This is a genomic window from Acidovorax delafieldii (genome assembly GCF_007993815.1).
Lineage (GTDB): Bacteria > Pseudomonadota > Gammaproteobacteria > Burkholderiales > Burkholderiaceae_C > Acidovorax > Acidovorax delafieldii.
On the sequence record NZ_VJWE01000001.1, the window covers coordinates 113,179 to 168,207 of the forward strand.

General features: G+C 66.6%; 54 protein-coding genes, 1 tRNA gene and 1 riboswitch (2 of these 56 cut by a window edge). Of the genes, 34 read left to right on the top strand and 21 right to left on the bottom strand.

Annotation, left to right across the window (positions count from 1 at the left end; all coding sequences use genetic code 11):
* Together ATF69_RS00515 and cysM are read right to left on the bottom strand one after the other, a co-directional pair.
* Positions 1-257, bottom strand: partial view of an NUDIX domain-containing protein gene (locus ATF69_RS00515; RefSeq protein WP_056748250.1) — the beginning only. Its footprint begins 328 nt before the window's first position; the window shows 257 of its 585 coding nt (coding positions 1-257); it begins with the start codon at positions 255-257; its stop codon lies off the left edge, out of view.
* A gap of 124 nt (positions 258-381) precedes the next feature.
* Positions 382-1,284, bottom strand: a complete 903-nt coding sequence (gene cysM / locus ATF69_RS00520) for a cysteine synthase CysM (protein ID WP_015015341.1) — start codon at positions 1,282-1,284, stop codon at positions 382-384.
* A gap of 39 nt (positions 1,285-1,323) precedes the next feature.
* Between cysM and ATF69_RS00525 the strand changes: the two genes are divergently transcribed.
* Positions 1,324-1,408 (top strand) — tRNA-Leu (locus ATF69_RS00525).
* A gap of 273 nt (positions 1,409-1,681) precedes the next feature.
* Here ATF69_RS00525 and ATF69_RS00530 read toward each other — a convergent pair.
* From ATF69_RS00530 to ATF69_RS00540, 3 genes are all read right to left on the bottom strand, one after another.
* On the bottom strand, positions 1,682-2,560 hold the full coding sequence (locus tag ATF69_RS00530; protein WP_146869555.1) for a DUF6279 family lipoprotein: 879 nt from the start codon (positions 2,558-2,560) through the stop codon (positions 1,682-1,684).
* Between the two features lie 175 nt (positions 2,561-2,735).
* On the bottom strand, positions 2,736-2,951 hold the full coding sequence (locus ATF69_RS00535; RefSeq protein ID WP_015015343.1) for a hypothetical protein: 216 nt from the start codon (positions 2,949-2,951) through the stop codon (positions 2,736-2,738).
* Between the two features lie 87 nt (positions 2,952-3,038).
* Complete coding sequence (locus ATF69_RS00540; RefSeq protein WP_146869556.1) at positions 3,039-3,983, bottom strand: LysR family transcriptional regulator; 945 nt, start codon at positions 3,981-3,983, stop codon at positions 3,039-3,041.
* Positions 3,984-4,163: 180 nt separating this feature from the next.
* On the opposite strand from ATF69_RS00540, the gene ATF69_RS00545 reads away from it, so the two are divergent.
* The 3 genes from ATF69_RS00545 to ATF69_RS00555 all read left to right on the top strand — a co-directional run bounded on the left by ATF69_RS00545 (position 4,164) and on the right by ATF69_RS00555 (position 8,734).
* A complete protein-coding gene (locus ATF69_RS00545) occupies positions 4,164-5,360 on the top strand; it encodes an acyl-CoA dehydrogenase (RefSeq protein ID WP_015015345.1) in 1,197 nt (398 codons plus the stop codon).
* Positions 5,361-5,469: 109 nt separating this feature from the next.
* Positions 5,470-6,744: a CaiB/BaiF CoA transferase family protein gene (locus tag ATF69_RS00550; protein ID WP_056748254.1), complete on the top strand. Its 1,275-nt coding sequence runs from the start codon at positions 5,470-5,472 to the stop codon at positions 6,742-6,744.
* 388 nt (positions 6,745-7,132) lie between these two features.
* Entirely contained in the window at positions 7,133-8,734 is a 1,602-nt protein-coding gene (locus ATF69_RS00555) for a methyl-accepting chemotaxis protein (protein WP_244303616.1), read from the top strand.
* A gap of 89 nt (positions 8,735-8,823) precedes the next feature.
* On the opposite strand, the gene ATF69_RS00560 is transcribed toward ATF69_RS00555, so the two are convergent.
* From ATF69_RS00560 to ATF69_RS00570, 3 genes are all read right to left on the bottom strand, one after another.
* On the bottom strand, positions 8,824-9,372 hold the full coding sequence (locus ATF69_RS00560) for a 6,7-dimethyl-8-ribityllumazine synthase (protein ID WP_146869557.1): 549 nt from the start codon (positions 9,370-9,372) through the stop codon (positions 8,824-8,826).
* A gap of 150 nt (positions 9,373-9,522) precedes the next feature.
* Positions 9,523-9,692: riboswitch (FMN riboswitch) on the bottom strand.
* Positions 9,693-9,829: 137 nt separating this feature from the next.
* Positions 9,830-10,315 carry a hypothetical protein gene (locus tag ATF69_RS00565; protein ID WP_146869558.1) on the bottom strand — a complete coding sequence of 162 codons (486 nt, stop codon included), beginning with the start codon at positions 10,313-10,315 and terminating at the stop codon, positions 9,830-9,832.
* 115 nt (positions 10,316-10,430) lie between these two features.
* On the bottom strand, positions 10,431-11,405 hold the full coding sequence (locus ATF69_RS00570; protein WP_146869559.1) for a LysR family transcriptional regulator: 975 nt from the start codon (positions 11,403-11,405) through the stop codon (positions 10,431-10,433).
* A 156-nt stretch (positions 11,406-11,561) separates the two neighbouring features.
* Here ATF69_RS00570 and ATF69_RS00575 point away from each other — a divergent pair, with 156 nt between their 5' ends.
* The 5 genes from ATF69_RS00575 (at position 11,562) to ATF69_RS00595 (ending at position 17,626) form a co-directional block, all read left to right on the top strand.
* A complete protein-coding gene (locus ATF69_RS00575; protein WP_146869560.1) occupies positions 11,562-12,581 on the top strand; it encodes a TRAP transporter substrate-binding protein in 1,020 nt (339 codons plus the stop codon).
* Between the two features lie 70 nt (positions 12,582-12,651).
* Complete coding sequence (locus ATF69_RS00580) at positions 12,652-14,433, top strand: IlvD/Edd family dehydratase (protein WP_146869561.1); 1,782 nt, start codon at positions 12,652-12,654, stop codon at positions 14,431-14,433.
* 53 nt (positions 14,434-14,486) lie between these two features.
* A complete protein-coding gene (locus tag ATF69_RS00585; protein WP_208758674.1) occupies positions 14,487-15,716 on the top strand; it encodes a fumarylacetoacetate hydrolase family protein in 1,230 nt (409 codons plus the stop codon).
* Between the two features lie 26 nt (positions 15,717-15,742).
* Positions 15,743-16,312: a TRAP transporter small permease gene (locus tag ATF69_RS00590; RefSeq protein WP_146869562.1), complete on the top strand. Its 570-nt coding sequence runs from the start codon at positions 15,743-15,745 to the stop codon at positions 16,310-16,312.
* A gap of 33 nt (positions 16,313-16,345) precedes the next feature.
* The gene (locus ATF69_RS00595) at positions 16,346-17,626 is read left to right on the top strand and encodes a TRAP transporter large permease subunit (protein WP_146869563.1); all 1,281 of its coding nucleotides are present in this window, start codon (positions 16,346-16,348) and stop codon (positions 17,624-17,626) included.
* Between the two features lie 92 nt (positions 17,627-17,718).
* Here ATF69_RS00595 and ATF69_RS00600 read toward each other — a convergent pair whose 3' ends face one another.
* Complete coding sequence (locus ATF69_RS00600; RefSeq protein ID WP_146869564.1) at positions 17,719-18,360, bottom strand: NAD(P)-dependent oxidoreductase; 642 nt, start codon at positions 18,358-18,360, stop codon at positions 17,719-17,721.
* Positions 18,361-18,473: 113 nt separating this feature from the next.
* Between ATF69_RS00600 and ATF69_RS00605 the strand changes: the two genes are divergently transcribed.
* The 7 genes from ATF69_RS00605 to ATF69_RS00635 all read left to right on the top strand — a co-directional run bounded on the left by ATF69_RS00605 (position 18,474) and on the right by ATF69_RS00635 (position 23,981).
* On the top strand, positions 18,474-19,376 hold the full coding sequence (locus tag ATF69_RS00605) for a LysR family transcriptional regulator (RefSeq protein WP_146869565.1): 903 nt from the start codon (positions 18,474-18,476) through the stop codon (positions 19,374-19,376).
* Between the two features lie 261 nt (positions 19,377-19,637).
* The gene (locus tag ATF69_RS00610) at positions 19,638-20,042 is read left to right on the top strand and encodes a hypothetical protein (RefSeq protein WP_146869566.1); all 405 of its coding nucleotides are present in this window, start codon (positions 19,638-19,640) and stop codon (positions 20,040-20,042) included.
* A gap of 29 nt (positions 20,043-20,071) precedes the next feature.
* Positions 20,072-20,950 carry a LysR family transcriptional regulator gene (locus tag ATF69_RS00615; RefSeq protein ID WP_146869567.1) on the top strand — a complete coding sequence of 293 codons (879 nt, stop codon included), beginning with the start codon at positions 20,072-20,074 and terminating at the stop codon, positions 20,948-20,950.
* Between the two features lie 33 nt (positions 20,951-20,983).
* A complete protein-coding gene (locus ATF69_RS00620) occupies positions 20,984-21,286 on the top strand; it encodes an antibiotic biosynthesis monooxygenase family protein (protein WP_116747734.1) in 303 nt (100 codons plus the stop codon).
* A 139-nt stretch (positions 21,287-21,425) separates the two neighbouring features.
* Positions 21,426-22,385, top strand: coding sequence for a chemotaxis protein (locus ATF69_RS00625; RefSeq protein WP_015015359.1), 960 nt, complete (start codon positions 21,426-21,428; stop codon positions 22,383-22,385).
* 339 nt (positions 22,386-22,724) lie between these two features.
* Positions 22,725-23,276: a hypothetical protein gene (locus tag ATF69_RS00630; protein WP_056066726.1), complete on the top strand. Its 552-nt coding sequence runs from the start codon at positions 22,725-22,727 to the stop codon at positions 23,274-23,276.
* A gap of 45 nt (positions 23,277-23,321) precedes the next feature.
* A complete protein-coding gene (locus ATF69_RS00635) occupies positions 23,322-23,981 on the top strand; it encodes a DUF4124 domain-containing protein (RefSeq protein WP_056066723.1) in 660 nt (219 codons plus the stop codon).
* Between the two features lie 50 nt (positions 23,982-24,031).
* Here ATF69_RS00635 and ATF69_RS00640 read toward each other — a convergent pair whose 3' ends face one another.
* Positions 24,032-24,976: an NAD-dependent epimerase/dehydratase family protein gene (locus ATF69_RS00640; RefSeq protein ID WP_146869568.1), complete on the bottom strand. Its 945-nt coding sequence runs from the start codon at positions 24,974-24,976 to the stop codon at positions 24,032-24,034.
* Between the two features lie 48 nt (positions 24,977-25,024).
* Here ATF69_RS00640 and ATF69_RS00645 point away from each other — a divergent pair, with 48 nt between their 5' ends.
* The 4 genes from ATF69_RS00645 to ATF69_RS00660 all read left to right on the top strand — a co-directional run bounded on the left by ATF69_RS00645 (position 25,025) and on the right by ATF69_RS00660 (position 30,075).
* Entirely contained in the window at positions 25,025-26,089 is a 1,065-nt protein-coding gene (locus ATF69_RS00645) for a CDP-6-deoxy-delta-3,4-glucoseen reductase (protein WP_146869569.1), read from the top strand.
* A gap of 42 nt (positions 26,090-26,131) precedes the next feature.
* Entirely contained in the window at positions 26,132-28,336 is a 2,205-nt protein-coding gene (locus tag ATF69_RS00650; RefSeq protein WP_244303618.1) for an ATP-binding protein, read from the top strand.
* Entirely contained in the window at positions 28,333-29,019 is a 687-nt protein-coding gene (locus ATF69_RS00655) for a response regulator transcription factor (protein WP_121942238.1), read from the top strand. Before ATF69_RS00650 ends, ATF69_RS00655 begins: the two co-directional genes overlap by 4 nt.
* A 72-nt stretch (positions 29,020-29,091) precedes the next feature.
* A complete protein-coding gene (locus ATF69_RS00660) occupies positions 29,092-30,075 on the top strand; it encodes a Bug family tripartite tricarboxylate transporter substrate binding protein (protein ID WP_056748292.1) in 984 nt (327 codons plus the stop codon).
* A 277-nt stretch (positions 30,076-30,352) separates the two neighbouring features.
* On the opposite strand, the gene folK is transcribed toward ATF69_RS00660, so the two are convergent.
* The 4 genes from folK to hda all read right to left on the bottom strand — a co-directional run bounded on the left by folK (position 30,353) and on the right by hda (position 34,086).
* Positions 30,353-30,880 carry a 2-amino-4-hydroxy-6-hydroxymethyldihydropteridine diphosphokinase gene (gene folK / locus ATF69_RS00665; RefSeq protein ID WP_244303619.1) on the bottom strand — a complete coding sequence of 176 codons (528 nt, stop codon included), beginning with the start codon at positions 30,878-30,880 and terminating at the stop codon, positions 30,353-30,355.
* A complete protein-coding gene (gene pcnB, locus ATF69_RS00670; protein WP_146869571.1) occupies positions 30,877-32,466 on the bottom strand; it encodes a polynucleotide adenylyltransferase PcnB in 1,590 nt (529 codons plus the stop codon). The genes folK and pcnB overlap by 4 nt, the downstream gene beginning before the upstream one ends.
* Positions 32,467-32,503: 37 nt before the next feature.
* Entirely contained in the window at positions 32,504-33,208 is a 705-nt protein-coding gene (locus ATF69_RS00675) for a histidinol-phosphatase (protein WP_225581034.1), read from the bottom strand.
* Between the two features lie 179 nt (positions 33,209-33,387).
* Positions 33,388-34,086, bottom strand: coding sequence for a DnaA regulatory inactivator Hda (hda, locus tag ATF69_RS00680; protein ID WP_056748298.1), 699 nt, complete (start codon positions 34,084-34,086; stop codon positions 33,388-33,390).
* Between the two features lie 268 nt (positions 34,087-34,354).
* Here hda and ATF69_RS00685 point away from each other — a divergent pair, with 268 nt between their 5' ends.
* The 3 genes from ATF69_RS00685 (at position 34,355) to ATF69_RS00700 (ending at position 38,105) form a co-directional block, all read left to right on the top strand.
* Complete coding sequence (locus ATF69_RS00685) at positions 34,355-35,572, top strand: MFS transporter (RefSeq protein WP_146869572.1); 1,218 nt, start codon at positions 34,355-34,357, stop codon at positions 35,570-35,572.
* A 349-nt stretch (positions 35,573-35,921) separates the two neighbouring features.
* Positions 35,922-36,971 (top strand): phosphoribosylformylglycinamidine cyclo-ligase, encoded by a 1,050-nt coding sequence (purM, locus tag ATF69_RS00695; protein ID WP_056066695.1) that lies wholly within the window; start codon positions 35,922-35,924, stop codon positions 36,969-36,971.
* Positions 36,972-37,004: 33 nt separating this feature from the next.
* Positions 37,005-38,105 (top strand): AI-2E family transporter, encoded by a 1,101-nt coding sequence (locus ATF69_RS00700; protein ID WP_208758675.1) that lies wholly within the window; start codon positions 37,005-37,007, stop codon positions 38,103-38,105.
* A 105-nt stretch (positions 38,106-38,210) separates the two neighbouring features.
* On the opposite strand, the gene ATF69_RS00705 is transcribed toward ATF69_RS00700, so the two are convergent.
* Positions 38,211-39,332 carry an extracellular catalytic domain type 1 short-chain-length polyhydroxyalkanoate depolymerase gene (locus ATF69_RS00705; RefSeq protein ID WP_146869573.1) on the bottom strand — a complete coding sequence of 374 codons (1,122 nt, stop codon included), beginning with the start codon at positions 39,330-39,332 and terminating at the stop codon, positions 38,211-38,213.
* A 324-nt stretch (positions 39,333-39,656) separates the two neighbouring features.
* Between ATF69_RS00705 and ATF69_RS00710 the strand changes: the two genes are divergently transcribed.
* From ATF69_RS00710 to ATF69_RS00730, 5 genes are all read left to right on the top strand, one after another.
* Positions 39,657-40,217 carry a cysteine hydrolase family protein gene (locus ATF69_RS00710; RefSeq protein ID WP_146869574.1) on the top strand — a complete coding sequence of 187 codons (561 nt, stop codon included), beginning with the start codon at positions 39,657-39,659 and terminating at the stop codon, positions 40,215-40,217.
* A 59-nt stretch (positions 40,218-40,276) separates the two neighbouring features.
* Positions 40,277-40,891 (top strand): DJ-1/PfpI family protein, encoded by a 615-nt coding sequence (locus tag ATF69_RS00715; protein WP_146869611.1) that lies wholly within the window; start codon positions 40,277-40,279, stop codon positions 40,889-40,891.
* A 29-nt stretch (positions 40,892-40,920) separates the two neighbouring features.
* Positions 40,921-41,916, top strand: coding sequence for a GlxA family transcriptional regulator (locus tag ATF69_RS00720; RefSeq protein WP_056748306.1), 996 nt, complete (start codon positions 40,921-40,923; stop codon positions 41,914-41,916).
* A gap of 93 nt (positions 41,917-42,009) precedes the next feature.
* Complete coding sequence (locus tag ATF69_RS00725; protein ID WP_056748308.1) at positions 42,010-42,516, top strand: GAF domain-containing protein; 507 nt, start codon at positions 42,010-42,012, stop codon at positions 42,514-42,516.
* Positions 42,513-42,902: a DNA-binding transcriptional response regulator gene (locus tag ATF69_RS00730; RefSeq protein WP_056066676.1), complete on the top strand. Its 390-nt coding sequence runs from the start codon at positions 42,513-42,515 to the stop codon at positions 42,900-42,902. The genes ATF69_RS00725 and ATF69_RS00730 overlap by 4 nt, the downstream gene beginning before the upstream one ends.
* Positions 42,903-42,937: 35 nt before the next feature.
* Here the strand turns inward: ATF69_RS00730 and ppk2 are convergent, their stop codons facing one another.
* Complete coding sequence (ppk2, locus tag ATF69_RS00735) at positions 42,938-43,852, bottom strand: polyphosphate kinase 2 (RefSeq protein WP_146869575.1); 915 nt, start codon at positions 43,850-43,852, stop codon at positions 42,938-42,940.
* Between the two features lie 149 nt (positions 43,853-44,001).
* Here ppk2 and ATF69_RS00740 point away from each other — a divergent pair, with 149 nt between their 5' ends.
* Positions 44,002-45,042 (top strand): transporter, encoded by a 1,041-nt coding sequence (locus ATF69_RS00740; RefSeq protein ID WP_108499127.1) that lies wholly within the window; start codon positions 44,002-44,004, stop codon positions 45,040-45,042.
* A gap of 96 nt (positions 45,043-45,138) precedes the next feature.
* Positions 45,139-45,984, top strand: a complete 846-nt coding sequence (locus ATF69_RS00745) for a ParB N-terminal domain-containing protein (protein WP_146869576.1) — start codon at positions 45,139-45,141, stop codon at positions 45,982-45,984.
* Between the two features lie 27 nt (positions 45,985-46,011).
* On the opposite strand, the gene ATF69_RS00750 is transcribed toward ATF69_RS00745, so the two are convergent.
* Both ATF69_RS00750 and murJ read right to left on the bottom strand, forming a co-directional pair.
* Positions 46,012-46,863: a SirB1 family protein gene (locus tag ATF69_RS00750; protein ID WP_056066673.1), complete on the bottom strand. Its 852-nt coding sequence runs from the start codon at positions 46,861-46,863 to the stop codon at positions 46,012-46,014.
* Between the two features lie 91 nt (positions 46,864-46,954).
* Positions 46,955-48,514 (bottom strand): murein biosynthesis integral membrane protein MurJ, encoded by a 1,560-nt coding sequence (gene murJ / locus ATF69_RS00755; protein WP_146869577.1) that lies wholly within the window; start codon positions 48,512-48,514, stop codon positions 46,955-46,957.
* A gap of 275 nt (positions 48,515-48,789) precedes the next feature.
* On the opposite strand from murJ, the gene rpsT reads away from it, so the two are divergent.
* Entirely contained in the window at positions 48,790-49,089 is a 300-nt protein-coding gene (rpsT, locus tag ATF69_RS00760) for a 30S ribosomal protein S20 (RefSeq protein ID WP_056066666.1), read from the top strand.
* A gap of 253 nt (positions 49,090-49,342) precedes the next feature.
* Here rpsT and ATF69_RS00765 read toward each other — a convergent pair whose 3' ends face one another.
* The gene (locus ATF69_RS00765; RefSeq protein ID WP_056066664.1) at positions 49,343-49,669 is read right to left on the bottom strand and encodes a DUF3579 domain-containing protein; all 327 of its coding nucleotides are present in this window, start codon (positions 49,667-49,669) and stop codon (positions 49,343-49,345) included.
* A 242-nt stretch (positions 49,670-49,911) separates the two neighbouring features.
* Between ATF69_RS00765 and ATF69_RS00770 the strand changes: the two genes are divergently transcribed.
* From ATF69_RS00770 to ATF69_RS00780, 3 genes are read left to right on the top strand one after another with little or no spacing between them, the layout of a single operon-like run.
* Entirely contained in the window at positions 49,912-51,108 is a 1,197-nt protein-coding gene (locus ATF69_RS00770) for an aspartate aminotransferase family protein (protein WP_056748311.1), read from the top strand.
* A gap of 17 nt (positions 51,109-51,125) precedes the next feature.
* Positions 51,126-52,055 carry an ornithine carbamoyltransferase gene (gene argF / locus ATF69_RS00775; RefSeq protein ID WP_146869578.1) on the top strand — a complete coding sequence of 310 codons (930 nt, stop codon included), beginning with the start codon at positions 51,126-51,128 and terminating at the stop codon, positions 52,053-52,055.
* An 8-nt stretch (positions 52,056-52,063) separates the two neighbouring features.
* A complete protein-coding gene (locus ATF69_RS00780; protein ID WP_146869579.1) occupies positions 52,064-52,744 on the top strand; it encodes an HD domain-containing protein in 681 nt (226 codons plus the stop codon).
* Positions 52,745-53,069: 325 nt separating this feature from the next.
* Here the strand turns inward: ATF69_RS00780 and feoB are convergent, their stop codons facing one another.
* Positions 53,070-54,995: a ferrous iron transport protein B gene (gene feoB / locus ATF69_RS00790; protein WP_146869581.1), complete on the bottom strand. Its 1,926-nt coding sequence runs from the start codon at positions 54,993-54,995 to the stop codon at positions 53,070-53,072.
* Positions 54,992-55,029: the 3' end of a FeoA family protein gene (locus ATF69_RS00795; protein ID WP_056067075.1), read on the bottom strand. It continues 292 nt past the right edge of the window; the window shows 38 of its 330 coding nt (coding positions 293-330); its start codon lies beyond the right edge, outside the window; its stop codon occupies positions 54,992-54,994. Before ATF69_RS00795 ends, feoB begins: the two co-directional genes overlap by 4 nt.

Below are 55,029 nucleotides of genomic sequence, written 5' to 3' on the forward strand. Positions count from 1 at the left end.
CCCTCCTGGGGCGACTCGCCCGCCTCCATGAAGCCGGTGATCAGCGCAAACATCTTGCCCGGCCATGCCGCATTGCGCGCCAGCAGCACCTTGCCGTCGATCTCCACAATGGCAGCCAGCACGGGCGTGGGGTTGTTCCAGTGCGTCCAGCCGCAGGCGGGGCAGCGCAGCCGCTCCTTGTCGCCGCCGTCTTCGGCCAGCGTGATGGGCTGCAACTCGGTGGCACAGTGGGGGCAAAAACGGACTTCGTAGGGCATATGCTATCTTTTATGTAGCTGCTGAGGCATGTTCAACTAGCACAAGCAGCCATTCTGATTCAAAAACCTGCGAAGAGGCACCCGGCAATGCCCCTGGAGCCCACTGCGCAGGCCGTTTCACAGGTCACGCAGGAAACACCCCGGTCGACAAATACCGGTCGCCCCGATCGCACACGATGAAGACGATGGTGGCATTGCTGTCGCGCGCAGCGATCTGCTGCGCCACCCAGCACGCGCCTGCAGCCGAGATGCCGGCAAAAATGCCCTCTTCGCGCGCGAGGCGGCGGCACATGTCTTCGGCGCTGTCCTGGCTCACATACACCAGCTCATCGACCGTGCTGGCGTCATAAATCTTGGGCAGGTACTCCTGCGGCCACTTGCGGATGCCCGGGATGCGCGAGCCTTCTTCGGGCTGTGCACCGATGATCTGGATGGCAGGGTTCTTCTCCTTGAGGAACCGCGACACGCCCGTGATGGTGCCCGTGGTGCCCATGGCGCTCACAAAGTGGGTGATGCGCCCGCCGGTCTGCTCCCAGATCTCGGGGCCTGTGGTTTCGTAGTGAATGCGGGGGTTGTCGGGGTTGCCAAACTGGTCCAGCACCTTGCCCTCACCACGCTTTTGCATGGCCTCGGCCAGGTCGCGGGCGTGCTCCATGCCGCCGCTCTTGGGCGTGAGCACCAGTTCTGCGCCAAAGGCCTTCATGGTCTGTGCACGCTCGATGGACAAATCCTCAGGCATCACCAGCACCATGCGGTAGCCCTTGATGGCCGCGGCCATCGCCAAAGCGATGCCGGTATTGCCCGACGTGGCCTCGATCAGCGTGTCGCCAGGGCGGATGTCGCCACGCTCTTCGGCGCGGCGGATCATCGACAGTGCAGGCCGGTCCTTGACGGACCCCGCCGGGTTGTTGCCTTCCAGCTTGCCGAGCACCACATTGCCCCGCGCGGCGTTATCCTGGGCCCCAATGCGCTGCAGCGCCACCAGCGGCGTGTTGCCTACCGCGTCTTCAATCGTCGGATATTTCATACGCCCTACTGTGCCATAATTCAGGGCTTCACATATTCCGCCCGGGTGGTGAAATTGGTAGACGCAGGGGACTCAAAATCCCCCGCCGCAAGGCGTGCCGGTTCGATTCCGGCCCCGGGCACCACAGTCAACAAGGCCGGTAGCTTCCACGAGCTATCGGCCTTTTTGCTGGGCCAGCCGCTGTGGCGGCGGCATGTGATTTCTGCACACCTCCACACCCAGCCACCGCCATGACCGCCCAGGATCTGATCGCGCACGCCACCGTGCTGGCCTACCGGCTGGCGGGTTACGCCCTGCAGAACATGGCCGAGGATGCGGCCCTGCTGGCGATGATGTTCTGCTGACCTTCGCGTCGCGGCAGCAGCCTCCGCGCTTCGCCCCACCCTCGCGCTGCACATCAGCGCGCAGCCAGCAACAGGAAGTCCTGCTCATAACCCTTGAGCGATTGCGCCGCACGCAGCCGGTGCGCAGGCGTCATGGCGTTGTGCAGGCGCGCAAACCCCTCGCAGCCCTCGGCCACCAGCGCTTGTGCGTAGCGCTGGTAGGCGACGTCCGGTGACGTCACCACGCGGTCCAGGAAGCCGAGCATCAGCGTGCGTGCCTGGGCGGTGTTGCCACGGTCGGCCTGGATGCTGCGCAGCACCTGCACCAAGTCTTTTTGCCGGCGCACACGCTCGGCATAGGTGCGCTGCGGGTCAAAAGCCGACTGGGCGATAAAGGCGCGCAGCACGGCCTTCTGGGGTTCGTCCAGCGCGCCATAAAAGGTTTCGAGCTGCGACGAGAGGTCCTTGAAGCGGCGCTCGCGCATCTTGTCGGGCGATGGGTCCAGCCATTCGGATTTCCAGTCAGCGTTGCTGTCGGCCTGCTTGCGCTCCAGATTGCGGATCTGCGCCTCGGACAGCTGCGAGGCCAGCCACACCACCTTGGGCTCGGCATGGGCCAGCACCTTGTCCAGCTGTGTACGAGCCTCGTCATAGATGCGGCAGGCCTGCTCGGGGGTGATGGTCGCGGGCAACTGCTGCTGCACCTTTTGCAACAGCTCGGCATGCTGGGGCAGCATGGTGTCGCGGTGCCAGCGGTGCAGGTCGCCCAGGTCGCCCCGCACACGCTCCGTCTGCGCGTCCGACAGGTCAAGGTAACGGTTCAGCTGCCAGTACGCCAGGTGGGGCACCTGGTTGTACGCCAGCCGCACTGTGCTGCAACCCGCCAGCAGCACACAGGCAACGGCCAGCGCGGCGATGCACAGGGTGGTGCGCAAACGGGACAAAGCGGGCACGGCGGCTCCAAACAAGGGGAATGGCACAGGATAGGCCCAAGGCTGCGCACGGCGGCCACAGGGCCCGGATACCCCAGCCCGCGCACCAGGATTTAGCCAAAGGCACCCACCCGCACGGAGGTCCCACGCCACACCCTGCGACGGATGCGCACAAGGGGCCGGCTGACGCGCGGGGTCAGTTGTCCTGTCGCCGGATCAACTGGCGGCCACTGGCAGTGATGGCCAGTTCACCCCCCGTCCCCTTGGTGATGAAGCCCCATTCGAGCAGTCGCCCCGACACATGGTCCTTGAGCGCATGGGGCAGCGTGATGACTTCGCCCATCTCCAGTTGCTTGAGGGTCTCGATCTCGTCCACAGTGGGGTCGAAATGCGGAGCGTGGTAAGTGGTCATGGTGGTCGCTCTCCAACAAGGTTGCTGAATGAAAGACAGACTTCCGCGCGGCCAGATTAGTTCACAGCCCCCGTGGGCGCAAGCGCGTCATCCCGCAACCGGCGGGCTACCCACCTCTGCCATGTTCTGGAGCCAGCGCGCAAACGTGGCCAGCACCGGGGGCTGGGCCTGTGCGGGGCTGATGAGGTAGTACGCCCGCTCGCCGCGCAGCGGGCGGTTGCAGGCCACCACCAGCTCGCCGCTGGCGATTTCGGCCTCGATGAGCAGCGGCGGGATCAGCGCCACGCCCATGCCATGCGTGGCGGCCACGGCCAGCATGGAGAACAGCTCGTACCGCGGGCCATCCAGCGCGTGCGGTGCCTCCACCCCCATCGCATCGAACCACTGGCGCCAGCCGTAGGGGCGTGTGCTTTGCTGCAGCAGCGGCAGCTCGGCCAGCGCCTCGGCGGCCACGGGCTGGTGGGCGCGGCCCCGGCCCCGGGGCGCGGCGGATTCGAGCAGGCGCGGGCTGCACACGGGCACCACGTCTTCGTGCATCAGCAGTTGCGCCTGTACGCCGGGCCAGTTGGCCACCTGCTCGGGCGTGCCGGCATACAAGGCGGCATCGAAGGTGGTGTCGGCAAACAAGAAGGGCCGCGTCTGTGTGTCGATGTGCACCACGATATCGGGATGCGCCTGCGCCAGGTGCGGCAGGCGGGGGATGAGCCAGCGCGTGGCAAAGGTGGGCACCGCCGCCAGCGTAAGGGTGCCGCCCTCGCCCTGGTGGGCCATCACGTCCAGCGTATCGCGCTCCAGCCCCTGCAGCCAGCGCGCCACCTGGCGGCCATAGTGCGCGCCAGCAGGCGTCAGCACCACGCCGTGGCGCGTGCGGCGAAACAGTGCCACGCCCAAAAATTCTTCCAGCGCCTGGATCTGGCGCGAGACGGCGCTTTGGGTGAGCGACAGCTCCTGCGCGGCGCGGGTGTAGCTCTCGTGGCGGGCGGCCACTTCAAAACAGGCCAGGGCCTGGGTCGATGGAATGTTGCGGCGCATGATGAAGAGGAATTTTTAAGTGACCAGCCACGCCTTGGCTTAGCTAGCCGCCAGTATTCCATACATTCCATAAACGCATGTCTGGATGAAAAGAACTCGCTTGCGGGCCACCACCCCAAGGCCTACGATGCGTTCCAGATTCGTTTTTTTCTTCCCCCCCTTTCCGACCTGGAGACACACATGGCCCACGCCGCTTTTCAATGGGATGACCCTTTCCTCCTGAGCCAGCAACTGACCGACGACGAGCGCGCCATCCGCGACGCCGCCGCAGCGTATTGCCAGGACAAGCTGGCACCCCGCGTGCTGGACGCCTTCCGCCACGAAAAGATGGACGTGAGCATCTTCCGCGAGATGGGCGAAGTGGGCCTCTTGGGCCCCACCATCCCCGAGCAATACGGTGGCCCCGGCCTAAGCTATGTGGCCTACGGCCTGATCGCCCGCGAAGTGGAGCGTGTGGACTCGGGCTACCGCTCGATGGCCAGCGTGCAGTCGTCGCTGGTGATGGTGCCCATTTATGAATTCGGCAGCGAAGCCCAGCGCCAGAAGTACCTGCCCAAGCTCGCCAGCGGCGAGTGGATCGGCTGCTTTGGCCTGACCGAGCCCGACCACGGCTCTGACCCTGGCAGCATGGCCACGCGCGCCTACAAGGTCGATGGCGGCTACAAGCTCAAGGGCAGCAAGATGTGGATCACCAACAGCCCCGTGGCCGACGTGTTCGTGGTCTGGGCCAAGGAAGTGTCCGAAGGCGGCGCCGTGGGCCCCATCCGCGGCTTTGTGCTGGAAAAGGGCATGAAGGGCCTGACAGCCCCCGCCATCCACGGCAAGGTGGGCCTGCGCGCCTCCATCACCGGCGAGATCGTGATGGACGATGTGTTCGTGCCCGAAGAAAACGCGTTCCCTGAAGTGCAGGGCCTCAAGGGCCCCTTCACCTGCCTGAACAGCGCGCGCTACGGCATTGCCTGGGGAGCCCTGGGCGCGGCCGAGTTCTGCTGGCACACTGCCCGCCAGTACACGCTGGACCGCAAGCAGTTTGGCCGCCCCCTGGCTGCCAACCAGCTCATCCAGAAGAAGCTGGCCGACATGCAGACCGAGATCGCCATCGGCCTGCAGGCCTGTCTGCAGTTCGGCCGCATGAAGGATGCGGGCACGGCCAGCGTGGAAGGCACCTCCATCATCAAGCGCAACAGCTGCGGCAAGGCGCTGGACATTGCCCGCCTGGCGCGCGACATGATGGGCGGCAACGGCATCAGCGACGAATTCGGCGTGGCCCGCCACCTGGTGAACCTGGAAGTGGTGAACACTTACGAAGGCACGCACGATGTGCATGCCCTCATCCTGGGCCGCGCCCAGACGGGCATCGCAGCGTTCGCCAACTGATCGGCCTGCGCCCCGAAAACCGGCAAAAACACCGCCTTTGCGGTGTTTTTGCCTTGTAGCGCCAGTCAATCATGCGCTGACAGCTATCAATTTCATAGTACACCACACCATGACCACCCCCTCTACCTCTCCCGGCGCCCTCGCAGGCATCAAGGTGCTCGACCTCTCCCGCGTGCTCGCGGGCCCCTGGTGCACCCAGGTGCTGGCTGATCTGGGGGCGGACGTTGTCAAGGTGGAGCGCCCCGGCGTGGGCGACGACACGCGCCAGTGGGGTCCGCCCTTTTTGAAAGACGCCGAGGGCAACGACACCAACCAGGCCAGCTACTACACCGCCTGCAACCGCAACAAGCGCTCGGTCACCATCGACATGGCCTCGCCCGAGGGCCAGGCGCTGATCCGGCAGATGGCGCAAGAGGCGGACATCGTGGTGGAGAACTTCAAGGTCGGTGGCCTCAAGCAATACGGCCTGGACCACGAGAGCCTGCGCGCGCTCAACCCGCGCCTCATCTACTGCTCCGTCACCGGCTTCGGGCAAGACGGGCCCTACGCCGAGCGCGCAGGCTACGACCTGATGGTGCAGGCCATGACGGGCCTGATGAGCATCACCGGCCAGGCCGACAGCCAGCCCGGCGGCGGCCCCATCCGCGTAGGCGTGGCCGTGATCGACCTGTTCACCGGCCTGTATGCCAGCAACGCCATCCTGGCCGCGCTGCACGTGCGCGACAACGCCACCAATGGCTCGGGCCAGGGCCAGCACATCGACATGGCGCTGCTCGACGTGGGCATGGCCGTGCTGGCCAACCAGGCCTCGGGCTTCCTCGCCACCGGCAAGGCGCCCGGCCGCATGGGCAACAGCCACCCCAGCCTCGCGCCCTACCAAGACTTCCCCACGCAGGACGGCAACATGCTGCTGGCCATTGGCAACGACGGGCAGTTCCAGCGCTTTTGCGCCGCCGCCGAGCAGCCCCAGTGGGCCAGCGACCCGCGCTATGCCACCAACACACTGCGCGTGCAAAACCGCACCGCGCTGATCCCCGCCATGGAGGCCGTGACCCGCACGCGCACCACAGCCGAATGGATCACGCTGCTGGAAGACAAGGCCGTGCCTTGCGGCCCCATCAACACCATTGCCCAGGCGTTTGACGACGCGCAGGTGCAGGCCCGTGGCCTGGCCGTGACGCTGCCGCGCTGGAAGGACGGCGAGGCAGCCACCGACAAGGTGCAGCAGATCACCGGCGTGGCCAGCCCGCTGCGCCTGTCGGCCACGCCACCGGTGCTGCGCAATGCGCCGCCGGCACTGGGGCAGCACACCGATGAAGTGCTGCGCGAAATGGGGCTGGACCCGGCGCGCATCGCTGCGCTGCGGGCCAGCGGGGTTTTGTAGCCAAACCCACGCGGCACCGAGCTGCGCAACGCCCCCGCCATTGAACGGCCTTGCCCTCACCGGCAAGGCGTTTTTATTGGCACTGCATGAATCCAATCAGGCCCTGGCGCTTGTCCAATAAGCACCCATCGCTATCAATTTCATAACAAGCTCAGCCACTCGCGGCGCCTGAGCGCGATTTAGTCTTGGCAAAAAGAGATGTACAAAAAATTACACATCTCTCCATAATGGCATCGGGAATCTCTCCGGCGCGGCGCACAGCACGCGCCGGTTGACCGAGACGAGAGGCGCAGTGGGACAACCGCCGCAACGTACGGGGAAGTCCAGCTGGGCCGCATGCACTTTGCCCCGCCCCAGCGGCGAATCGTGGACCCCACAGGAGTTCCCCATGAAGCTCAGCCTCAAGCTCCCCCTGGCCTTCACCGTGTCGCTGCTTTTGCTGTTTGCAGCGGCGCTGTTTGGCATCAGCCGCCTGAACCAGGCGCTCGACACCTACCAGACCACCGTGGCCCAGAGCTTCGAGCACGAGCGCATGGCGGCCGGCATGCTCAATAACTTCAAGGTACAGGTGCAGGAGTGGAAGAACGTGCTGTTGCGCGGCAAGGACCCAGCCCAGCTCACGCGCTACTGGGCCGCGTTTGAAAAGCAGGAAAAGGCCATTAAGGACGAGTCGCAAAAACTCATCGCCGCACTGCCCGCTGGCGAAGGCAGAGAGCGCGTGACCCAGTTTGCGCAAGCGCATGAGCGAATGGGCGCCGCCTACCGCCAAGGGTTTGAGGCCTTCAAGGCAGCCGACCACGACCCGCAAGCCGGCGACAAGGCCGTGGCGGGCATGGACCGCGAGCCCTCGCAGCTGCTGGACCAGGCCGGTGGCCTGATCGCCAAGGCCAGCAGCGAAGTGGCCGAGCGCGCCGCCAATGCAGCGCAGCGGGCCACCACCATCAGCCTGGTGGTGATGCTGGTGGTGTGCGCGCTGGGCATAGCAGGCGCCATTGCCTTCAGCCGCACCGTGGTGAACCCGCTGGACAACGCGGTGCGCGTGTCGCAGGCCGTGGCCAGCGGCGACCTGACGGTGGCACGGCACGTGCAGGGCAAGGACGAGATCGCACTGCTGCTCAATGCCTTGCACGACATGCAGATCAGCCTGTCGCAGGTGGTAAGCAATGTGCGCAACAACGCCGACAGCGTGGCCGCCGCCAGCACCGAGATCGCGCAGGGCAACAACGACCTGAGCGCCCGCACCGAACAGCAGGCCAGCGCGCTGGAGCAAACATCGGCATCGATGGAAGAACTCAGCTCCACCGCGCAGGCCAACGCCGAGAACGCGCGTACCGCCAACCAGTTGGCTGTGAGCGCCAGCACCGTGGCCGTGCAGGGCGGTGATGTGGTGGCCGAAGTGGTGACGACCATGAAGGGCATCAACGACAGCAGCCGCAAGATCGCCGACATCATCAGCGTGATCGATGGCATCGCCTTCCAGACCAACATCCTGGCGCTGAACGCGGCCGTGGAAGCCGCCCGCGCCGGCGAACAAGGCCGGGGCTTTGCCGTGGTGGCGGGCGAGGTGCGTAGCCTCGCGCAGCGCAGTGCCGAGGCCGCCAAGGAGATCAAGACCCTGATCCACGCCAGCGTGGAGCGCGTGGAACTGGGCACCACGCTGGTGGACAAGGCGGGAGCCACGATGAACCAGGTGGTGAGCGCCATCCGCCGCGTGACCGACATCGTGGGCGAGATCAGCGCCGCGAGCAGCGAGCAAAGCGCAGGTGTGGCCCAGGTAGGGGACGCCATCACCGAAATGGACCAGGCCACGCAGCAGAACGCCGCGCTGGTCGAACAGAGCGCCGCCGCCGCCGACAGCCTCAAGGTGCAGGCGCAGCAGCTGGTGCAGGCAGTGGCGGTGTTCCGGCTGGCAGACACCGACGCCCCCCCCCCCAGACAGGCCAGCATGCCCGCACCGGGCCACCACCAGCCCCGGTTGGCCGCAGGCTGAAGCGGAGCAGCCATTTCAAGCCTAATCGGCTTGAAGCGCTAGTGCATCAAATGCCAATAGCTACATAAATAGTAGCAAATGGCGCCTTCTCAGGCTTCAGCCAGCGCAGGGGTTGCCTGCTGCACGGTGGCCAGCGTGGGCGAGGCCAGCTTGCGCAGGTAGGCCATGGTCTGCAGGCAGGCCTGGGCCACCTCAGTGCCCTTCTTCACAAAATGCTCGCGGAAGAAGCGCACATGGTCCTCGTGGTCGTGGAAGTCGCGCGGCGTGAGCACGGCCGACATCACAGGCACCTCGGTGTCGAGCTGCACGCGCATCAGCCCGTCGATGACGGCGGTGGTGACGAACTCGTGGCGGTAGATGCCGCCGTTGACCACCAGCGCACAGGCCACGATGGCGTCGTAGCGCCCGCTGCGCGCGAGCTTGCGGGCCAAAAGCGGAATCTCGAACGCACCGGGCACATCGAACAGCGCCACCTGCGCGGGGGGCAGGCCGTGGCGGTCAAACTCGGCCAGGGCCGCGTCGCGGGCCTGGTGCACGATGTCCTGGTGCCAGCTGGCACTGATGATAGCCACGCGGGCGCCACGGTGGGCAGCGACGGGAGCCAGGGGGGAAATGGAAGGTGACGAAGACTGATTCATGGGTTCCTCAAAACAGGTCATACCAGAATCAGGGCGCGCGCGAACACGGCGCCTGCACAGGGCGGCGCAGGCCCTGCGCCATGCCAGCGCGCAACAAAGCACGCAGGCAAATGCCAAAGGCCCAGCCACCCATGGCGGGAGCTGTGGGTTTCGCGATCTCTTTCATCCGGACTGTGACCGTCGGCTCTGGTTTCGCACCAGATCTGCTGACCCTGCAGGCCGATCCGAAGAACGGAACCGCAGGCGCTCGCGGGCTGTTGCCGACTTTTCAGCCAACAAATACCGCCGGTGGGGAATTCCGCCCCGCCCTGAGAACGCTGTCGGCCCCGACGGTCATCCGGGGCCGACGGGTGGGATTTTAGGCGGCGGGCACGCAGTACGCCGTCGCGCAGGCGATTGCCTGCACTGGCAGTGCCGGTTTCTGCGGCTGTGGGCTGTATTGAATGCCGAAGTCTGCTCAGCGCACGCGCTGAAACCCGCCTTCGGCCCAGGCCGCTGCGCTGGCGGGCGTGAGCTTGAAGGTGGGCGGCGCGGACGCACGGGCAACCTCTTCACCCAGCTCGTCCTGCGCGCTCAGCGTGGCCGTGGCGCCTTCCTCATCGGGCACGATGGCCAGCGCCACGCGCAGGCGCTGGCCGTCTGCGGTGGTGATGTGCACGCTCTTGTTCAGCTGCGCGTGCAGTTGCTGCTCATGGCGGCGCACCACTTCGCTGGCGGTCTTGACCAGGGTGTGGAAGGCCGACACATCGAGGGGCTTGGGGTTCTTCTTGTCGCGGCCCATGGTCCAGGGGCCCACCAGCGCGGGTTCGGCCTCGCCCTTCAGCGTCATGGACACGGCCCAGCCATCGTCGTCTTCGTTCTTGATGACCTGCGCCGTCCAGAGCCCATCGCTCCAGCAGCGGGGTTCCTGGATGGTGTCGGGCGTGTCGGGTGCGTCGGTCATGGAGAAAAAGGTCTGGATGGCAGGAAAGGGCGCAGAGCATAACGGCAGGGCCTGGCCGCCCCAATTTCCAATAACCATTGGTTATCGAAAGGGGCCAGGCATAGCGCGGGCCTTGCTACTCCCCCAAAACGTCCGGCGCCACACCCGCCGTGTCGCGCAGCACGTCGATAAAGGCCTGTGCCGAGGGCGTGGGCGGCTCGCCCAGGCGGGTGATGAGGCCATAGCTGGGCATGCGGTCGGGCAGCTCGACGGGAATGCGCGAGAGCAGGCCCCGGTCCACGTATTTCTGGATCAGCGCAGCGGGCTGCAGAGACATCATGTGGGTGGTGTTCATCAGCTCCAGCGCGAACAGGAAGGATGGCGTCTCCACCACCCCCGCCGTGAGCGCCAGGCCCGCGCCACCAAACAGGTCGTCCGACACCTTGCGCACGGCCGTGGAGGCGGGGTACAGAATCCACGGCCAGTGGGCCAGCTCGGTGAGCGACAGGTCGGTGGCGCCGCGCAGCGGGTGGTGCTGCCCACCCACCACATGGAGCGGCTCGGCGGACAGGTGCTCGTAGTGGAACTGGCTGCGCTGGTCCTCGGTGGTGAAGCGGCCGATCATCAGGTCGATCTTGCGCTCGGCCAGCCAGGCAATGAGCTGGTCGCTGCTCTGCTCCAGGATCTTGATGACCAAGAGGGGCCGCAGGCGCTGGATCTCCACCACCGAGGCCACCAGCACATGCGCGGCCGAGCCGGTGATGGCGCCCACCGTCACATGGCCGTGGCCGCCCTGCTTGAGGGCGTTGAACTCGTCGACAAACTTGCGCTGCCCATCGAGCGCTGCGCTGGCGTAGCGCAGCGTAAAAAGCCCCAGCTCGTTGGGCCGCATGCCGCGCGAAAGGCGGTCGAACAGGCGCGCCTCCAGGATCTCCTCGATGTCCATCAGGATCTTGGTGGCAGCAGGCTGCGTAACGTGCATCTGCTCGGCCGTCAGCCGCAGGTTGCGCGTGCGGCCCAGGATGTCCAAAAACTGCAAATGCCGAAAGCGCAGCCGCGCGCAGGCCTGCGCCAAAGACAAGGGTTTACCCGGAAATTCGTCTGGACTCATAAGCGTTTGGAATGGATTGTCGCAAAACATTCAGTGGACCCGGCAGGGCGCGAAACCTAACCTTCGCCTTGCGTTCATGACGGCTTGCCCAAAAAAGCTGCATACGCCGACGGCCTCGCCAGCGGGGTCCCGCCATTCCAACGGAGACAAGACACCATGCAATTCCATTCCCTCGCCAAATCCTTGGCGCTTGCCGCCGCGCTGCTGGCCGCCCTCGCCGCCCCCGTCTCGGCCCAAGTCAAGGAACACACCTTCAAGGTCGGCATTGGCCTGAGCGACGACCACCCGCAGGCCCAGGCCGTGCGCCACTTTGCCGAGCGCCTGCAGGCCAAGAGCGGCGGCAAGATGAACGCCAAGCTGTTCGCCAGCGGCGCCCTGGGCAACGACGTGAGCATGACCTCGGCCCTGCGCGGCGGCACGCTGGAGATGACGATTCCCGATTCGTCCACGCTGATGTCGCTGATCAAGCCCTTTGGCGTGCTGAACCTGCCGCTCACCTTCAACACCGAGGCAGAAGCCGACGCCTTGCTCGACGGCCCCTTCGGCCAGAAACTGCTGGCCATGCTGCCGGACAAGGGCCTGATCGGCCTGGGCTTTTGGGAAAACGGCTTCCGCCATGTGACCAACTCGCGCCGCCCCATCAACACAGCCGACGATCTGGCGGGCCTGAAGCTGCGTGTGATACAGAGCCCCCTGTTCCTGGACACCTTCAACGCCCTGGGCACCAACGCCACGCCCATGCCGTTCACCGAGCTGTACACCGCCATGGAACAAAAGGCCGTGGACGGCCAGGAGAACCCGCCCGCCACCATCCTGGCCAGCAAGTTCTATGAGGTGCAAAAGCACCTGGTGCTGTCGCGCCACATGTACAGCGCCTGGGTGCTGCTCATCTCCAAGAAGACCTGGGACGGCCTCTCGGCCGACGAAAAGAAGATCGTGCAGGAGGCCGCGCGTGAGGCCACGCTGTTCGAGCGCAAGACCATCCGCGCCTTCAGCGAAACCGCCCTGGGCGAGCTGAAGAAGGCCGGCATGCAGATCACCGAGCTGCCCGCCGCCGAGCAGGCCAAGCTGCGCACCAAGCTGCAGCCCGTGCTGGCCAAGTACGGCAAGGAGTTTGGTGAAGAGACCACCAGCGAAATGATGGGCGAGCTGGCGAAGGCGCGGGGCAGCAAGTAAGCGCTTGGTTCGTTCCACAGGGCGCAGCTTCTGGCTACGCCCAGCCCCTCTTTTGCGACGCTTCGACCCCATGACAAAGACACCCCGCCGCCCCTTCCGCTCCCGCGAATGGTTTGCCGCGCCCGAGCGCTCGGACATGACCGCGCTGTACCTGGAGCGGTTCATGAACTATGGGCTCACGCCCGAAGAGCTGCGCTCGGGCCGACCCATCATCGGCATTGCGCAGACGGGCAGTGACCTGTCGCCCTGCAACCGCATCCACCTGGACCTGGCGCGCCGCGTGCGCGACGGCATCCGCGATGCGGGCGGCATACCGATGGAGTTCCCCGTCCATCCCATCTTTGAAAACTGCCGCCGGCCCACGGCCGCGCTGGACCGCAACCTGGCGTACCTGGGGCTGGTGGAGATCCTGTACGGCTACCCCATCGATGCCGTGGTGCTGACCACGGGCTGCGACAAGACCACACCGGCGGGCATCATGGCCGCGTCCACCGTGGACATCCCGGCCATCGTGCTCTCGGGCGGGCCGATGCTGGACGGCTGGCACGAAGGGCAGCTGGTGGGCTCGGGCACCGTCATCTGGCGCAGCCGCCGCCAGCTCGCGGCGGGCGAGATTGATGAGGAAGAATTCTTGCAGCGCGCCTGCAACAGCGCGCCCTCGGCCGGGCACTGCAACACCATGGGCACGGCATCGACCATGAACGCCGTGGCCGAGGCGCTGGGCCTGTCGCTGCCGGGCTGCGCGGCCATTCCAGCGCCCTACCGCGAGCGCGGCCAGATGGCCTACGAGACCGGGCGTCGCATCGTGGAAATGGCGTATGAAGACCTGCGCCCCTCGCGCATCCTGACGCGCGAGAGCTTTCTGAACGCGCTGTCAGTGGTGAGCGTGGCGGGCGGCAGCAGCAACGCCCAGGTGCACATCATGGCCATGGCGCGCCACGCGGGCGTGCAGCTGGAAGCGCAAGACTGGACCAACCACGCCTACGACCTGCCCCTGCTGCTGAACATGCAGCCTGCGGGGCAGTTTCTGGGTGAACGCTTCTTCCGCGCAGGCGGCGTGCCCGCGCTGATGTGGGAGCTGCAGCAGGCCGGCAAACTGCATGCCGACTGCGCCAGCGTGACCGGCAAGACGGTGGGCGAGAACCTGCAAGGCCGCGAGACCCACGACCGTGAGGTGATCCGCCCCTTCAGCAACCCGCTCATGCACAAGGCGGGGTTCATGGTGCTCAGCGGCAACCTGTTCGACTTCGGGATCATGAAGACCTCGGTGATCTCCGAAGCCTTTCGCCAGCGCTACCTCAGCCAGCCGGGCGCGGAAGGCATCTTTGAAGCCCGTGCTGTGGTGTTTGAGGGTGCGGGCGACTACCACGCCCGCATCAACGACCCGGCACTGAACATTGACGAAGGCTGCATCCTGGTGATGCGCGGCGCGGGCCCCATCGGCTGGCCGGGCTCGGCCGAAGTGGTGAACATGCAGCCGCCCGATGCGCTGATCCGGCGCGGCATCAACACATTGCCCACGCTGGGCGACGGACGCCAGTCGGGCACGGCAGACAGCCCGTCCATCCTGAACGCATCGCCCGAGAGCGCCGTGGGCGGGGGCCTGTCCTGGCTGCAAAGCGGCGACACCATCCGCATCGACCTGAACACCGGTCGCTGCGATGCGCTGGTCGCCCCCGAGGAAATCGCGCGCCGACAACGCGACCTGCCCGCCCCACCCGTGCCCGCGAGCCAGTCGCCCTGGGAGGCGCTGTACCGCGAGAAAACAGGGCAATTGGCCGATGGCGCCACGCTGGACTTTGCGCTGGAATTTCAGCGCATCTCCGAAAAGACGCCACGCCACAACCACTGACAACGAACGGGTAGGCCACTGGCGCCTTCCCGGACTTTTTCGAAGGACTCTCCATGAACAACATGACGGCAGCGGCAGTTGCCGAACGGGCCCGTGCGCCCCAGGCCGCATTGCAAGTGCTACCCGACGACGGCCTGCAAGGCACGCTGGTGGGCCGGGTGTGGGTGCCCAATGGTGCCGTGCCCGGCCCGGCCGTGGTAGCACTGCGGCCCGAAGGTGTGTTTGACCTCAGCGCGCACTACCCCACCATGAGCACGCTGCTCGACACCCTGGCACCGGCAGAGGCTGCGCGCTGCGCCCCCGGCCAGTACCTGTGCAGCGTGGAAGACCTGCTGGCCAACAGCCTGCCCGGCACGCGTGACGCCAGCCGCCCCTGGCTGCTGGCCCCGTGCGACCTGCAAGTGGTGAAGGCGGCGGGCGTGACGTTTGCCGCCAGCCTTATCGAGCGCGTGATCGAAGAGCAGGCACGCGGCGACGCCACCCGCGCGCAGGGCCTGCGCACCCAGGTCATCGGCCTGATCGGCCAGAACCTGGCGGACATCCGCCCGGGCTCGCCCGAGGCCATGCGCCTCAAGGCGCTCTTGCAAGACAAAGGCCTGTGGTCGCAGTACCTGGAGGTGGGCATTGGCCCCGATGCCGAGGTGTTCACCAAGGCGCCGGTGCTGGCGTCCGTCGGCTGCGGGGACGACATCGGCATCCGCTCCGATTCGGCCTGGAACAACCCCGAGCCCGAGGTGGTGCTGGCCGTGAACAGCCGGGGCCAGATCGTGGGCGCCACGCTGGGCAACGATGTGAACCTGCGCGACATCGAGGGCCGCAGCGCCCTGCTGCTGGGCAAGGCCAAGGACAACAACGCGTCGTGCGCCCTGGGCCCGTTCCTCCGCCTGTTTGACGGCAGCTTCGGGCTGGAGCAGGTGCGCAATGAAACCGTGCACCTGCGTGTGGTTGGCGCGGACGGCTTTGAGCTGCGCGGCATCAACACCATGGCCAGCATCAGCCGCGACCCCACCGACCTGGTGGCGCAGACCCTGGCTGCGCACCAGTATCCGGACGGGTTCATGCTGTTCCTGGGCACGCTGTTTGCCCCCATCGAAGACCGCGGCCAGCCGGGCGGCGGCTTCACCCACCACCTGGGCGATCTTGTGTCCATCCAGAGCGCCTGGCTGGGCGGACTGCACAACCGCGTGGCGCACAGCGAGGCCGCGCCGCCCTGGCGCTTTGGCCTGCGCGCCTTCATGACCAACCTGGCGCAGCGCGGGCTGCTGCAGGGCACAGCGCTTTGAGTCAAAAGAAAGCAGGAGACAACCCCATGCTCAATGCCTTCATCGACCGCTGCTGCCGCTGGATCAACCTGCTCATTGCCCTGGCGCTGGCCGTGATGGTGGTGATGGTGTTTGGCAACGTGGTGCTGCGCTACGCGTTCAACTCCGGCATCGCCATCAGCGAGGAGGTCTCGCGCTGGCTGTTTGTGTGGATCACCTTCCTGGGCGCCATCGTGGCGGTGCGCGAGCGGGGCCACCTGGGCACGGACTTTCTGCTGGCGCGCCTGCCGCCGCAGGGCCAGCGCATCTGCCTCGCCATCAGCTACGCGCTGATGATCTGGTGCACTTGGCTGCTCTTCAGCGGCGCGCTGGCACAGGCGCGCATCAACTGGGATGTGGATGCGCCAGTCACCGGTGCATCCATGGCCATCTTCTATGCGTCGGGTGTGGTGTTTGCCGTGGCGGCGGGCCTGCTGCTGGCGCTGGACCTGTGGCGGATTGTGTCGGGGCAGATGCCGGACAGCGAGCTGGTGCACATCGCCGAATCCGAAGAACTGGCCGCCGTGGGCAGCCAGTTGCCGCACACAGCCCCTGCGCCCATGGCCTCACGCCAGTGAGCCCCACACCGCAATGACCTGGAGCGCTCTTCCATGACCGTTTTTATCTTCCTCGGCTCCCTGCTGGCCGCCATGGCCATCGGCGTGCCGATCGCCTATGCGCTGCTGGTCTCCGGCGTCGCCCTCATGTGGCACCTGGACCTGTTTGACGCACAGATCCTGGCGCAGAACGTGATCAACGGGGCCGACAGCTTTCCGCTGCTGGCCGTGCCCTTTTTCATGCTGGCGGGCGAGATCATGAATGTGGGCGGTCTGTCGCAGCGCATCGTCAAGCTCGCGCTCACGCTGGTGGGGCACAAGCGCGGGGGGCTGGGTTTTGTGGCCATCCTGGCGGCTTGCATGCTGGCAGCACTGTCGGGCTCGGCTGTGGCCGACACCGCAGCATTGGCCGCCCTGCTGCTGCCCATGATGGTGAAGGCCGGGCACGACAAGGCGCGCGCAGGCGGGCTGATTGCCTCGGCCGGCATCATCGCGCCGGTCATCCCGCCCTCCATCGGCTTCGTGGTGTTTGGCGTGGCGGCCAACGTGTCGATCAGCAAGCTCTTTCTGGCAGGCATCGTGCCGGGGCTGCTGATGGGGCTGGCGATTGCAATCACCTGGTACTGGGTCTCGCAGCGCGAAAACGTCACACCGCCACCCAAAGCCTCCACCGCCGAAAAGCTGCAGGCGCTCAAGGAATCGACCTGGGCACTGTTCCTGCCGGTGATCGTGATCGTGGGCCTGAAGATGGGCGTGTTCACCCCCACCGAAGCGGCGGCGGTGGCGGCGGTCTATGCGCTGCTGGTGGCCACTCTGGTCTACCGCGAGCTGCACTGGCGCCAGCTCACCGACGTATTCATTAGCGCCGCCAAGACCACGGCGGTGATCATGTTCCTGGTGGCGGCCGCCATGGTCAGCGCCTGGCTCATCACCGTGGCGGATATCCCGCGTCAGCTGGTGAGCCTGCTCAAGCCCTTGATGGAACACCCCACGCTGCTGCTCATCGCCATCATGGTGCTGGTGATGGCCGTGGGCACCGCCATGGACATGACGCCCACCATCCTCATCCTCACGCCCGTGCTGATGCCGGTGGTGAAGGCGGCAGGCATCGACCCGGTCTACTTCGGCGTGCTGTTCATCATCAACAACGCCATCGGGCTCATCACCCCGCCAGTCGGTACCGTGCTGAATGTGGTGGCGGGCGTGGGCAAGATGCGCATGGACGACGTCACGCGGGGCGTCATCCCGTTCATGGTGGCGCAGTTTGCGGTGATGTTCCTGATGGTGCTGTTCCCGTCCCTCGTGCTGGTGCCGATGCGGTGGTTTACGGGATGAACCAGCGGTTTTGAAGCAAAAAGTGCCGCAAGCGCTAGTGGATATTGCGCTTGCAGCTATCAAATCAGGAGTTACTCACCCCTAAGCGCTGTTCAGTTGGCCACCGTGAAACGCTTTTGCACGTGGCGTGGTGTTTCCAGTTCGTCGGCCATTGCCACCGCCAGGTCGGCCACGCTGATGCTGCCAGGCTGGTCGCCGTTCATCAGCGGGGCCTCGTCGCCCAGGCGGTACTGGCCGGTGCGCTCGCCGGGCTGCAGCAGGATGGGGGGCGAGAGGAGGGTCCAGTCCAGCGTGTTTTCGGTACGGATCCAGTTCAGCGCCTCGCGGGCTGCCAGGGCTCCCTGCTTCCATTCGGCCGGGAACTGGGGCGTGTCCACCAGCTGCACGCCGGGCGCCACGAACAGGCTGCCTGCGCCGCCCACCACCAGCAGTCGGCGCACACCGGCGGCCTTGGTGCCGTCGATGATGGCGCGCGTGCCTTTCAGGAACTGGTCGTGGATGTCTGGCACCGTCCAGCCGGGGTTGTAGGCGCTCACCACCGCGTCGTGGCCCGCAACAGCCTGGGCCACCTGGGTGGCGTCCTGCGCGTCTGCGGCGACCACCGTCAGCGCCTCGCGGGCAGCGAGTTTGCCCGGGTTGCGGGCCAGCACGGTCACACGGTGGCCGCGTTGCAGCAGTTCGTTCAGCACGGCCGAGCCGACAAAACCGGTGGCGCCAATCAGGGCGATGTTCATATCGATGTCCTTGGGGTCAAAGTTGTGATGTAGTGAGAATAGGAGCTTGTCAAAACAGGCGGTAGATGGCTAAAACTGCCTTATCTTTGAAGCTGTGCTTCACAATCAAACGCATGGAAGACCTCAAACGCATGGCTGTTTTTGCCTCGGTGGTGCAGCACGGCTCGATGAGCGGCGCCGCGCGCGCCCTGGGCATGAGCACTTCGGCGGTGAGCCAGCAGGTGCGCAAGCTCGAAAGCGACGGCGGCGTGACGCTTCTGCACCGCTCCACGCGCAAGTTGGCGCTCACCGAGGCGGGCCAGCGTTACCACGCGCGCTGCGCTGCCATGTGGGCGGCGGCGGAGCAAGCGCGCGCCGAGCTGGCAGCCTCCCGCGATGCGCCCAGTGGCGAATTGCGGATGTCGGCCACCGTGGGGTTTGCGCGGCACATCGCACCCGCCCTGGGTGAACTGCTGGCCGCGCACCCGGCGCTGCGCCTGCGGCTGCTGGTGGACGACTCCACCATCGACCTCATCAACGCCCGCATCGACCTGGCCGTACGCTACGGGCGCCTGGCGGATTCGACCTGGGCGGCCCGGCGCCTGGGGGGCATGAGTTGGTACCTGTGCGCATCACCCGAATGGGTGGCCGCACACGGCGTGCCCCAGCACCCGGATGCGCTGCTGTCCCATAGCTGGCTGGGCTTCGCGCGCGAGGTGGGCGGGTTGCTCATCGACCTGCGCAGTCCCAGCGGCGAGCCGCGCGCACTGCGGGTGGAGCCGCGCATTGCCAGCAACAACCAGCTCTCGATCCAGCAGATGTGCGAGGCCGGGCTGGGCCTGGCGCTGGTGGGCAGCATGGATTCGCACGAAGCACTGCAGGCCGGCCGGCTGGTGCGCCTGCTGCCCGACTGGTCGTTTGGCACGCTGGACATCTGGGCCGTCACGCCCCAACGCGATGCCCAGCCCGCCAAGGTGCGCCAGTCCATCGCGGCACTACATGCCTACCTGCGGCAGGTGCCCGGTATTTCGGACTGAGAGCGGCCAACAAAACGCTTCTGGCGTCTTTGCCGCGTCTTGTCGTACCGCTCGCACTGCCTGCGACGCAGCGCCTAGCCAGAACCGCTACGCTGGGTTTTGTGAGCCGCTCCGAGCCTTGCTCGTCGGCACCCATCGATTTTTTATCGCACGGACCCACAAATTCCATCGTTGTGTGGGCGCCGCGCTCTGCCTACAGTTGCGGCTCCCTGGCCAGGGTTTGTTTGATGGATTGCCCCCACCACCCACCGGAGACCCGACATGACGACCAACCCGCCACTGACCTTCCCCATCGACCGCGTGCTGACCGCCTTCGAGCAGCAGGACGTGCCCACACTGCTGGCCACCATTGCCGACGATGTGGACTTCCGCATCGACCACTACCGCGACGATGCCGACACCAGCTGGCAAATCGCCCGCAACAAGGCCGAGGCGATGACCGTGGTGCAGCGCCTGGGGGTGGAGGTGTTCCCGCGCGGCACGAAGATCCTGCACACCCACAGCCAGCCGCTGGGCAACGACTGGGTGCTCACGCACTTTCACCAGCGCTTCTTTTATGCGGTACAACAGCGCGAAGTGGAATCCGTGACCTGGATCACCAGCCATTCGCAGAACGGCCAGGTGGACTATTTCCGCGAGACCGTCACCACCATCACCCCGGTCTGACAACCCGATCCAAGAAAGGCTCCGCCACCATGCTGTTTGACCTGCGCGCCCTGGGCTACTTTGTAGCGGCCTATGAAGAGCGCTCGGTCACGGCCGCATCGCGCCGCTGTTTTGTGGCGCAGCCGTCCATCAGCATGGCCATCAAGGGGCTGGAGGATGCGCTCGAAACCACCCTGTTCGAGCGCAGCCGCCAGGGCCTGGCCCCCACACCTGCCGCGCACCGGCTGTACCCCCGCGCCTGCAGCCTGCTGGCCCAGTCCAGCGCCATGGTGCGCGACTTTCGCGATGCACCACGTGAAACGCTGGGCATCTTCCTGCAGGACGACCTGATGGTGCAGCAGGCCACGCCCCTGTTCGCACACATCGCGCAGGAGCTGCCCCACACCATGGTGCGGCTCACCGCCAGCGCGCAAGAGGCGCGGCTGCGCATGGTGGCCGAGCACTGCAAGCCGCCGGGCGACACCTTTGTGCCGCTGTGGCACGAGCCCTATGTGATGCTGGTGCCTGAGCAGCACCCGCTGCGCTTCAAAAAGCGCTTTGGCCTGGCAGACATTGAAAACCTGCCCCTCATCGAGTGGCCCTATTGCCCACTGCACCAGTCCTTCATCCGTCTGCTGGCCGAGCGGGGGATTGCGCTGCAGGTGCAGGCCAGCGCCGCGCGCGAGGAGCTGCTGCTGCACATGGTGGACGCGGGCATGGGCCTGGCCGTGGTGCCGCAGTCGCATGCAGCCCAGGCGCGCCGCGCGCTCACCCGCCCGCTGGACGGGCCCCTGGCCTTCTCGCGCCACATCGGCCTGGCCTGCGACCCGTCGGACGCGCCCCTGCTCGGTCTGCTGCACCGCCTGGCGGACGGCATGAAGGCCACCGCAGCCCAGCCCGAGCCCACGCAGCGCAGCAATGTGGTCTGATCCCCTGCCCCATCCACCCCTCAGGCCACCCCCATGATTCTGGAAATTGCCCACCTCACCATCCGCCCCGGCCAGAACAGCGCGTTTGAACAGGCGTTTGCCCAGGCGCAGCGCATCATTGCCTCCATGCCCGGCTACCTGTCCCATGAGCTGGGGCATTGCATGGAGCGGCCACAGGACTATGTGCTGCTGGTGCGCTGGGCCACCCTGGCCGACCACGAGGTGGGTTTCCGCCAGTCCGCCCAGTACCAGGAGTGGAAAGGGCTGCTGCACCATTTTTACGATCCGTTCCCCACCGTTGTGCACTTTGAGCCGGTCACGCCGGACAGGGTGTGACGGCGCCGCCACGCACGGATGCTGCAGCGCACTATTCGGGTATTGCCTGAAGATTTAGCGCACTGCGCGTGCCGTTTGGGTCCTAGAATTTGTAAAAGCGCGTATCTTCGTATCTTCATTACCGCGCGAAGGATCCAACATGAAAGCCATCCAGCAGGACATCGACGAGCGGACCAACCTCACCAGCACCAACAAGTTCGAGCTGCTGCTGTTTCGCCTGGGCATCGACAGCGCCTTGGGCAAGTCCGAGCTGTTCGGTATCAATGTCTTCAAGATCCGCGAGATCGTGGCCATGCCCAGCATCACGCCGATTGCGGGCACCACGGCCCATTCGCTCGGGGTGGTGAACCTGCGCGGACAGGTGATTCCGGTGCTGGACCTGCCCTCCATCGTGGGTTGCAAGCCACAGACGGGCCTGAACATCATGCTGGTGACAGAGTACGCACGCACCACCCAGGCGTTTGCGGTCGAGTCGGTGGAAGACATCGTGCGCCTGGACTGGAAACAGGTGCTGTCGGCGGAAACCAGCGGCGCTGCTGGCAAGCTGGTGACCAGCATTGCCCGTCTGGACGGCAACACCGACGAGTCCCGCCTCGCGCAGGTGCTGGACGTGGAAGCCATCCTGCAGATGATCTCGCCCTCTGACGGTCACGAGGTCACAGAGGAAAAGGTGGGCGCCAAGCTCAAGCTCAAGCCTGGTTGCATCATCCTGGCGGCGGACGACTCGTTCGTGGCCCGCTCGCTCATCGAGCAAGAGCTCAAGGTGCTCAACGCGCCGTATGAAATGGTGAAATCCGGCAAGGAGGCCTGGGACCGGCTCAATGCCATCGCCAAAAGTGCCGAGGCCGAGGGTAAGACGGTGCTTGACCGCGTGGCCATGGTGCTGACCGACCTGGAAATGCCGGAGATGGACGGCTTCACGCTGACGCGCAACATCAAGCAGGACGCCCGCTTTCATGGGCTGCCGGTGGTCATCCACTCCTCGCTGTCGGGCTCGGCCAACGAAGACCATGTGCGCAGCGTCGGGGCCGATGGCTATGTAGCCAAGTTTGTGGCGGAAGACCTGGCGGAGACCATCCGCCGCGTACTGCCCAAGTAAACCAGCGCCCTATCCGCTGGAACACAACGGCCTTGCGGGGCCGTTTGTTTTTTGCGGGTCCGATTTTTTGGTTGAATCAGTTGATTGCGTCCGTAAAACGTACTCTGATAGCTATCATTTTTGACGATATCAAGCAGCAGGCGTGCCCCATATTCACGGGTTGTTACAGCCTCCATCGGCACCTGTGCATGCGCCGAGTCAACCAAAAGCCGTCCCCGCGCGCTAAAGTGATTGGCCCCCTGTGCCAGACCCCTGAAATTTGTAACGCTCCACCGGAGCGCTTTTCATGGGCTTTACGGACAAGGCGGAACGCGCCCACCCGGCCGGAGTCTGATCACCATGACCTACACCATCACCCGCATTCTTTCCGCCACGGTCCTGGGGGCCCTGGTGACGGGGTGTGCCACCGTGCCGGGCGACCCTTATTACGACTCTCCGCGCTACCCGGTGTACGAACAGCCAGGCTACATCTACAGTGCCCCGCCGCCGGTGTACCAGGCGCCGCCTGTGTACCGTGCGCCTGGCGTGATCTATTCGGCCCCGCCGCCACCGCCCGCCATCTACTACGGCGGACGTGACCGTGACGACAACCGGTGGGACAACGACCGTAACCGCAATGACTGGCGCGAAAGAGAGCGTGACCGTGACCGCGCTGAGCGCGACCGGGCAGCCCGCGAACGCGAACGCCGCGACCAGCAGGCCCGTGAACTGGATCGCCGAGCCCGAGAACAGGACCAGGCCCGCCGGGAGCAGGCCGAACGGGATCGCCGCGCTGCCGAAGACCGCCGCAACCGCGAAAACCGCCCCGGCCGCCTGGCACCCGACAGCTACACCCCGAGTCCGTACGACTGGCGCTCCCGTCAGCAGTCCAACAGCCCGGACAAGCCGTGATGGCCTGGCGCTGACCCCGCTACCCCCCACAACTCTCCAGCCACCATGAAACCACGTACCCATACCCTTATCGCTGGCCTGTGCGTGGTCTTTCTGGGTGCACTACCTCCATTGGGTGCCCAGGCGCAGGTGGTGCGCTGCACCGACGCTGCCACGGGCAAGGTCACCTACACCGACGGCAAATGCGCCAGCGGCACCACCGTGCGTGAGGTGGAGGCCCGCAAAACTCCGCAGGAGATCCAGCAGGAGCGCGAAGAAGCCGCCGAGGCGCTGGCGCGCAAACAGCAGCGCTTGCAGGCCGAGGCGACCGCTGCCGAGACCGAATCACGGCGCAATACACAACGCGACCAGACCGCTCCTGCCAAAACCACAGACTACGCACGCTCCCCGGAGTGCGCCCGTTCACGGCGCAACCTGGATGTGGTGTTGAGCAGTGTCACCGGCGGCGGCTACGAACAAAACCTGCGGGTGGAGGCGGCGCAGCGGCAGGTCGACCTGGACTGCCTGGGCCCTCAGGGCTATGCGGAGGTGGAGAAGTCCCGCCCACGGTCAACTAGCACCACGACGCCGGTAGTCGTCGTGCCCCCACCGCATTACCCGGTGCGGCCTACGCCCGTGCAGCCGCCGGCGCCCACCCCCAAAAAATTCACACAGTGCAACGTGTTCCGCTGCTACGACGCCCAGGGCAATAGCTACCCCCGTTGATCGGGCGCCCATGTGGGCAAGGTGAGGAGAGCGCGGATTTCTCCAGCCTCTCAGGCTCGCAACCCCTCGGCCACACTGGGGTAGCGCAACCGCAGACCCAGCTCGCGCAGCATGCGCTGGTTGTCCAGCCGGCGCGATTCGCTCATGAAACTCAGCAGCATCAGCGACAGCTGCTCTTGCGCTGTGCTGCGAGGCACGCGCGGCGGGCGAGGCAGGTCATACAGATCAGCCGCCAGATCAAAGTAGTCGCCCATCTTCATGTGGGTGGAGTCGCTCACGTTGTAGGCGCGCTGCGGACGCCCCTTCCACACAGCCGCCATGCAGGCGCGCGCCAGGTCTTCGGCATGGATGTGGTTGGTGAACACATCGTCCTCGGCCACCAGCACAGGCGTGCCCCGGCGCAAGCGGGCCTCCGGCGTACCGCCCTCGCGGTCGGGGGCGTAGATGCCCGGAATGCGCAACACGGTGGCCCGCACGCCGGCACGGCCCAAGTGGCGCACGGCGCGCTCGGCATTCACACGGCGCTGGGCGCGAGGTGTGCCGGGGGCCACGGCCCGAGTCTCTGGCACCAGGGCCCCCTGGCAGTCGCCATACACACCGCTGGTGGACGCGTAGGCCAACGACATTGGCAAGGTGCGCAGCCGCAGCGCGCGAGTCAGCGCCACGGTACGGGGGTCACGCCACCAGGCATCGCCCCCTGCGCCCTCCCCCGGCGGGGGCGCCAGATGCAGCACCCGCGTCGCCAGGCCGGACAGCCTGCGCAAGGTGCCCGCATCGTCCAGATTGCCCACCAGAGGCCGGGCCCCTTGTGCCCGCAGCTCCGCCACCCGCCCAGCGCTGGAGGTCAGTGTCAGCACCTGCATGCGCCCGGCCCCGGGGCCCGTCTGCAGATGGCGCAGCACCCGTTGACCTACATCACCACAGCCCACGATGAGCAGGCGTTCGCGACGAAAGCGCGCTGGCAGCGCGCCGAGGGGGTTCTGGTTTGAGGGCAAAATCGGGTCCGTTTGCTTAGCTAGAGACGACTCCAAGGATACCCACACATGACCAGCGCCGAGGCTGCCACCACCGCAGCGTTTCAGATCACCGTGCAGCCCAGTGGCCGCGCTTTCAGTGCCAATGCGGGCGAAGCCATCCTGGCCGCCGCCATCCGCAGTGGCGTGGGCCTGCCCTACGGCTGCAAGGACGGCGCCTGTGGCTCGTGCAAGTGCAAAAAACTCAGCGGCACCGTGCAGCACGGCGCCCACCAATCCAAGGCCCTCACGGCCGATGAAGAGGCCGCAGGCCTGGTGCTGACCTGCTGCGCACAGCCACTGTCCGACGTGGTGCTCGAATCGCGCCAGGTCACCGACGAAAGCGCCTACCCCGTCAAGAAGATGCCGGTGCGCGTGGCCTCGCTCGAAAAGAAATCAGACGATGTGATGCAGGTGCGCCTGCAGCTGCCTGCCGCAGACACCTTCCGATACCACGCGGGCCAGTACATTGAGTTCATCCTGCGCGACGGCACCCGACGCGCTTACTCGATGGCCAACGCGCCGCACACCCAGGCAGAGGCACCGGGTGTGGAGCTGCACATTCGACACATGGCCGGCGGCAAGTTCACCGACCATGTGTTTGGGGCGATGAAGGAGAAGGAAATCCTGCGTGTCGAAGGTCCGTTTGGCAGTTTTTTCCTGCGCGAAGACTCCGACAAGCCCATCGTGCTGCTGGCATCCGGCACCGGCTTTGCCCCCATCAAGGCGCTGATCGAGCACCTGCAGTTCAAGGGCATCAGCCGCCCCACCGTGTTGTACTGGGGCGGCCGTCGCCCTGGCGATCTGTACCTGGCCGACTGGGTGCAGGCCCGCGTGGCCGAATTGCCGTGGTTGCGCTACGTTCCGGTCATTTCCAATGCGCTGCCCGAGGACGGCTGGACCGGCCGCACAGGCTTTGTGCACCAGGCGGTGCTGGACGACTTTGCGGATCTCTCAGGTCACCAGGTCTATGCGTGTGGCGCGCCCATCGTGGTCGAGTCCGCCCGTGACGCCTACAGCGCCCAGCGCGGCCTGCCGCCGGAAGAGTTTTTTGCCGACGCATTCACGTCGGAAGCCGACAAACACGGCGGCTGACACGCCCCCGCAAGGCCGATAAAGACACCTGGACCACAACCCATGGTGCGTGCAGCGCCCGCCCCGCCAGCCCCGCAGGGCGCGCCCCGCCGCTGGCATCAAGTCCGGCGCGGAGGCTTCATTGCCACGCTGCTGTGCCTGGCGGCCCTGCTGGTGTGGGGCGCGGGCGAATGGGCAGAACAGAGCGAACGCGACGCCCAGTGGGACAACCTGCGCCGCCTGGGCGAGGTGCAAGCCCTGGCGCTGCGTGGCGTGGCCACGCGCTACAACTACCTGCCCTTCACCACCGCGCAGCACCCGCTGGTGCGCCAGTTATTGCAGCAACCTTCATCGCAGGCCGTACGCGACGCAGCCAATGTCTACCTGCAGGCGGTGAACCAGCATGCGGGCTCCGACATGCTGTACGTGATGGACCCGCAGGGCCTCACCCTCGCGTCCAGCAACTGGGACACCCCCAACAGCTTTGTGCACCAGAACTACGGCAACAGGCCGTACTTTCGCGATGCCCTGGCGGGCCAGACGGGCCGCTTTTATGGCGTGGGCAAGACCACGGGCGAACCCGGCCTGTTTGTCTCAGCCCCCGTGGTCGATGCGGGCCGCGTGATCGGCGTGGTGGCGGTCAAGGTGCGCATGGAACCCATCTCGGACCCATGGGCCCAGCTGCGCGATCCAGTGTTCGTGACGGACGAGCGGGGCATCGTCTTTCTCGGCTCCGTGCCCGGCTGGCTCTACCGCGCCAGCCAGCCCTTGCCCACCCCACTCGTGCAGCAGCTGCAGCACAACGAACAGTACGGCACAGGATGGACCCCGCGCGCCGTGCCCTGGACCCTGCACCCCCAAGACGACCCGCCCGGTACTGAACTGCGCCTGGACGGCGCTGGCGGCAAAAGCTACCTGGCGTTCGAAGAGAAGCTGCCCGACCTGGGCTGGACCCTCACCGTCACTGCCGACAGCCGCGTGGTGGCCCTGGCGCGGCAACAGGCCTGGGCACTGGCCACGCTGGCGTCGGGCCTGCTGGTGCTGGGCGCGCTGTACTGGCAGTTGCGCGAGCGGCGCCTCGCCGAAAACCGGCTGGCCCGCATCGAACTGGAGCAGCGCGTGCAGGAGCGTACCCACGCGCTGCAGCAGGCCCAGGCGTTCCGCCAGTCCATGGAGGACTCGCTGCTGGTGGGCATGCGCGCCCGCGACCTCGAAGGGCGCATCGTCTATGTCAACGCGGCCATGTGCGATATGGTGGGCTACCAGGCCGACGAACTCATCGGCCAGCTGCCGCCCTACCCGTACTGGCACCCTGACGAGCTGGACCGCCACTGGAACGACAGCGACACCGTGCTGGCTGGCAACGCGTTTCCGCAGGGGCGGGAGAACCGGCTGAGGCACCGTGACGGGTCGGACGTGTACACAATGTTCTACACCACACGCCTGATCGACGGCAGCGGCCAGCACATCGGCTGGATGAGTTCGGTGGTCAACATCACCGCGCAGAAGCGGGCCGAAGAGCAGCAGCAGCAGCGCGAGACCCAGCTGCAGCGGGTGCAGCGCGTGATCACTGTCGGCGAGATGGCATCCACCCTGGCCCACGAGCTGAACCAGCCGCTGGCCGCCCTGGTCAACTATGCGGCTGCCGCACGGGCGCTGGCCGCCCAGGGCAAGACCGGCCCCCTCCACGACAGCCTGGAGGCCCTGTCGGCCCAGGCGCTGCGGGCCGCCGACATCGTGGGCCGCATCCGCCGCTGGGTGCGCCAGCACCCTGAAAGCCGCGAGCCTTGCGATCTGTCTGCCATCGTGGAGCAGTCGCTGGAGCTGCTCTTGCGCGCCGAGGCTCGCCGCCAGGGGATCCCTGTGCGTGTGGAACAGGCCGGCGCCCCTTTGCCGGTGAACGCAGACCGCGTGCTGCTGGAGCAGGTGGTGATCAACCTGGGCCTGAACGCCCTGCAGGCCATGCAGACCCACCAGCCCCCGCCCGGCGGGCACGAATTGCGGCTGCGCATGGCCGCAGACGATAGCCAAGCGCTGGTGCAAGTGCTGGACCGGGGCCCAGGCCTGCCGCCCGGCATCGCCGAGCGCCTGTTCGAGCCTTTCTTCACCACACGTTCCGACGGTCTCGGCCTGGGTCTCAACATCTGCCGCTCCATCATTGAAAGCATGGGGGGCCAATTACAGGCCCGCAATCGAGAAGGCGGCGGCGCGGTCTTCGAGATCCGCCTGCCCTGCCCCCCCGCCACCGAGAATGCCACCGCGCCATGACCTACGACACTGCCCCCATCGCCGCTGACTCGCCGGACCCCACTGTGGTCTATATCGTGGACGACGACGAAGGCGTGCGCCAATCGCTGGCCGCACTGCTGCTCGCACGCGGGTACACGGTGCGGGCCTTTGACGGCGGCGAGGCCTTTCTGGCGCAGGCTGCACTGGACCACCCCGGCTGCGTGCTGCTGGACCTGCGCATGGAAGGCTTGAGCGGGCTGCAGGTATTCCACGAACTCGGCCAGCGCCACAGCGCGCTCAAGACCGTGTTCCTATCGGCCCACGGTGAGCTGTCCTCCGCCGTGGCAGCCGTCAAACAAGGGGCGGTGGATTGGCTCGAAAAACCGTGCAACGAAGCCACCTTGCTGGCCGCTGTCGAAAAGGCCTCCACGCTGTCGCAAACGCAGGCACGGCAGACACAACGGCAGCACCAGCTGCGCGAGCGCTGGAACGCCCTGAGCCCACGCCAGCAAGAGGTGGCCCAACTGCTGGGCACGGGCCTCAGCAGCAAGGAAGTGGCCCGTGCGCTGGCGCAGCGTGACCCGGAGCGCCCCATCGACCCGCGCACCGTGGACACGCACCGGTCCGCCATCTTCCTGAAGCTGGACATCCGCTCGTCGCACGAACTGGGCATGCTGGTGGAAGACCTGGGCGTGGCGCTCAGCGCGCCTCGCACGGCATGAACGTCCCCGCCTGACCATCACCCCCTCAGGGCTTCATAAGCTTTCTTACGATTTTTTTGCACAATGGCGCCCATGAACCGCAGAAACCTCATCCTCCTCGCCACCGCCGCTGCCACTGCAACGGCTTTTTCGTCCCCCGCCGTCTGGGCTCAGGATGCCGGCCAGCCCATCCGCCTGATCGTGCCGTATGCCCCGGGCGGCCCCATCGACGTCACGGCCCGCGCACTGGCCGAGCGCGTGCGCGAATCGCTGGGCACGGTCATCATCGACAACAAGGGCGGCGCGGGCGGCAACATCGGCGCCGACGCGATTGCCAAAGCTGCACCCGATGGCCTGACCATCGGCATCGCGGCCACCGCCACCCACGCAGTCAACCCCTGGCTGTATGCCCGCATGCCCTATGACGCAGGCAAGGACTTTGCCGGCATCACGCAGATGGTGCGCGTGCCCAATGTGCTGGTCATGAACGCCGCCAAGGCCGAGCAGCTCAAGATCCACACCGTGACCGACCTCATCGCCTACGCCAAGGCCAACCCCGCCAAGCTCAACTACGGCAGTGGCGGCAACGGCAGCGCGGGCCACCTGGCGGGCGAGATGTTCAAGCAGCGCGCCGGCATCTACGCGCTGCACATCCCCTACCGGGGCGCCAACCCGGCCCAGCTGGCACTGCTGGCGGGCGAGGTGGACTTCAACATCGACAATCTGGCCGCCGCAGCGCCCAACATCCGCGCGGGCAAGCTCAAGGCGCTGGCCGTGACCTCGCTCGACGCCTCGGCCTCGCTGCCAGGCGTGCCACCGCTGTCCGCGACTTTCAAGGGTTTTTCCATCGACACCTGGTGGGGCCTGGTGGCGCCGGCCGCCACGCCCAAGCCCATCATCGACAAGCTGAACAAGGCTTTTGTGGCGGCACTGAACGCGCCCGAAACGAAGACCCGCTTTGCCGCATTGCTGGCGGAGCCCGTGGCCACCACGCCGCAGCAGTTCGACAGCTTCATGGCCAGCGAGCGTGCCAAGTACCAGCAAGTGGTGAAGGCGTCCGGGGCAAAAGTCGATTGACTCTCTGAGACGCAATCCGCTCGGTGCTGCCGCCTGAGGCGGCACCTCTTCGATGCCGTCCACGCCTGCGCGGGCAGGCTTGCGGCTGCGGCCTCCCAGCCTCCGAGAGAGACGCCACCCGAGGCCCGGCGGAGCCGGTTCCACGGCGGCACTGGCGTTGGACCGCGTCCGTTTCATCTGTCGCCCGCAAAGCCAATGCAGACGGGAGTATTTTTAAGCCTTTTCAGGCCCTGGCGCTTATCTACAAAGCGCAAAAAGCTCCCAATTTAGGAGCAAATTATTCACCCGACAAAGTGCCCACCCAAGCCGGGCCTTCCAGCTGGTGGATGTCCTGAGACGCTACGGCCTGCAACGCCGACGCATCCACCCGCCCAGGCACCAGATCGGCCAGGGGGCGCAGCACGAACGCGCGCTCGGCCATGCGGGGGTGGGGCACGGTGAGTGTGGGGGTGTCGATCACCTGGTCGCCAAACCACAGAATGTCGAGGTCCAGCGTGCGCGGCGCGTTGCGGTAGGGGCGCTCGCGGCCGGCAGATAGCTCGATGGCTTGCAGGGCACCCAGCAGGGCGTCAGGTGCCAGGGTCGTTGTCAGCTCGGCCACGGCGTTGAGGTAGTCCGGGCCACCGGCATCGACCGGTGCGCTGCCATAGAGCGGCGACACGCGCAGGACCCGCGTGCCGGGCAATTGACCCATGGCCGCCAAAGCCTTGCGCAAGGCGGCTTGCCGCTCTCCCAGATTGGCCCCCAGGCCCACATAGACCCGAGAGGGCCGCTCAGCCTGCTCCCCCACGTCCGGCCAACTCACTCGCCAGCGGCAGCAGGTGCTGCACCTTCGCCGCCACCACCACCGGGCTTGCGGCGACGACGGCGGCGCTTCTTGGGCGCGCCGCTTTCGGTGGCCCATTCGGTCTCGCCCCCCGCATGGTCTGTGTCTTGAACGGTGCCAGGGGCACGTGGTGCTGCAGCAGGTGCACTGCGAGGCACACGCTTGACCACAGGCTGCGCTTTCTGGCGGGCCTTCTGCTCTTCCTTGGCCTGGTCCATCAGGTCGTCGCGGCGCTCATCGTCCGCCGCCTGGAAGTCTTGCCACCACTCGGCGAGGGCTTCCTCGACTTCGCCCACATCGGCGCGCAGGCGCATGAAGTCGAACCCGGCGCGAAAGCGCGGCTGCATGACCATGCCGAACGGCGTGTTGCCCACGCGCTTTTCAAAACGCGGCTGCATCACCCAGATCTCACGCATGTCGGCGGCCAGCTTGCCGCGGCCCGACACGTCGCCAATGCGTTTGTCGAACACCTCGTCGATGGCCTCTTGCAGCGCGGGCAGCGGGTGTTGGCGCTGGTTCAGGCGCTCCTGCCATCCATTGCGCACGTCTTCCCACAGCACGCAGGCCAGCAAGAAGCTGGGGGCCACGGGCTTGCCTTCGTTCACGCGGCGGTCGGTGTCCACCAGGGCCGCTTTGACAAACGGTGTGTCGGCGCGCTCCACGGCCACGTCCAGCAGCGGGTAGATGCCCTTGGACATGCCCAGCTTGCGCAGCTGCTCGATGGTGGCGATGGCGTGCCCGGTCTGCAGCAGCTTGAGCATTTCGTCAAACATGCGGCTTTGAGGCACCTCGGCCAGCAGGGCCTGCGACTGCACCAGCGGCGCGGCCGACTTGGCATCGATGCTGAAGCCCAGCGGGCTGAGCTTGGCCGCAAAACGCACGGCGCGGATGATGCGCACCGGGTCTTCGCGGTAGCGCGTGGCGGGGTCGCCAATCATGCGCAGCGTCTTCTTCTTCGCGTCCTGCAAACCCTTGTGGTAGTCGACCACGATCTGGCTGACCGGGTCGTAGTACATGGCGTTCACGGTGAAGTCGCGGCGCGTCGCGTCTTCGTCCTGCGGGCCCCAGACGTTGTCGCGCAGCACGCGGCCGCTGGCGTCCACGGCATGCTGCATGCCCGACAGCTGCGCCTTGCTGGTCTTTTCGTTGCCAGCCACCTGACCCGCTGCGGCATTGTCGAGGTAGGCGCGGAAGGTGGAGACCTCGATCACCTCGTGCTCGCGGCCCCGGCCGTGCACCACATGCACGATGCGAAAGCGCTTGCCGATGATGAAGGCGCGGCGAAACAGGCCCTTGACCTGCTCGGGCGTGGCGTTGGTGGCCACGTCAAAGTCCTTGGGACGCAGGCCCAGCAACAGGTCGCGCACAGCGCCACCCACGATGTAGGCCTCGAAGCCGGCGTCTTTGAGCGTCTGCACCACCTCGGCGGCGCGGCGGTCCACCAGCTCGGGGTTGATGCCGTGCACGCTGGCGGGCACCTCTTCGCGCTTGCCGAAATGGGGCTTGCCGCCGGAGGTCCCGGGCGTCGATTTGCCCAGCAGTTTGTCGATGAACTTCTTGATCATGGGTAGGGAGATATCAGGGGACTGCGAGCGCAGGGGGTCAGGAGGCCGTCTGGCTGGCAGGCTCGGCAAACAGGTCCAGTATGCGCCAGCCGCGCTCCTGGGCCAGGGCGCGCAGGCGCGGGTCGGGGTTGGTGGCGACCGGGTGGTTCACCTTCTCCAGCAGGGGCACGTCGTTCATGGAGTCGCTGTAGAAGGTGCTCTCCACGTCGGCCCAGCTGAGCTGCCGCTCGGCCAGCCATTGTTCCATGCGGCGCACCTTGCCTTCGCGCATGGTCGGGATACCGTCAATCTCGCCGGTGTACCAGCCGCTGGCGTCGCGCACCAGCTGCACGGCCAGCAGCTGCGGCACCCCCAGCGCCTGGGCGATGGGGGTGGTCACGAACTCGTTGGTGGCAGTGACGATCACCACCTCGTCGCCCGCTGCCTGATGCTGGCGGATCAGGTCGAGCGCCTGGGGCTGGATGGCGGGGGTGATGACCTCGCGCATGAACTGCTGGTGCGCCGCCGCTGCGGCCTCGGGCCCGCGCAGGCGCACGGCCTCGGTCGCGAAACGCACGTAGTCGTGTACATCGAGCGTTCCCGCCTGGTAGTGGGCATAGAACTCGTCGTTGCGGCGCGCGAACTCCACCGGGTCGTTCCAGCCGATGCGGATGGTGAACTCGCCCCACTCGTAGTCGGAGTCGAGCGGCAGCAGCGTGTGGTCCAGGTCAAACAGCGCCAAGCGAAGGCGGCTTCTTTGCATTTCAATCATTCAATAAGTTGCGCTGCGCGAGCGGTTGCAAAAACTGTCGCCGCCCAAACCCAGCGGCCGCCGCGCAAGGGCCGCCCCGCCGCGCTGGCGGCGTCCTCCTTCCCGCGGTGCGCAGCACAGCGAGAGAAGGGGGAAGCGGCGCAGCCGCTCAGGGGGTTGTCCCTCATTTTTTATTCCGACTCGAGCATTGTCTTGAGCAGCGGAATCGTGATGGCACGCTGGGTGCGCAAGGCAAAGGCGTCGAGCTGGTCCAGCAGCTGCATCAGGCTGCCCAGGTCGCGCGAAAAGCGGTTGAGCATGTAGTCCATGACTTCGTCGCCCAGGAACACGCCGCGCGCATCGGCCTCCTGGCGCAGCACGGCGCGGCGCTCGGCCTCGCCCAGCAGTTGCAGCTGGAACACATGGCCCCAGCCCAGACGGCTGCGCAGGTCGTCGCGCAGCGGCAGGTCGGCGGGGGGCAGATCGCCAGCCGCCAGCACCCAGCGCTGGCTACCGCTGGCGGGGCTGATGGCATTGACGAACCAGTTGAAGGCCGTGGCCTGCTGGGCGGTGCTGTACAGGTGCACGTCGTCCATGACCACGGCGGCCCAGCGTTCATCAAAATCGGGCGGCTCGCCCACCGAGGGGTCGAGCCAGCCCACGCTGGAGCCCTGCTCGCGCAGGGCCTGGCGCACGGCCTGGAGCAAATGGGTCTTGCCGCTGCCCGGCTCGCCCCAGAGGTAGGTGGGCACCGGGGAGCGGGTGGCTTCACTGCTGCCCGCCCCGGCGGCCAGGCGCAGGTGCTGCAGCGCGGCCTCGTTGGGCCCGGCAAAAAAACGGTCGAGGGTGGGCCCGGTGGCCAGGCCGATGTCCAGCGCCAGTTGCTTCATCGTCATGCGCGGCGCCCGCACAGTGCAGGCTGAACCGTGGCGGAAGGTGCGGAAGCGGCGGTCAGGAAGAGGGTCAGCAGCGGCATCACAAGTGGGTGGGAAGGCACCGGGCCGTCGATGACTGCGGCCAGGCGCGGCGACAAAGTGGCATACGGCGCGTGGTCACCGACCGGCTCCCTCGCAGGGGCTGGGCGACAATGGCCGCGATTTTAGTCTGCTGCCAGCCCCCTGGGCCGCCGCCCGGCACCACCGTACCCTGCCTTGCACCATGACACCTCCCACCTCCCCTGCAAAGCGCCTGCCCGCCAGCATCTGGGCGCTGGGCTTCGTCAGCCTGCTGATGGACGTGTCGTCCGAGATGATCCACAGCCTGCTGCCGGTGTTCCTGGTCACCACGCTGGGCGTGAGCATGCTCACGGTGGGCCTCATTGAAGGGGCAGCCGAGGCCACGGCTTTGATGCTCAAGGTGTTTTCGGGGGTGTTGAGCGACTGGTGGGGGCGGCGCAAGCCGCTGGCGGTGCTGGGCTATGGGCTCGGTGCACTGTCCAAACCCCTGTTTGCCATCGCTCCCACCGTGGGCCTGGTGGTCACGGCGCGCCTGCTCGACCGGGTGGGCAAGGGCATACGCGGCGCGCCGCGCGACGCGCTGGTGGCCGACCTTGCACCGCCCGGCATGCGGGGCGCGGCATTCGGGCTGCGGCAGTCCCTGGACACCGTGGGCGCCTTTTTGGGCCCACTGCTGGCCATGGGGCTGATGCTGCTGTGGGCCAATGACTTCCGCGCCGTGTTCTGGGTGGCCGTGATTCCGGCCGCCCTGTGCGTGGCACTGCTCCTGGTGGGCGTGCGCGAGCCCGAGCGCGCCGCCAGCGCCGTGCGCACCAACCCCATCCGCCGCGAGAACTTGCGCCGCCTGGGCGGCGCCTACTGGTGGGTGGTGGCGCTGGGCGCTGTGTTCACGCTGGCACGCTTCAGCGAGGCATTTTTGGTGCTGCGCGTGCAACAGGGTGGCCTGCCACTGGCCTGGACGCCCCTGGTGCTGGTGCTGATGAACGTGGTGTTTGCACTGGGCGCCTACCCGCTGGGCAAACTGGCAGACAGCACCCGCCACACCACGCTGCTGGCCTGGGGGCTGGTGGCGCTGATCGCTGCCGATGCGCTGCTGGCCCTCAGCGACCGGGGCGCCGCCGCCTGGCTGGGGATTGCGCTGTGGGGCCTGCACATGGCCATGACGCAGGGGCTGCTGGCCACCATGGTGGCCGACACCGCACCGGCCGACCTGCGGGGCACGGCGTTTGGCATGTTCAACCTGGTCAGCGGCGTGGCACTGCTGGTGGCCAGCGGGCTGGCAGGCCTGCTGTGGGACCAGCTGGGCGCCAGTGCCACGTTTGGTGCCGGAATCCTGTTTGCCACGCTGGCTCTGGCCGGTGTACTGGTGCAATCTGCCCGGCATGGCCGCACCCCAAAGCCCCCTGCCACACAGGGGTAAGAGCCTGTTCAAGGTCTTTTTGGAGTCGCACAAGTCCCTTGCCGGGATGGGATGCAAGGCGCGGTGTGCAGCCAATAGCCCATGCTATTGGCAAGCGCCGCAACGCCGCAGACCGCCCGGCAAGGCACTTGCCCGAAGGGTTGGAGTGAAATCGGGCGATTGAACGCCCCGGCTGCTTGCATGGGCATGAGCCCATGCGGCGCATCCGACGCATCCACTCCTCCCGATTGCACTCCAATGCGATCACCAAAAAGACCTTGAACAGGCTCTGCGCCGGGGCGCCGAGGCGTGCCCCTTAAAATCCCCGGATTCCAGCCCGCCCGGCGGGCCTACCAGCACCACACCACCCATGAGCTCTTCTGCCCCCTCCACCCCCATCTCCTACAAAGACGCCGGCGTTGACATCGACGCGGGCGACGCCCTGGTCGAGCGCATCAAGCCGCTGGCCAAGAAGACCATGCGCGAAGGCGTGCTGGCGGGCATCGGCGGCTTTGGCGCGCTGTTTGAAGTGCCCAAGCGCTACAAGGAGCCCGTGCTGGTCTCTGGCACCGATGGCGTGGGCACCAAGCTCAAGCTGGCGTTTGAATGGAACATGCACGACACCGTTGGCATCGACCTGGTGGCCATGAGCGTGAACGACGTGCTGGTGCAGGGCGCCGAGCCCCTGTTCTTCCTGGACTACTTTGCCTGCGGCAAGCTCGACGTGGACACGGCTGCGGCCGTGGTCGGCGGCATCGCCAAGGGCTGCGAACTCTCCGGTTGTGCGCTGATCGGCGGCGAAACGGCCGAAATGCCCGGCATGTACCCGGCGGGCGAATACGACCTGGCCGGCTTTGCCGTGGGCGCGGTCGAAAAGTCCAAGATCCTGACCGGCAAGGACGTGGCCCCTGGCGACGTGGTGCTGGGCCTGGCCAGCCACGGCGTGCACTCCAATGGCTTCTCGCTGGTGCGCAAGTGCATTGACCGCGCTGAAAGCCAGGGCACCGTGCCCGCCACGCTGGACGGCAAGCCCTTCAAGCAGGCCATCATGGAGCCCACCCGCCTGTACGTGAAGAACGTGCTGGCCGCGCTGGCCGCTCACCCCATCAAGGCCCTGGCCCACATCACCGGCGGTGGTTTGCTGGAGAACATCCCCCGCGTGCTGCCCGACGGCACCGCCGCGCACCTGAAGAAGGGCAGCTGGCCCCAGACCGAGCTGTTCGCCTGGCTGCAGAAGACGGCGGGCATCGACGACATCGAGATGAACCGCACCTTCAACAACGGCATCGGCATGGTGGTGGTGGTGGATGCGGCCAACGCCGAAGCCACGGCCGCCACGCTGCGAGCTGCCGGTGAACAGGTCTACGCGATTGGCACGATCGCAGCGCGTGGCGAAGGCGCCGCCGTGGTGGTGGCCTGATACCCGGCCAGCAACACCGCCCCCTCACCGCGCATGGCGCAGCGCCCCGCTCCACCCTCCTCAGCGCAACCTGAGCCCACGCCCACCACCCTGCCGCCGCGCGCCCTGAACCAGGGCATCGTGGTGGCCAGCTATCTGCTGGTGGCCGCTGCGCTGCTGGTGGTGATGTGGCGTGGCCTGCTGCCCGGCCTGTTGTGTGTGTGCCTGGGCTTTTTGCTCACCCGGGCGCTCACGGGCTGGTTTGCAGCGGGGCTGGGCCGGATCCAGCGCCAAGCCGCCCCATCCCCCACCAGCCTGCGCGTGGCCCAGGTCACGGCCGCTGGTCTGGTGATGCTGCTGCCCCTGGCGCTGCTGGCGCTGGGCCTGACCCATTCGCGTGGCTACCTGGTCAGCGCACCGCAGCAGTACCAGGAACTGCTCACCTACATGGCCCGCACGGTGCTGGAGCTGCGCCTGAAGCTGCCCGCCGACATGGCCTCCCACCTGCCCGAGGGCGTGGCCGACATCCAGCGCATCATTGCCAGCTATCTGGGCGCCAAGGCCGGTGCGCTGGCCATGGCGGGGCGGGCCTGGCTCGCCGGGGTGCTGTTTGCCTATGTGGGCCTGCTCATCGGCGCGCTCGCCGCCGTGCGCCCGCCAGTGCTGGCGCGCGGCCCGCTGGCCCAGCAGCTCAAGCTGCGCATCACGCTGTTTGGCGAGGCGTTCCGCCAGATCGTGGCGGCGCAGTTCTGGATCGCGGCGTTCAACACCCTGCTCACCGCCCTGTTCCTGCTGTTCGTGCTGCCGGTGTGGGGGCTGCAGCTGCCTTACACGCCGGTGCTGATCACCTTCACCTTCGTGGCCGGGCTTGTGCCCATCGTGGGTAACCTGGTGTGCAACGTGGTGATCACCATCGTGGGGCTGTCGGTGTCGCCGCTCGCGGCCGCCGCCTGTCTGGGGTTTTTGATCCTGATCCACAAGGCCGAATATGTGATCAACGCCAAGGTGGTGGGCCGCCGCACCCAGATGGGCGTGTGGGAGCTTCTGAGCGTGATGTTCGTGGCCGAGGCCGTGTTTGGCCCTGCGGGGCTGGTGGCGGCGCCGCTGTTCTACGCCTACCTCAAGAAGGAACTGGTGGCCGCTCGGCTGGTGTGACCGCAGCCGGGCAGTGGCCTGCGGGCACCCTGAAGCCACCCGCAAGAGTCACTTTTTGATAGCAGCAAGCACAATCAGCACTGGCGCTTGCGGCCATTTTCTCGATTATTTTGCGAATTGACGGGCCACAAAGGCCCAGATGAGCGCCGACGCATCGGGCCCGGCCGGGTCGCTGTAGGGCAACTGCGCGGCGCCGCCGCTCCAGGCATGGGCCAGCCCGACCACCTCGCGCAGCGCCACCACGGTACGGCCTCGGGCCTTGAATTCGGTCACCCGCATGGGGTATCGCTGGCCCCTCTGCAAGGTGCGGATGGCACCCGCCCGCGCCCCCAACGCACCGGCCCACAACAAGGCGGTCGCCGCCGCGTTGCGCACCGACACCACACCATCGGCATCGCCATGCACGATCAGCAGCGGTGGCAAGGCCGCTGGGGCGCTGACGGGCAGCACGGTAGCGTCCGTCGGTGTGACCGCAGCGGCAACCGCAGGAGGGTCCGGCAGATGGGCCTCGCGGCGGCCATGCATGGCTGCCAGGGCCGTGGCGGCGGATTCGGCCGTGCCGGGCGCCACACCGGAATGCATGGCCACCGCGCAGAACCGGTGGGGGTAAAGCGCCGCCATCAGCACCGCCATGCTGGCGCCTGCCGACAACCCGGCCACCGCCACCCGCGCCAGGTCCACCGGCAGGCGGCGCGCCACCTTGTCCACGGCGGCCAGCAGCGTGGCGGCTTCGGCGTCGGCCCGGCCATTGCGGCGTTCAAACCAGTTCCAGCAGCCGTGGGCGTTGGCCATGCGCTCCTGCTCGGGGTACAGCACCACAAACCGATGGCGCGCCGCCAGCCGGTTCATGCGCGACACGGCGGCAATGTCCCGCCCCGTCTGGCCGCAGCCGTGCAGCATGACCAGCAGCGGCAGCTTTTCGCCCGGGCGCAGGGCCAGCCCGGCAGGCACATAGGCATGAAACCGCCGCGCCCCCGCCGGGCCGGGGGCCACGCCAGACATCCACTCGCCCCGCGACGGCACCGGCTTGCCTGCGGGGCGCGGTGTGCGGGCCGTGGAGGGCATCTTGGCAACCGCCGCCTTGCGCGGCGCTGTCCGCAGTTTCGATGCTGCCTTGGCCCGCACCGGCCGGGTGCTGGCCCGCGCAGCCCGCGCGAAGGCCTTGAGATTGCGCTGGTAGGCCCGCGTCAGGGACGACAGCGAGAACAGGCGGGAGCGGCGGGGCATAGGCGGGCAGGGGGTCTGGCGGTCGATGTTCAAGAATCAGGGAAAACCCTAGCCACCTTAACAGCTTCCCGCATCGCTCGGATAGTGCTATGTCTTTGATAGCTTGAAAGGCAATATGTACCGGCGCATAACGCTGATATGGCTCCAAAACCCGCTTCACAGGGCCAGCGCAGCACCTGAAATGGCCTGGGGCGCCAGCCAGGCCTGTCATTCGCCACAGAATGATGGCTGAAATTGATCGAATCTTGTCTCCGTCAGTGCGGACCGTCGGCCGTCGTGCAGTGAACATAAGCACATCCAAACCACTGCCTCTGTGAGCACACCATGAAAACCTGTCTGATAGTGATTGATGTCCAGGAATCGTTCCGCCACCGCCCCTTTTTCACCGAACACGACCTGCCTGCCTACCTGCGAGCGCAGAACGCGCTGATCGACGGGTGTGTCGCCCAGGGTATCCCGGTGGTGCGCGTGTTCCACAGCGACGGCCCCGAAGTCGCCGAGAACCCGTTTTCGCGGGCCTCGGGCCAGGTGCGGCCGCTGAAAGGCTTGGCCACCTTCGACGCAGCAGCCACCTTCACCAAGTCGCGCCACAGCGCGCTGGTGGGCACGGGCCTCGATGTGTGGCTGACACGCCATGGCATCCAGCGCCTGATCGTGAGCGGCATCCGCACCGAACAGTGCTGCGAAACCACCACCCGCCACGCATCCGACCTGGGCTGGGACGTGGACTACGTGACCGATGCCACGCTGACCTGGGACATGGTCCAGCCCGACGGCCAGGTGCTGGCGGCGGCCGACATCAAGACCCGCACCGCCACCGTGCTGCAAGGCCGATTTGCGACCTTGTGCACCGTGCAACAGGCGCTGGACCGGGCGGCCGCATGAGCGCCGCGCCGGGCCGCCCCAAGCAAGCTCGCACCGCAGGCGAAGCCGAAGGTACAACAGTGAGCGCCCAGCCATTGCAGGTCGCCATCCTGGTGTTCGACGACGTGGAGGCCCTGGACCTGGGCGGGCCCTATGAGGTCTTCACCACCGCCAGCCGCATGCACCAGCGGCAACATCCCGGCGCGCCTGCACCGTTTGTGGTGCAGTGCGTGGCCCGCAGCCTGGACCCGGTGCGCGCCCGGGCGGGTTTGCGCGTGTTGCCCGATGCGGACTTTGCCAGCGCCACCGCACCCGATGTGCTGATCGTGCCCGGCGGCGTGGTCGATGCCGCTGCGGCCTGCCCTGCCACCCGCGCCTGGGTCGCCCAGGCGGCAGGCCGTGCGCAGATCACGGCCTCGGTGTGCACAGGGGCCTTCATTCTGGCCGCAGCCGGTGTGCTGACCGAAGGCCCGGCCACCACCCACTGGGAGGACACCGCCGACCTGCGCACGCAGTACCCCGCGCTCGACGTGCGGGAGAATGTGCGCTGGGTGGACCGGGGCGCGCTGGTGACCTCGGCCGGCATCAGCGCCGGCATCGACATGAGCCTGCACCTGGTCACCCGGCTGCTGGGCGCGGCGCTGTCCGAGCGCACGGCCCGCCAGATGGACACGCCCTGGAACCCCCAGCCATGACACGCTTTTAGCCTGACCCAAAGCCATCGATGCAGAACCCGGCCTCGTCCCCCATCCACGTCTATTTCGCCCTGCTGCCGGGCAGCCTGGTGCTGGACTGGGCGGGCCCGGCCGAAGCGCTGCGCATCGCCAATCAGACCCTGGCCAAGCAAGGCCAGCCCGAGCGATTTGTGCAGCACTTTGTGAGCCCCACGCCCGAGTCTGTCTCGTCGGTAGGTGCCGTGCTGACCCAGCTGGAGCCGCTGCCTGCCACCCTGCCCAGCCCCGCCTGGGTGGTGCTGGTGGGTCTGGCCGGGCAACACATCGCGGTGGATGGTGACGAGGCCCGCGCGCTGCTGCACTGGCTGCGCGGGCTGCGGCCCGTGGCGGGGCAGCTGGAGCTGATCACCGTGTGCGCGGGCTCGGTGCTGGCCGCCCATGCCGGCCTGCTGACGGGGCGCCGCGCCACCACCCACCACCAGCATCTGGACGAGCTGGCCGCCGTGGACCCGCGCTGCGACGTGGTGGCCAACCGCGTGTTTGTGGCCGACGGCGCCGTGTACAGCAGCGCGGGCGTGACAACGGGCATCGACCTGCTGCTGCACCGCATCTCCGACACCTGCGGCCCCGCGCTGGCCGCGCAGGTGGCACAGGCCATGGTGGTGGCCCTGCGCCGGGGGCCCAACGACCCCGAGTTCTCGCCCTTTCTGCACCACCGCAACCACCTGCACCCGGCCCTGCACCGCGTGCAGGACGCCGTGGGCCAACAGCCCCAGGCCGACTGGAGCGTGCCGCAAATGGCCGAGGTGGCCCACACCTCACCCCGGCATCTGACGCGGCTGTTTCTCGAACATGCGGGCATCGCCCCGCTGCAATACCTGCGCCGCATCCGCCTGGCCACGGCCGAGGCCGCGCTGCGGTCCGGCCAGAACGTGACGCAGGCGGCGCTGATGGCGGGGTTCAGCTCCGACACGCAGCTGCGCCGGGCCTGGCACCAGTTCGGGCGTGGCGGCACCCCGTCGCAAGGCAGTGCGCGCAGCCACTGAGGGAGGTGGGCCAGGCCGTGCCATACCGTGCAAACCACCCGGCACCGGCTGATAATCAGGCCCTTTGCCGCACCGCCCGCCTGGGTTGCCTCCATGCAAGAACCACCCCGCCCTGCCAACGAGCCCGACCGCCTGCAGGCGCTACGCCAGCTGCTGATTCTGGACACGCCGCCCGAAGAGCGGTTTGACCGCCTGACGGCCTTTGCCGCGCAGGAGTTCGATGTGCCCACGGCGCTGCTCTCGCTGATCGATGACGACCGCCAGTGGTTCAAGTCGCGGGTGGGTATGGACCAGTGCGAGACGTCGCGAGGCATCTCGTTCTGCGGCCACGCCATCCTGCAGGACGACATCATGGTCGTGCCTGATGTGAACCAGGACGAGCGCTTCATCGGCAACCCGCTGGTCACGGGGGAGCCCTACATCCAGTTTTATGCAGGCGCGCCGCTCAAGCTGCCCAATGGGCACAACGTGGGCACCCTGTGCCTGCTGGACAGCAAACCCCGCACACTGGACGCCATCGACCTGGCCATCCTCGGTTCCCTGCGCGACCTGGCAGTGGAAGAACTGGTGCGCCGCGAGCAGGGAGCCTCCGCCCCATGAGCGATCACAGCCCCCAGGACATCTTGCTGATCGAACCCAGCTCGCTGACGGGCAGCATCATCGTCTCCACGGCCCGCCAGCTGAACCTGCCCGCCGTGCGGCAGGTGAACAGCGTGCGCATGGCCCAGCAGCGGCTGACACACCAGGACTTTGCGGGTGTGATCGTCTCGATCGACGAGCACCAGCAGGAGGCCGTCGCCCTGCTGGAGCAAGTGCGCAACGACACGCTGGCCGTCAGTGCCAGCGTGCCGGTGGCGGTGACCACCACGCAGGTCGATGCCTCCACCGCCGTGAAAATGAAGGCCCTGCAGGTGCGACGGGTGCTGATCAAGCCCTTCAAGGTGCGGGATGTGATCGCCACCATTGCACTGCTGAAGGACGCGTAGCCTCCCTCGGCCCCGCAGGGGGCGCGTCAGATGTCTTAGTAGATCTCTGGCACGTACATGCTGGCAGGCACGGGCTGGCGCAAATACTCGGGGTTGCGCACGCGGTCGGGCAGCACCACGGGCGGGTGTGGCACCTCCTGGTAGGGCAGCTGAGACAGCAGGTGCGCAATGCAGTTCAGGCGCGCCTTTTTCTTGTCTACCGCCTGCACCACCCACCAGGGTGCTTCGGTGATGTGGGTGCGCTCCAGCATCGTTTCCTTGGCCTTGGTGTAGGCCTCCCAGCGCACGCGGCTTTCCAGATCCATGGGGCTGAGCTTCCACTGCTTGAGCGGGTCGTGAATACGGCCCAGAAAGCGCAGGTGCTGCTCTTCATCGGTGATGGAGAACCAGTATTTGACCAGCGTGATGCCCGAACGCACCAGCATCTTTTCAAACTCGGGCACGGTGCGGAAGAACTCTTCGTATTCGTCGTCGGTGCAAAAGCCCATCACCCGCTCGACGCCCGCGCGGTTGTACCAGCTGCGGTCAAACAGCACCATCTCGCCCGCCGCAGGCAGGTGCGCTACATAGCGCTGAAAGTACCACTGCGTGCGCTCTCGGTCGTTGGGTGCGGGCAGTGCCGCCACACGGGCCACACGGGGGTTCAGGCGCTGCGTGATGCGCTTGATGACGCCCCCCTTGCCCGCCGCATCGCGCCCCTCGAACAGGATCACCACCTTCTGGCGGCTGTGCTGCACCCAATCCTGCAGCTTGACCAGCTCGCCCTGCAGGCGGAAAAGGTCCTTGAAGTATTGCTGGCGCGCCAGCTTGTCGCCAGGGCTGGGGGCGCCGATGTCATCGACCTCGCGGTCTTCGATCTCCAGTTCCAGCTCTTCGTCGTAGCTGTCGATGAGGTCGTTGGCGATGCGTTGCATCAGCTCCTGCGTGTCAAGGGCGTTGTTGTAGAACATGGGCAAGCATCCGGCGGTAGTGCAAATCAGATGCGCGATGGTGGACCGCTGCAGTGACAGCGCCATGACACTGGTGTGATCTGTCACAACGCTGTCATGCCCAGAGGCCAGCATGCGAGGCCGTGCCGACAGCAGACCACTCCGCCGCTTTGTCAAATCCCCTCGCCCCCAACGCCAGCCTGAACTACGGCGGAGATGCCGCCGGGCTGATCTGCGGCTACCTGCTGGGTACCGACACCCCGCCGCAGGAGGTGGATTCGGCCCAGGCCGCGCAATGGCTGGCCGACCTTCAGGCAGGCGCCGCGCCGTCAGGGCAGTTTCTGTGGCTGCACTTCAACCTGAGCCACGCGCAGGCGGTGCGCTGGATGGAGCGGCACGCCCATCTGCCGGAAGCCTTTTTTGATGCGCTGAAGGACCGCTCGGTATCGACCCGCATCGAGCGCGACGACGACACGCTAATTGCCGTGCTCAACGATGCACACTTTGATTTTGCGTTCGAGCCTTCGGACATTGCGACCCTGTGGACCAGCGTGGCGCCGCACCTTATGGTGACTGGCCGCACGCGCCCGCTGCGGTCGGTGGACGTGCTGCGCACTGCCGTGCGCACCGGCAATGCCCCCTGCTCCAGCGTGGCGCTGCTGGCCGAACTGATGCGCACCCAGGCCTCGGGCCTGGTAGACATCGTGCGGGGCGTGACACAACGCATCGACGATGTAGAAGACGCACTGCTGGCCGGGCGCCTGGACCACAAGCGCGCGCGGCTGGGTGTGCTGCGACGCTTGCTGGTGCGCCTGCAGCGGCTGCTGGCGCCCGAGCCTGCGGCACTGTTTCGCCTCCTGCAGCACCCGCCCGCGTGGATGGGCGCCGACGATGCACAGGAGCTGCGCGATTCGACCGAGGAGTTTTCGGTGGTGCTGCGCGACATGCAGGGCCTGCAGGAGCGCATCAAACTGCTGCAGGAAGAAATCGCCGCCAGCGTGCAGGAGGCCAACAGCCGCAGCCTGTTTGTGCTGACAGTGGTGACCGTGCTGGCCTTGCCCATCAACATTCTGGCCGGCCTGTTTGGGATGAACGTGGGCGGGGTGCCGCTGGCCGACAACGGCCACGGCTTCTGGATCATCGTGGCCGTGGTGGCGGCTTTCACGGCGGTTGCGGGCTGGCTGGCCCTGCGAGGCACGCGCGATCAGTAGGTGGGACCGTGCGGCAGGTGTGATCGCCCGACATGCCCGGTGGCAAGCCCCACTACAATGCCGCCCCTTGCCCAGCTCCCCGGACCCCCTGCCACCATGAACATCGTCGTCAACGAAGAACTCAAAGCCTACATCGAACCCTTGACCCCCGACGAACACGACGCGCTGGAACGCAGCATCCTCACCGAAGGCTGCCGCGACGCACTGGTGCTGTGGGGCGATGTGCTGGTGGACGGGCACAACCGCTACGGCATCTGCCAAAAACATGGCCTGCCGTTCCAGACCGTGCAGAACCCGCGCTTTCAGTCGATGGAAGACGTGCACCTGTGGATGATCGACCAGCACCTGGGCCGCCGTAGCGTGTCGGATTTCCAGCGCGGCGTGCTGGCGCTGCGCAAGCGCGAGATCATGGCCGAGCGCAAGGCCCGCGCAGCCACCTCCACAGAGACCGCCGAAGCCACCCCCGCGGCTGACGTGCCTGAAGCCGCAGCCACCCTGCCCGCCCCGGACCCTTTGAGCAGCCGCGAGGCCATTGCCAAGGCTGCGCGGCTGAGCAGCAGCCAGGTGGTGATGATCGAAAAGATCCAGAAACAGGCGGCCCCCGAGCTGGTGGCCGCTGTGAAGTCCGGCACTATCTCCATCAACGCCGCAGCCGCCGTCGCCACCCTGCCCGCCGAGGAACAGGTGGCAGCGGCCGTGGCCGGCAAGGATGAACTCAAGCAGGCGGCCAAACGCGTGCGCGAACTCAACAAGCGCAAGCCGCGCGAGGAGGCTCCGGCAGAAGGTAGCCCGGCAGACACCCCCACGGACTCCGTTCCAGCCAGCGACGAGTTGCACACACTGCGCATCCGTGTGGTGGAACTGACGGCGGAGAACACCGAGCTGCGCCGCCAGGTGGCGCAGCTGCAGGCAGCGCTGCCTGCAGACAACACGCCGTTCTAGAACTATTTTTGAGTCAGGCGCCGGACATCAGCCGTTGGCGTTGCGCAGCGCGCTCAGCCGGTCGGCGATGAGGTCGAGATCCAGCCCGTCTTCGCTGTGGGCCAGATAGGCCTCCAGGTCGGCCACCGCCTCGGCTGTGTTGCCACGCTCGGCGTGCGCCAGCCCCCGGTCGCGGCGCTCGCCCCAGGCCTCGGGCAACAACACGATCAACCGGTCCAGCACGGCGACCAGCCGTTGCCAGTCCTGCTGGGTGCGGTGCACCTCCTTGAGGTTACGCAGCATGCGCGCAATGATGTCGCGCGGTGTGGCGGCCTGCAGATACAGGCCGAGCGGTACGTCGTAATCGTCCACCAGACCATTGCGGCGCTTGTAGGGCTCCAGCCGCTCGGCCAGCTCCTCGCGGCTGAGCGACTGGCCCGAGATCGGGTCCAGCACCACCTGGCCCTTGGGCAGCAGCACCTTGACCATGAAGTGTCCCGGGAACGCAATGCCCCGCGCATGCAAGCCCAGCCCCTGGGCCAGCTCCATCCACAGCACAGCCAGGCTGATGGGAATGCCCCGGCGCGTGCGCAGCACGGCGTTGAGGTAGCTGTTCTCAGGGTCGTAGTAGTTGTTGATGTTGCCGCCAAAACCCAGGTCGGCAAAAAAGAACTGGTTGAGCGTGCGCAGCCGCTGCAGCGCGGGTGCGTCGGCAGGCAGGCGGCGCTTGATACGGGCCTGCAGCTGGTCCACATCGCCCAGCAGTTGCTGCACGTCGAACTCGGGGTATTCATCCTGCGCGAGGCTGGCGGCGGCTTCGAGCAGCGGAAAGTGGTCGTCGCTCTGCACCAGCGATGCAAAGTACTCCAGCGAGGTGGGCACGGAAAGGCTCAAGGACATGGCAGCTTTGTACGGGGCCGTCGCCATGGCGTCAAGCCACAGAAGAGCGGGCTTTGCGGGGTATTTCGGGGTCCAGGCCTGCCGAAGATATTCAGCGGCGCAGCAGCTGGCGCAGCTTCAGGCCGGCCGCCCACAGGGCGCCAAAGTACAGCACTGCGGCTGCAGCCATCATCGCGGCCAGCAGGCCGATGCGCTGCAGGCGCTGCGCCTTCATTTCCACCCAGTCGAAATGCTGGGCACCCCACGCCAGCAGCACTGCCAGCAAGGCGCTGGCCGCCACCACCTGCAAGGCAAACCGCCCCCATCCGGGCAAGGGCCGGTAGCTGCCGCGCCGCAGCAGCCCCACCAGCAGCCAGGTAGCGTTGATGACCGCCCCCACGCCAATCGACAGCGTCAGCGCCGCATGCTGCAAATAGGGCACCAGCACAAAGTTCATCATCTGCGTGAGCACCAGCACCGCCACGGCAATCAGCATGGGCGTGCGCATGTCGTGCTTGGCAAAGTAGCCCGGCGCCAACACCTTGATGGCCACGATGCCCACAATGCCAACCCCGTAGCCCGCCAGGGCCAGCGTGGTCTGCTGCACGTCCCGGTCGGCAAAGGCGCCGTAGTGGTAGAGCACGGCCACCAGGGGCTTGGCAAACACCAGCAGCGCCACCATGCAGGGCACCGACAGCACCACCACCAGCCGCAGCCCCCAGTCGAGCATGGCCGAATAGCGTTCGTCATCCTGCTTGGCGCGGGCACTGGCCAGCTGCGGCATCAGCACCACGCCCAGCGCCACGCCCAGCAGCGCGGTGGGCAGCTCCATCAGGCGGTCGGCATAGGTGATCCAACTCACGCTGCCGGTGGCCAGGTGCGAGGCAATCTGCGTGTTGATGAGCAGCGAGACCTGCGCCACGCTCACTCCCAGCAAGGCGGGCAGCATCAGGTGCGCCACCTTGCGGGTGGTCGGGTCCGCCCACGCAGCGCGGATGGCGGACCAGCGCACGCCAATGCGGGGCAGCAGCCCCAGGCGCAGCAGCGCAGGCACCTGGATGCCCAGTTGCAGCAGACCACCCAGCATCACGCCCGCCGCCTGCGCATAGATGGGCTCGATGCCATGGCGCTTGAACAAGGGCGCGCCCAGCGTGATGGACAGGATGAGCGCAATGTTGAGCAACACCGGCGAGGCTGCAGGCACCGCAAACTTCTTCCATGTGTTGAGAATGCCCCCCGCCAGCGCCACCAGCGACATGAAGCCGATGTAGGGGAACATCCAGCGGGTCATCGTGACTGCGGCGTCAAACCCCTGGGGCTGAAGCCCACTGGCCATGGCCCACACCATCCAGGGCGCACCCAGCACGCCCGCGATGCACAGCAGCACCAGCGTCCAGGCCAGCAAGGTGCCCACGTGGTCGATCAGCACCCGGGCGCCCTCGTCGCCGTCCTCGGCCCGGGTGGCAGCCAGCACCGGCACAAAAGCCTGGCTGAAAGCGCCCTCGCCAAGCACCCGGCGGAACAGGTTGGGAATGCGGAACGCCACATTGAAGGCGTCCGTCATGGCACTGACCCCGAACACGGAGGCCATGAGCAACTCGCGCACCAGCCCGGTGATGCGGGAGACGAGGGTCAAGAGGGAGACGGTGGAGGCGGCTTTGAACAGTGACACCGCGGGGAGTGTATTCCCCCTGCGCCGCTTCGCGCCTGGGTACAGCTGCCACAGGCGGCAGGTTTTTCAACCCGTCCAAGCCTGCACAGGCGGGCTCGAAGCCGTGCCCCTCAGCCGTCAAGGGCGATGCACATGTTGCGCTGACAGAGCCAGGCGCCACCGGTGCGCTGGCAATGGCATTCCGCCGGTTCGGGCACAGGGGTGGATACAGGAACTGCTCTGGGCTATAATCGCGGGCTTTGCTGGCATCATCCACAGACCCAAGGAACTAAACAATGGCATCCGCAAAACCCAAGAAGAAGAACCCGCGCCTGGCGTCGGGCCGCAAGCGCGTCCGTCAGGACGTCAAGATCAACGCTGCAAACACCTCGCTGCGTTCCAAATACCGTACCGCTGTCAAGAACGTCGAAAAGGCTGTTCTGGCTGGCGACAAGACCAAGGCGACCGAACTGTTCGCCAAGATGCAAGCCGTGGTGGACACCGTGGCTGACAAGGGCATCTTCCACAAGAACAAGGCTGCTCGCGACAAGAGCCGTCTGTCTGCCAAGGTGAAAGCCCTGGCAACGGCCGCCTGACCCACTTCAGGCAAACAGCCCGAACGGCACCTGCCGTTCGCCGTTTGTAACGGGTGCGCTGCCAGCAAAAAACGAACAAACCGCCTTCGGGCGGTTTTTTCGTTGGGGGTTCAGAACTGCGCCAAGCAGCCTGAAGCGCATCAAAGGGTGGATGGGGAGTGCCCGCTGGCTGCCGGGCGGGCATGCCCCTGCGCAGCGACGCCTCGGGCCCGACGCGGGCGGCAGGCAGCGCCGGGAGTCAGGCCGTGGCCGGTCAGGGCTTGGCGGGAGGAGGCGGGTCGGGCAGCAGGCAGGCCTCGGCCACCTGCAGGTTGTTGTCGCGGGCGAAATTGATCACAAAGTCCCAGGCCATGGGCTCGTGCCCCTGCAGATCGCGGTGTACGACCACACATTTCACGCCGTTGAGCGTGGTGGGAATGCACCAGGGCGAATAGCTCAGATGGCTGCCTGGCCGGGCTCCACCGGGTCGAAAGCTGCTCATCACCCCGGCCAGCCGCTCGGCCCAGTCGCTGGGACGAAAGGTTTTCCCGTCATGGGTGATGCCCTGGATGAAGACTTCTTTGGAGGAGGGGGAAACCATCGGGGATTGGAGTGGTAGTGAGGGCACAGACGCAGGATCACTGCATGTTGCACCGCAACGCGACATTCTAACTCTTATATAAGAGCTAGCTCCCTAATCCCTCCGGCGCGCTACACATAGGCACCCCAAAGAGGGTAAGGGCCCGGCATTGCAGTGATGCGCAATCGTCAACAGACCGCACCCCTGCTCCCCCTAGAATCGTGACTCGCTTTTTCGCCACCGTACCGTCTGGAGATTTCCGCATGACCGCTTCCATCCCGGCAGCTTCGCCCCACGTGATGAACACCTATGGCCGCGTACCGATCGCGCTGGCCCGTGGGCAAGGCAGCCGCGTGTGGGACGTGAACGGCAAGGAATACCTGGACGGCCTGGGCGGCATTGCCGTGAACACGCTGGGCCACAACCATGCCAAGCTGGTGCCCGCGCTGCAGGACCAGATCACCAAGCTGATCCACACCTCCAACTACTACCACTCGCCCCTGCAGGAGCAGCTGGCCGCCAAGCTGGTGGAGCTGTCGGGCATGACCAACGTGTTCTTCTGCAACTCGGGCCTGGAGGCCAACGAGGCGGCCCTGAAGATTGCCCGCAAGTTCGGCGTGGACAAGGGCATTGCCAAGCCCGAGATCGTGGTTTACGAAAAGGCCTTCCACGGCCGTTCGATTGCCACCATGTCGGCCACCGGCAACCCCAAGATCTACAGTGGCTTCGGCCCGCTGGTCGAGGGTTTTGTGCGCGTGCCGCTCAACGACATCGAAGCCATCAAGCAAGCCACCGAAGGCAACCCCAATGTGGTGGCCGTGTTCTTTGAGACCATCCAGGGCGAGGGCGGCATCAACCCCATGCGCGTGGAATACCTGCAGCAGTTGCGCAAGCTGTGCGACGAGCGCGGCTGGCTGATGATGATTGACGAAGTGCAGTGCGGCATGGGCCGTACCGGCAAGTGGTTTGCCCACCAGTGGGCTGGCATCGTGCCTGACGTGATGCCGCTGGCCAAGGGCCTGGGCTCGGGCGTGCCGATTGGCGCGGTGGTGGCCGGCCCCAAGGCCGCCAACGTGCTGCAACCCGGCAACCACGGCACCACCTTTGGCGGCAACCCGCTGGCCATGCGCGCCGGGGTCGAGACCATTCGCATCATGGAAGAAGATGGCCTGCTGCAAAATGCCACCACGGTGGGTGAGCACCTCAGGGCGGCACTGCAGCGCGAGCTGGGCAGCCTGCCCGGTGTGAAGGAGATCCGGGGCCAGGGCCTGATGCTGGGCATCGAGCTGAACAAGCCCTGCGGCGCCCTGATCGGCCGCGCGGCCGAGGCAGGCCTCTTGCTGTCGGTCACGGCCGACAGCGTGATCCGCCTGGTGCCGCCGCTGATCCTCACCACCGCCGAAGCCGACGAAATCGTCGCCAAGCTGACCCCGCTGGTCAAAGCCATCCTGGCTGAATGAAGAATAGCCCCACTGCCATGACGACGCTGAAACATTACCTGCAGTTCACAGACCTCTCCGCCGACGAATACGCCTACCTGTTCGAGCGCGCCGCGCTCATCAAGAAGAAGTTCAAGGCCTACGAAAAGCACCACCCGCTGGTGGACCGCACGCTGGCCATGATCTTCGAGAAGGCCAGCACCCGTACGCGCGTGAGCTTTGAGGCGGGCATGTACCAGCTCGGCGGCAGTGTGGTGCATCTGACCACGGGCGACAGCCAGCTGGGCCGCGCCGAACCCATCGAGGACAGCGCCAAGGTCATCAGCCGCATGACCGACCTGGTGATGATCCGTACGTATGAGCAGGCCAAGATCGAGCGTTTTGCCGCCAACTCGCGCGTGCCCGTGATCAACGGTCTGACCAACGAATACCACCCCTGCCAGATCCTGGCGGACATCTTTACCTTCATCGAACACCGTGGCTCGATCCAGGGCAAGACGGTGGCCTGGGTGGGCGACGGCAACAACATGGCCAACACCTGGCTGCAGGCGGCATCGCTGCTGGGCTTCAAGGTGCATGTGAGCACCCCGCGCGGCTACGAAGTGGACGAGAAATTGGCCGCTGGCGCCGGTGGAATCAGCGCTGACAGCTATCAATTCTTCAGCAACCCCATGGAAGCCTGCCGAGGCGCGGACCTGGTCACCACCGACGTGTGGACCAGCATGGGCTACGAAGCCGAGAACGAAGCGCGCAAGAAGGCCTTTGCCGACTGGTGCGTGGACACCGAAATGATGGCCGCGGCCCAGCCCGACGCCCTCTTCATGCACTGCCTGCCCGCGCACCGGGGCGAAGAGGTCGAGGCGGATGTGATCGACGGGCCGCAGTCGGTGGTGTGGGATGAGGCAGAGAACAGGATGCACGTGCAGAAGGCACTGATGGAGTACCTGCTGCTGGGCAAACTGGCCTAAAAGCCCCCATGCCCTGGCGCCGCCAGCCCGCTCACAGCGCCGAATTGCTGGCGCACTGGCAGGCCCTGGGCCAAGCGCTGGGGTGCGGCACGCCCGCCTGGCGGGCCGAGGGCAGGCGCCTGCTGCGCAGCTGGGCACGCTGGCCCCGCGCCTACCACGACACCACGCATCTGCGGGCCTGCCTGCGGCACCTGCAGGCGGTGCAAGACCAGCGGCCCGGAGCGCTTCACAACCCCCATGCTGTGGCCCTCGCCCTGTGGTACCACGACGCCATCTACTGGCCGTGGAGTGGGCACAACGAGGCGCGCAGCGCCGACTGGGCGCGACAGTTCCTGCTGGGCCAAGGGCTGCCCACCACGCTGGCCGAAACCGTGCACCAGCATGTGATGGACACCCGCCACACCCCGGGCCCGCTCACCGGCGATGCGCTGTGGGTGGTGGACATCGACCTCGCCATCCTGGGCCAGAGTGACGCGGTGTACCGACAGTTCGAACGCAACGTGCGGCGTGAATACTTCTTTGTGCGCTGGCCGCGTTATGTGGCGGGGCGCAGCGCAGTGCTGCGAGGCTTTCTGGACCGCCCGCACATCTATGGCACAGCCTACTTTGCGCAGCGCTATGAGGCACAGGCGCGCGTCAACCTGCAACAGGCGCTGATCGCGCTGGGCCAGGGCCAGCTGTACCAGTAGACAATTTGAGTCAAAACGGCTTGTAGCGCTAGTGAATCATGCGCTAGCAGCTATATAAAATATAGCAACTACTGAGAAGCAGGCCCGCGACGGACGGGCATGGCCACGGGTTTTTCAGCGGCCGCCGCGGACGGCGCCGCGCAACTGCCGCAGCTGCTGCACCCACCATCGCCCCCGCCACAGCCCGGCGACTGGACCAGTCCCGGGTGGACCTTGCCCAACCCCCGGCGCCAGCGCCCGGGCAAATACCGCCAGAGCACATAGAGCGCTGCGGCAAGGACGATCAGACCGACGATGAGTTGCTGGACCATCACAACGTTTCCCCTCAGCCGCCGCCCAGCGCCAGCGCCACGCGGTAGGTCACAAAGCTGGCCGCATACGCCATGGCAAACAGGTACCCCACCATGAGCAGCGGGTAACGCCAGCCGTTGGTCTCGCGCCGCACGGCGGCGATGGTGGAGATGCACTGGGGCGCAAACACATACCAGGCCATCAGCGACAGCGCGGTAGCCAGCGACCACGAGCCCGCAATCAACGACCCCAGCTGGCTGGCCACCTCGTCGCCCGTGGCGGACAGCGCGTACACCGTGCCCAATGCGCTCACCGCCACCTCACGCGCAGCCATGCCGGGCACCAGCGCAATGGCAATCTGCCAGTTGAAACCGATGGGTGCGACGATGACCTCGAGCAGCCGGCCCAGCTGGCCGGCCAGGCTGTAGGTGATGGCAGGCTGTGTGGCGCCTTCCGGCGCACCGGGGTAGGTGGACAGGAACCACAACAACACCGTGACGGCCAGGATGATGCCGCCCACCCGCTTGATGAAAATCACCGCCCGCTCGTACAGGCCGTAGGCCAGGCCCCGCACGCTGGGCCAGCGGTACGCGGGCAGCTCCATCATCAGCGGCGTAGCCCGTGTATCACTGCGGGCCAGCTTGGCCACCGCCGCCACGGCCATGGCGCTGACGATGCCCGCCACATACAGGGCGAACAGCACCACGCCCTGCAGGTTGAACACCCCCGCCACCGTACGCTCGGGAATGAAGGCTGCAATCAGCAGCGCATACACCGGCAGGCGCGCCGAGCAAGTCATGAGCGGCGCGATCATGATGGTCACCAGCCGGTCACGCCAGTGGGTGATGGAGCGCGTGGCCATCACGCCCGGCACGGCGCAGGCAAAGCTCGACAGCAGAGGGATGAACGAGCGGCCCGACAGACCCACCGTGCCCATCACGCGGTCCAGCAAGAACGCCGCGCGCGGCAGGTAGCCCGAGTCCTCCAGCGCCAGGATGAACAGGAACAGGAACAGGATCTGCGGCAAAAACACCAGCACCCCGCCCGCACCCGCCAGCACCCCGTCGGTCAGCAGGCTGCGCAAGGGGCCGTCGGCCATGTGGCTGTTGACCAGGGCTGCCAGCCAGCCCACGCCATCTTCAATCCATGACTTGGGCAGCTCGGCCCAGCTGAACACCGCCTGGAACATCAGGAACAGCGTGGCGGCCAGGATCAGCAGGCCCCACACCGGGTGCAGCACCACCGCATCGATGCGGTCGTCAGTCCGCAGGCTGACCACCGGCACGCGCACGGCACGGTCCAGAATGCGCCGCACTTCCTGGTGCGTGCGGATCACGTCGTTCTGCGCCTCCAGGTCGCTCGCATCCAGGCGCGCCGCCGCATCGAGCGCCACCACCGGGCGCTGCAGCTGCTGCAGATTGGCGCCATTCAGCCACTGCACCAGCTCCTGGGCGCCGTTGCCGCGCACGCCCACGGTGGCCAGCACAGGCATGCCCAGCTCGCGCGACAACGCCTCGCGGTCAATGGCGATGCCCTGGCGCTCGGCCACGTCCATCATGTTGAGCACCAGCACCATGGGCAGGCCCAGGGCGCGTGCCTCCAGCACCAGGCGCAAGTTCAGGCGCAGGTGGGTGGCATCGGTCACGCACACCAGCACATCGGGCACGGGCTCGCCCGCGCGGCGCCCGCGCACGATGTCGCGGGTGATGGCCTCGTCCACGCTGTGTGCATGCAGGCTGTAGGCGCCCGGCAGGTCCAGCACGCGCACGCGGCGGCCGGCGGCGGTCTGCAGCAGGCCTTCCTTGCGCTCCACCGTCACGCCCGCGTAGTTGGCCACCTTCTGGCGTGCGCCGGTGAGCAGGTTGAACAGCGCGGTCTTGCCGCAGTTGGGGTTGCCCAGCAGCGCCACGCGCAGGGGCGCATCGGCGGCGGTGGGCTGCACAGTAGCCTGGGCGTTCATGCCAGCTCCTTGGCAGACAGGCTGGTGTCATCCA

Excerpts from the sequence above, each read along its gene's own strand:
- cysM (WP_015015341.1), bottom strand. The coding sequence starts at position 1,284 with ATGAAATATCCGACGATTGAAGACGCGGTAGGCAACACGCCGCTGGTG.
- ATF69_RS00535 (WP_015015343.1), bottom strand. The coding sequence starts at position 2,951 with ATGACCACTTACCACGCTCCGCATTTCGACCCCACTGTGGACGAGATC.
- ATF69_RS00540 (WP_146869556.1), bottom strand. The coding sequence starts at position 3,983 with ATGCGCCGCAACATTCCATCGACCCAGGCCCTGGCCTGTTTTGAAGTG.
- ATF69_RS00545 (WP_015015345.1), top strand. The coding sequence starts at position 4,164 with ATGGCCCACGCCGCTTTTCAATGGGATGACCCTTTCCTCCTGAGCCAG.
- ATF69_RS00550 (WP_056748254.1), top strand. The coding sequence starts at position 5,470 with ATGACCACCCCCTCTACCTCTCCCGGCGCCCTCGCAGGCATCAAGGTG.
- ATF69_RS00555 (WP_244303616.1), top strand. The coding sequence starts at position 7,133 with ATGAAGCTCAGCCTCAAGCTCCCCCTGGCCTTCACCGTGTCGCTGCTT.
- ATF69_RS00560 (WP_146869557.1), bottom strand. The coding sequence starts at position 9,372 with ATGAATCAGTCTTCGTCACCTTCCATTTCCCCCCTGGCTCCCGTCGCT.
- ATF69_RS00565 (WP_146869558.1), bottom strand. The coding sequence starts at position 10,315 with ATGACCGACGCACCCGACACGCCCGACACCATCCAGGAACCCCGCTGC.
- ATF69_RS00570 (WP_146869559.1), bottom strand. The coding sequence starts at position 11,405 with ATGAGTCCAGACGAATTTCCGGGTAAACCCTTGTCTTTGGCGCAGGCC.
- ATF69_RS00575 (WP_146869560.1), top strand. The coding sequence starts at position 11,562 with ATGCAATTCCATTCCCTCGCCAAATCCTTGGCGCTTGCCGCCGCGCTG.
- ATF69_RS00580 (WP_146869561.1), top strand. The coding sequence starts at position 12,652 with ATGACAAAGACACCCCGCCGCCCCTTCCGCTCCCGCGAATGGTTTGCC.
- ATF69_RS00585 (WP_208758674.1), top strand. The coding sequence starts at position 14,487 with ATGAACAACATGACGGCAGCGGCAGTTGCCGAACGGGCCCGTGCGCCC.
- ATF69_RS00590 (WP_146869562.1), top strand. The coding sequence starts at position 15,743 with ATGCTCAATGCCTTCATCGACCGCTGCTGCCGCTGGATCAACCTGCTC.
- ATF69_RS00595 (WP_146869563.1), top strand. The coding sequence starts at position 16,346 with ATGACCGTTTTTATCTTCCTCGGCTCCCTGCTGGCCGCCATGGCCATC.
- ATF69_RS00600 (WP_146869564.1), bottom strand. The coding sequence starts at position 18,360 with ATGAACATCGCCCTGATTGGCGCCACCGGTTTTGTCGGCTCGGCCGTG.
- ATF69_RS00605 (WP_146869565.1), top strand. The coding sequence starts at position 18,474 with ATGGAAGACCTCAAACGCATGGCTGTTTTTGCCTCGGTGGTGCAGCAC.
- ATF69_RS00610 (WP_146869566.1), top strand. The coding sequence starts at position 19,638 with ATGACGACCAACCCGCCACTGACCTTCCCCATCGACCGCGTGCTGACC.
- ATF69_RS00615 (WP_146869567.1), top strand. The coding sequence starts at position 20,072 with ATGCTGTTTGACCTGCGCGCCCTGGGCTACTTTGTAGCGGCCTATGAA.
- ATF69_RS00620 (WP_116747734.1), top strand. The coding sequence starts at position 20,984 with ATGATTCTGGAAATTGCCCACCTCACCATCCGCCCCGGCCAGAACAGC.
- ATF69_RS00625 (WP_015015359.1), top strand. The coding sequence starts at position 21,426 with ATGAAAGCCATCCAGCAGGACATCGACGAGCGGACCAACCTCACCAGC.
- ATF69_RS00630 (WP_056066726.1), top strand. The coding sequence starts at position 22,725 with ATGACCTACACCATCACCCGCATTCTTTCCGCCACGGTCCTGGGGGCC.
- ATF69_RS00635 (WP_056066723.1), top strand. The coding sequence starts at position 23,322 with ATGAAACCACGTACCCATACCCTTATCGCTGGCCTGTGCGTGGTCTTT.
- ATF69_RS00645 (WP_146869569.1), top strand. The coding sequence starts at position 25,025 with ATGACCAGCGCCGAGGCTGCCACCACCGCAGCGTTTCAGATCACCGTG.
- ATF69_RS00650 (WP_244303618.1), top strand. The coding sequence starts at position 26,132 with ATGGTGCGTGCAGCGCCCGCCCCGCCAGCCCCGCAGGGCGCGCCCCGC.
- ATF69_RS00655 (WP_121942238.1), top strand. The coding sequence starts at position 28,333 with ATGACCTACGACACTGCCCCCATCGCCGCTGACTCGCCGGACCCCACT.
- ATF69_RS00660 (WP_056748292.1), top strand. The coding sequence starts at position 29,092 with ATGAACCGCAGAAACCTCATCCTCCTCGCCACCGCCGCTGCCACTGCA.
- pcnB (WP_146869571.1), bottom strand. The coding sequence starts at position 32,466 with ATGATCAAGAAGTTCATCGACAAACTGCTGGGCAAATCGACGCCCGGG.
- ATF69_RS00675 (WP_225581034.1), bottom strand. The coding sequence starts at position 33,208 with ATGCAAAGAAGCCGCCTTCGCTTGGCGCTGTTTGACCTGGACCACACG.
- hda (WP_056748298.1), bottom strand. The coding sequence starts at position 34,086 with ATGAAGCAACTGGCGCTGGACATCGGCCTGGCCACCGGGCCCACCCTC.
- ATF69_RS00685 (WP_146869572.1), top strand. The coding sequence starts at position 34,355 with ATGACACCTCCCACCTCCCCTGCAAAGCGCCTGCCCGCCAGCATCTGG.
- purM (WP_056066695.1), top strand. The coding sequence starts at position 35,922 with ATGAGCTCTTCTGCCCCCTCCACCCCCATCTCCTACAAAGACGCCGGC.
- ATF69_RS00700 (WP_208758675.1), top strand. The coding sequence starts at position 37,005 with ATGGCGCAGCGCCCCGCTCCACCCTCCTCAGCGCAACCTGAGCCCACG.
- ATF69_RS00705 (WP_146869573.1), bottom strand. The coding sequence starts at position 39,332 with ATGCCCCGCCGCTCCCGCCTGTTCTCGCTGTCGTCCCTGACGCGGGCC.
- ATF69_RS00710 (WP_146869574.1), top strand. The coding sequence starts at position 39,657 with ATGAAAACCTGTCTGATAGTGATTGATGTCCAGGAATCGTTCCGCCAC.
- ATF69_RS00720 (WP_056748306.1), top strand. The coding sequence starts at position 40,921 with ATGCAGAACCCGGCCTCGTCCCCCATCCACGTCTATTTCGCCCTGCTG.
- ATF69_RS00725 (WP_056748308.1), top strand. The coding sequence starts at position 42,010 with ATGCAAGAACCACCCCGCCCTGCCAACGAGCCCGACCGCCTGCAGGCG.
- ATF69_RS00730 (WP_056066676.1), top strand. The coding sequence starts at position 42,513 with ATGAGCGATCACAGCCCCCAGGACATCTTGCTGATCGAACCCAGCTCG.
- ppk2 (WP_146869575.1), bottom strand. The coding sequence starts at position 43,852 with ATGTTCTACAACAACGCCCTTGACACGCAGGAGCTGATGCAACGCATC.
- ATF69_RS00745 (WP_146869576.1), top strand. The coding sequence starts at position 45,139 with ATGAACATCGTCGTCAACGAAGAACTCAAAGCCTACATCGAACCCTTG.
- ATF69_RS00750 (WP_056066673.1), bottom strand. The coding sequence starts at position 46,863 with ATGTCCTTGAGCCTTTCCGTGCCCACCTCGCTGGAGTACTTTGCATCG.
- rpsT (WP_056066666.1), top strand. The coding sequence starts at position 48,790 with ATGGCATCCGCAAAACCCAAGAAGAAGAACCCGCGCCTGGCGTCGGGC.
- ATF69_RS00765 (WP_056066664.1), bottom strand. The coding sequence starts at position 49,669 with ATGGTTTCCCCCTCCTCCAAAGAAGTCTTCATCCAGGGCATCACCCAT.
- ATF69_RS00770 (WP_056748311.1), top strand. The coding sequence starts at position 49,912 with ATGACCGCTTCCATCCCGGCAGCTTCGCCCCACGTGATGAACACCTAT.
- argF (WP_146869578.1), top strand. The coding sequence starts at position 51,126 with ATGACGACGCTGAAACATTACCTGCAGTTCACAGACCTCTCCGCCGAC.
- ATF69_RS00780 (WP_146869579.1), top strand. The coding sequence starts at position 52,064 with ATGCCCTGGCGCCGCCAGCCCGCTCACAGCGCCGAATTGCTGGCGCAC.
- feoB (WP_146869581.1), bottom strand. The coding sequence starts at position 54,995 with ATGAACGCCCAGGCTACTGTGCAGCCCACCGCCGCCGATGCGCCCCTG.